59 protein-coding genes, 1 tRNA gene and 2 pseudogenes (1 of these 62 running past the window's edge) are annotated in these 57,671 nt (G+C 38.2%); 39 read left to right on the forward strand and 23 right to left on the reverse strand.

All coding sequences use genetic code 11. From position 1 onward, the window contains the following. Entirely contained in the window at positions 1 to 1,332 is a 1,332-nt protein-coding gene (gene dnaA / locus HCN_RS00005) for a chromosomal replication initiator protein DnaA (RefSeq protein WP_002956077.1), read from the forward strand. 121 nt (positions 1,333 to 1,453) lie between these two features. Continuing rightward, on the forward strand, positions 1,454 to 2,641 hold the full coding sequence (locus HCN_RS00010) for an MFS transporter (protein ID WP_014666153.1): 1,188 nt from the start codon (positions 1,454 to 1,456) through the stop codon (positions 2,639 to 2,641). A 1-nt stretch (position 2,642) separates the two neighbouring features. Here the strand turns inward: HCN_RS00010 and HCN_RS00015 are convergent, their stop codons facing one another. Together HCN_RS00015 and HCN_RS00020 are read right to left on the reverse strand one after the other, a co-directional pair. Beyond that, positions 2,643 to 4,604 carry a DEAD/DEAH box helicase gene (locus HCN_RS00015; RefSeq protein ID WP_002956079.1) on the reverse strand — a complete coding sequence of 654 codons (1,962 nt, stop codon included), beginning with the start codon at positions 4,602 to 4,604 and terminating at the stop codon, positions 2,643 to 2,645. Continuing rightward, positions 4,605 to 5,630 carry a type I glyceraldehyde-3-phosphate dehydrogenase gene (locus HCN_RS00020; RefSeq protein ID WP_002956080.1) on the reverse strand — a complete coding sequence of 342 codons (1,026 nt, stop codon included), beginning with the start codon at positions 5,628 to 5,630 and terminating at the stop codon, positions 4,605 to 4,607. A gap of 79 nt (positions 5,631 to 5,709) precedes the next feature. Between HCN_RS00020 and HCN_RS00025 the strand changes: the two genes are divergently transcribed. Next, positions 5,710 to 6,507: an SDR family NAD(P)-dependent oxidoreductase gene (locus tag HCN_RS00025; RefSeq protein ID WP_014666154.1), complete on the forward strand. Its 798-nt coding sequence runs from the start codon at positions 5,710 to 5,712 to the stop codon at positions 6,505 to 6,507. Position 6,508: 1 nt separating this feature from the next. Here HCN_RS00025 and HCN_RS00030 read toward each other — a convergent pair whose 3' ends face one another. From HCN_RS00030 to HCN_RS00040, 3 genes are all read right to left on the reverse strand, one after another. Then, on the reverse strand, positions 6,509 to 8,515 hold the full coding sequence (locus tag HCN_RS00030; RefSeq protein WP_232000254.1) for an LTA synthase family protein: 2,007 nt from the start codon (positions 8,513 to 8,515) through the stop codon (positions 6,509 to 6,511). A gap of 88 nt (positions 8,516 to 8,603) precedes the next feature. Continuing rightward, positions 8,604 to 8,918, reverse strand: a complete 315-nt coding sequence (locus HCN_RS00035; protein ID WP_002956083.1) for a thioredoxin family protein — start codon at positions 8,916 to 8,918, stop codon at positions 8,604 to 8,606. Between the two features lie 9 nt (positions 8,919 to 8,927). After that, positions 8,928 to 9,917, reverse strand: a complete 990-nt coding sequence (locus tag HCN_RS00040) for a YeiH family protein (protein ID WP_014666156.1) — start codon at positions 9,915 to 9,917, stop codon at positions 8,928 to 8,930. Between the two features lie 282 nt (positions 9,918 to 10,199). On the opposite strand from HCN_RS00040, the gene HCN_RS00045 reads away from it, so the two are divergent. From HCN_RS00045 to HCN_RS00110, 14 genes are all read left to right on the forward strand, one after another. Continuing rightward, positions 10,200 to 10,400 (forward strand): hypothetical protein, encoded by a 201-nt coding sequence (locus HCN_RS00045; protein WP_230197848.1) that lies wholly within the window; start codon positions 10,200 to 10,202, stop codon positions 10,398 to 10,400. A 122-nt stretch (positions 10,401 to 10,522) separates the two neighbouring features. Next, positions 10,523 to 11,272 (forward strand): polysaccharide deacetylase family protein, encoded by a 750-nt coding sequence (locus tag HCN_RS00050; RefSeq protein ID WP_231997572.1) that lies wholly within the window; start codon positions 10,523 to 10,525, stop codon positions 11,270 to 11,272. Further along, a complete protein-coding gene (locus tag HCN_RS00055) occupies positions 11,265 to 12,599 on the forward strand; it encodes a hypothetical protein (RefSeq protein WP_014666159.1) in 1,335 nt (444 codons plus the stop codon). Before HCN_RS00050 ends, HCN_RS00055 begins: the two co-directional genes overlap by 8 nt. Positions 12,600 to 12,605: 6 nt before the next feature. Further along, positions 12,606 to 13,082, forward strand: coding sequence for a 3-hydroxyacyl-ACP dehydratase FabZ (fabZ, locus tag HCN_RS00060; protein ID WP_014667494.1), 477 nt, complete (start codon positions 12,606 to 12,608; stop codon positions 13,080 to 13,082). Then, complete coding sequence (fabZ, locus tag HCN_RS00065; protein ID WP_014667495.1) at positions 13,079 to 13,525, forward strand: 3-hydroxyacyl-ACP dehydratase FabZ; 447 nt, start codon at positions 13,079 to 13,081, stop codon at positions 13,523 to 13,525. Before fabZ (HCN_RS00060) ends, fabZ (HCN_RS00065) begins: the two co-directional genes overlap by 4 nt. A gap of 10 nt (positions 13,526 to 13,535) precedes the next feature. Beyond that, entirely contained in the window at positions 13,536 to 14,042 is a 507-nt protein-coding gene (locus tag HCN_RS00070) for a radical SAM protein (RefSeq protein ID WP_014666160.1), read from the forward strand. A gap of 19 nt (positions 14,043 to 14,061) precedes the next feature. Further along, positions 14,062 to 14,586, forward strand: coding sequence for an SPASM domain-containing protein (locus tag HCN_RS00075; protein WP_014666161.1), 525 nt, complete (start codon positions 14,062 to 14,064; stop codon positions 14,584 to 14,586). After that, complete coding sequence (locus HCN_RS00080; RefSeq protein ID WP_014666162.1) at positions 14,580 to 15,323, forward strand: SDR family NAD(P)-dependent oxidoreductase; 744 nt, start codon at positions 14,580 to 14,582, stop codon at positions 15,321 to 15,323. Before HCN_RS00075 ends, HCN_RS00080 begins: the two co-directional genes overlap by 7 nt. Beyond that, positions 15,323 to 16,138 (forward strand): transketolase, encoded by an 816-nt coding sequence (locus tag HCN_RS00085; protein ID WP_014666163.1) that lies wholly within the window; start codon positions 15,323 to 15,325, stop codon positions 16,136 to 16,138. The genes HCN_RS00080 and HCN_RS00085 overlap by 1 nt, the downstream gene beginning before the upstream one ends. Then, positions 16,135 to 17,103, forward strand: coding sequence for a transketolase family protein (locus HCN_RS00090; RefSeq protein ID WP_014666164.1), 969 nt, complete (start codon positions 16,135 to 16,137; stop codon positions 17,101 to 17,103). Before HCN_RS00085 ends, HCN_RS00090 begins: the two co-directional genes overlap by 4 nt. Positions 17,104 to 17,113: 10 nt before the next feature. Next, positions 17,114 to 17,344: an acyl carrier protein gene (locus HCN_RS00095; protein ID WP_002956094.1), complete on the forward strand. Its 231-nt coding sequence runs from the start codon at positions 17,114 to 17,116 to the stop codon at positions 17,342 to 17,344. An 8-nt stretch (positions 17,345 to 17,352) separates the two neighbouring features. After that, positions 17,353 to 18,825, forward strand: coding sequence for an AMP-binding protein (locus HCN_RS00100; protein ID WP_014666165.1), 1,473 nt, complete (start codon positions 17,353 to 17,355; stop codon positions 18,823 to 18,825). Then, positions 18,815 to 20,125, forward strand: a complete 1,311-nt coding sequence (locus HCN_RS00105) for a LuxE/PaaK family acyltransferase (protein WP_014666166.1) — start codon at positions 18,815 to 18,817, stop codon at positions 20,123 to 20,125. Before HCN_RS00100 ends, HCN_RS00105 begins: the two co-directional genes overlap by 11 nt. After that, positions 20,082 to 21,347 carry an acyl-CoA reductase gene (locus HCN_RS00110; RefSeq protein ID WP_041309573.1) on the forward strand — a complete coding sequence of 422 codons (1,266 nt, stop codon included), beginning with the start codon at positions 20,082 to 20,084 and terminating at the stop codon, positions 21,345 to 21,347. The genes HCN_RS00105 and HCN_RS00110 overlap by 44 nt, the downstream gene beginning before the upstream one ends. A gap of 434 nt (positions 21,348 to 21,781) precedes the next feature. Here HCN_RS00110 and HCN_RS00115 read toward each other — a convergent pair whose 3' ends face one another. From HCN_RS00115 to HCN_RS00140, 10 genes are all read right to left on the reverse strand, one after another. Beyond that, the gene (locus HCN_RS00115) at positions 21,782 to 22,078 is read right to left on the reverse strand and encodes a hypothetical protein (RefSeq protein ID WP_133249497.1); all 297 of its coding nucleotides are present in this window, start codon (positions 22,076 to 22,078) and stop codon (positions 21,782 to 21,784) included. A 175-nt stretch (positions 22,079 to 22,253) separates the two neighbouring features. Beyond that, positions 22,254 to 22,736, reverse strand: coding sequence for a DUF5710 domain-containing protein (locus tag HCN_RS11780; RefSeq protein ID WP_014666169.1), 483 nt, complete (start codon positions 22,734 to 22,736; stop codon positions 22,254 to 22,256). A gap of 24 nt (positions 22,737 to 22,760) precedes the next feature. Then, the gene (locus HCN_RS11785; protein WP_014666170.1) at positions 22,761 to 23,195 is read right to left on the reverse strand and encodes a hypothetical protein; all 435 of its coding nucleotides are present in this window, start codon (positions 23,193 to 23,195) and stop codon (positions 22,761 to 22,763) included. A gap of 79 nt (positions 23,196 to 23,274) precedes the next feature. Continuing rightward, complete coding sequence (locus tag HCN_RS11390; protein WP_158309882.1) at positions 23,275 to 23,421, reverse strand: hypothetical protein; 147 nt, start codon at positions 23,419 to 23,421, stop codon at positions 23,275 to 23,277. Further along, a complete protein-coding gene (locus HCN_RS00130) occupies positions 23,418 to 23,699 on the reverse strand; it encodes a type II toxin-antitoxin system YafQ family toxin (RefSeq protein ID WP_014666172.1) in 282 nt (93 codons plus the stop codon). The genes HCN_RS11390 and HCN_RS00130 overlap by 4 nt, the downstream gene beginning before the upstream one ends. Continuing rightward, positions 23,699 to 24,031 carry a hypothetical protein gene (locus HCN_RS00135; protein WP_014666173.1) on the reverse strand — a complete coding sequence of 111 codons (333 nt, stop codon included), beginning with the start codon at positions 24,029 to 24,031 and terminating at the stop codon, positions 23,699 to 23,701. Before HCN_RS00135 ends, HCN_RS00130 begins: the two co-directional genes overlap by 1 nt. Before the next feature lie 341 nt (positions 24,032 to 24,372). Continuing rightward, positions 24,373 to 24,546: a hypothetical protein gene (locus HCN_RS11395; RefSeq protein WP_158309883.1), complete on the reverse strand. Its 174-nt coding sequence runs from the start codon at positions 24,544 to 24,546 to the stop codon at positions 24,373 to 24,375. Position 24,547: 1 nt separating this feature from the next. Continuing rightward, positions 24,548 to 24,646 (reverse strand): replication/maintenance protein RepL, encoded by a 99-nt coding sequence (locus HCN_RS12525; RefSeq protein WP_081495216.1) that lies wholly within the window; start codon positions 24,644 to 24,646, stop codon positions 24,548 to 24,550. 35 nt (positions 24,647 to 24,681) lie between these two features. Continuing rightward, the gene (locus tag HCN_RS12295) at positions 24,682 to 24,813 is read right to left on the reverse strand and encodes a hypothetical protein (RefSeq protein WP_014666174.1); all 132 of its coding nucleotides are present in this window, start codon (positions 24,811 to 24,813) and stop codon (positions 24,682 to 24,684) included. 593 nt (positions 24,814 to 25,406) lie between these two features. Continuing rightward, positions 25,407 to 25,482: transfer RNA gene (locus tag HCN_RS00140), tRNA-Phe, on the reverse strand. Between the two features lie 309 nt (positions 25,483 to 25,791). Here HCN_RS00140 and HCN_RS00145 point away from each other — a divergent pair. From HCN_RS00145 to HCN_RS00170, 6 genes and pseudogenes are all read left to right on the forward strand, one after another. Continuing rightward, complete coding sequence (locus HCN_RS00145; RefSeq protein ID WP_014666175.1) at positions 25,792 to 25,995, forward strand: hypothetical protein; 204 nt, start codon at positions 25,792 to 25,794, stop codon at positions 25,993 to 25,995. A 122-nt stretch (positions 25,996 to 26,117) separates the two neighbouring features. After that, on the forward strand, positions 26,118 to 26,498 hold the full coding sequence (locus HCN_RS00150; protein WP_014666176.1) for a PDC sensor domain-containing protein: 381 nt from the start codon (positions 26,118 to 26,120) through the stop codon (positions 26,496 to 26,498). Between the two features lie 464 nt (positions 26,499 to 26,962). Further along, a pseudogene (locus tag HCN_RS12530) lies at positions 26,963 to 27,553 on the forward strand (methyl-accepting chemotaxis protein); the annotation flags it as partial. A 261-nt stretch (positions 27,554 to 27,814) separates the two neighbouring features. After that, a complete protein-coding gene (locus tag HCN_RS00160) occupies positions 27,815 to 28,909 on the forward strand; it encodes an NAD(P)-dependent alcohol dehydrogenase (RefSeq protein ID WP_014666178.1) in 1,095 nt (364 codons plus the stop codon). Positions 28,910 to 29,000: 91 nt separating this feature from the next. After that, positions 29,001 to 33,386 (forward strand): restriction endonuclease subunit S, encoded by a 4,386-nt coding sequence (locus tag HCN_RS12535; protein ID WP_041309469.1) that lies wholly within the window; start codon positions 29,001 to 29,003, stop codon positions 33,384 to 33,386. A gap of 147 nt (positions 33,387 to 33,533) precedes the next feature. After that, positions 33,534 to 34,346 (forward strand): TSUP family transporter, encoded by an 813-nt coding sequence (locus HCN_RS00170; protein WP_230197851.1) that lies wholly within the window; start codon positions 33,534 to 33,536, stop codon positions 34,344 to 34,346. Positions 34,347 to 34,354: 8 nt separating this feature from the next. On the opposite strand, the gene murD is transcribed toward HCN_RS00170, so the two are convergent. Further along, the gene (gene murD, locus HCN_RS00175; RefSeq protein ID WP_002956105.1) at positions 34,355 to 35,620 is read right to left on the reverse strand and encodes a UDP-N-acetylmuramoyl-L-alanine--D-glutamate ligase; all 1,266 of its coding nucleotides are present in this window, start codon (positions 35,618 to 35,620) and stop codon (positions 34,355 to 34,357) included. A 27-nt stretch (positions 35,621 to 35,647) separates the two neighbouring features. Continuing rightward, positions 35,648 to 36,727, reverse strand: coding sequence for a phospho-N-acetylmuramoyl-pentapeptide-transferase (gene mraY / locus HCN_RS00180; RefSeq protein WP_002956106.1), 1,080 nt, complete (start codon positions 36,725 to 36,727; stop codon positions 35,648 to 35,650). Between the two features lie 122 nt (positions 36,728 to 36,849). Here mraY and gpmI point away from each other — a divergent pair, with 122 nt between their 5' ends. The 7 genes and pseudogenes from gpmI (at position 36,850) to HCN_RS00220 (ending at position 42,568) form a co-directional block, all read left to right on the forward strand. Next, positions 36,850 to 38,319, forward strand: coding sequence for a 2,3-bisphosphoglycerate-independent phosphoglycerate mutase (gene gpmI / locus HCN_RS00185; RefSeq protein WP_002956107.1), 1,470 nt, complete (start codon positions 36,850 to 36,852; stop codon positions 38,317 to 38,319). Between the two features lie 183 nt (positions 38,320 to 38,502). Continuing rightward, positions 38,503 to 40,328: pseudogene (locus tag HCN_RS00190) on the forward strand (hypothetical protein). Positions 40,329 to 40,373: 45 nt separating this feature from the next. Then, the gene (locus HCN_RS00200) at positions 40,374 to 40,625 is read left to right on the forward strand and encodes a hypothetical protein (protein ID WP_014666181.1); all 252 of its coding nucleotides are present in this window, start codon (positions 40,374 to 40,376) and stop codon (positions 40,623 to 40,625) included. After that, positions 40,622 to 40,891 (forward strand): type II toxin-antitoxin system YafQ family toxin, encoded by a 270-nt coding sequence (locus tag HCN_RS00205; RefSeq protein WP_014666182.1) that lies wholly within the window; start codon positions 40,622 to 40,624, stop codon positions 40,889 to 40,891. The genes HCN_RS00200 and HCN_RS00205 overlap by 4 nt, the downstream gene beginning before the upstream one ends. Positions 40,892 to 40,911: 20 nt before the next feature. Then, complete coding sequence (locus HCN_RS00210) at positions 40,912 to 41,103, forward strand: hypothetical protein (RefSeq protein ID WP_014666183.1); 192 nt, start codon at positions 40,912 to 40,914, stop codon at positions 41,101 to 41,103. Continuing rightward, positions 41,100 to 41,486, forward strand: a complete 387-nt coding sequence (locus HCN_RS00215; protein WP_014666184.1) for a type II toxin-antitoxin system death-on-curing family toxin — start codon at positions 41,100 to 41,102, stop codon at positions 41,484 to 41,486. Before HCN_RS00210 ends, HCN_RS00215 begins: the two co-directional genes overlap by 4 nt. After that, the gene (locus tag HCN_RS00220; protein WP_014666185.1) at positions 41,483 to 42,568 is read left to right on the forward strand and encodes a hypothetical protein; all 1,086 of its coding nucleotides are present in this window, start codon (positions 41,483 to 41,485) and stop codon (positions 42,566 to 42,568) included. Before HCN_RS00215 ends, HCN_RS00220 begins: the two co-directional genes overlap by 4 nt. A gap of 81 nt (positions 42,569 to 42,649) precedes the next feature. On the opposite strand, the gene HCN_RS00225 is transcribed toward HCN_RS00220, so the two are convergent. Beyond that, positions 42,650 to 43,225: a hypothetical protein gene (locus tag HCN_RS00225; RefSeq protein ID WP_014666186.1), complete on the reverse strand. Its 576-nt coding sequence runs from the start codon at positions 43,223 to 43,225 to the stop codon at positions 42,650 to 42,652. A gap of 102 nt (positions 43,226 to 43,327) precedes the next feature. Continuing rightward, on the reverse strand, positions 43,328 to 45,532 hold the full coding sequence (locus HCN_RS00230) for a TonB-dependent receptor domain-containing protein (protein ID WP_014666187.1): 2,205 nt from the start codon (positions 45,530 to 45,532) through the stop codon (positions 43,328 to 43,330). Between the two features lie 156 nt (positions 45,533 to 45,688). On the opposite strand from HCN_RS00230, the gene HCN_RS11400 reads away from it, so the two are divergent. The 7 genes from HCN_RS11400 to fliY are packed head-to-tail and all read left to right on the forward strand — an operon-like array spanning position 45,689 to position 51,220. Further along, positions 45,689 to 45,841 (forward strand): hypothetical protein, encoded by a 153-nt coding sequence (locus HCN_RS11400; RefSeq protein ID WP_002956111.1) that lies wholly within the window; start codon positions 45,689 to 45,691, stop codon positions 45,839 to 45,841. After that, positions 45,789 to 47,330 carry a flagellar biosynthesis protein FlhF gene (gene flhF, locus HCN_RS00235; protein WP_014666188.1) on the forward strand — a complete coding sequence of 514 codons (1,542 nt, stop codon included), beginning with the start codon at positions 45,789 to 45,791 and terminating at the stop codon, positions 47,328 to 47,330. The genes HCN_RS11400 and flhF overlap by 53 nt, the downstream gene beginning before the upstream one ends. A gap of 19 nt (positions 47,331 to 47,349) precedes the next feature. Further along, positions 47,350 to 48,222, forward strand: a complete 873-nt coding sequence (locus HCN_RS00240; protein ID WP_002956113.1) for a MinD/ParA family protein — start codon at positions 47,350 to 47,352, stop codon at positions 48,220 to 48,222. Positions 48,223 to 48,262: 40 nt separating this feature from the next. Then, positions 48,263 to 48,601, forward strand: coding sequence for a hypothetical protein (locus HCN_RS00245; protein ID WP_002956114.1), 339 nt, complete (start codon positions 48,263 to 48,265; stop codon positions 48,599 to 48,601). A gap of 24 nt (positions 48,602 to 48,625) precedes the next feature. Beyond that, entirely contained in the window at positions 48,626 to 49,333 is a 708-nt protein-coding gene (locus HCN_RS00250) for an RNA polymerase sigma factor FliA (RefSeq protein ID WP_014666189.1), read from the forward strand. Beyond that, on the forward strand, positions 49,326 to 50,387 hold the full coding sequence (gene fliM / locus HCN_RS00255) for a flagellar motor switch protein FliM (RefSeq protein WP_002956117.1): 1,062 nt from the start codon (positions 49,326 to 49,328) through the stop codon (positions 50,385 to 50,387). The genes HCN_RS00250 and fliM overlap by 8 nt, the downstream gene beginning before the upstream one ends. Positions 50,388 to 50,440: 53 nt before the next feature. Beyond that, a complete protein-coding gene (gene fliY / locus HCN_RS00260) occupies positions 50,441 to 51,220 on the forward strand; it encodes a flagellar motor switch protein FliY (protein ID WP_372449643.1) in 780 nt (259 codons plus the stop codon). 251 nt (positions 51,221 to 51,471) lie between these two features. Here the strand turns inward: fliY and HCN_RS00265 are convergent, their stop codons facing one another. Together HCN_RS00265 and ccoS are read right to left on the reverse strand one after the other, a co-directional pair. Then, positions 51,472 to 52,449, reverse strand: coding sequence for an NAD(P)-binding domain-containing protein (locus HCN_RS00265; protein ID WP_002956120.1), 978 nt, complete (start codon positions 52,447 to 52,449; stop codon positions 51,472 to 51,474). Next, positions 52,446 to 52,661: a cbb3-type cytochrome oxidase assembly protein CcoS gene (gene ccoS / locus HCN_RS00270; protein ID WP_002956121.1), complete on the reverse strand. Its 216-nt coding sequence runs from the start codon at positions 52,659 to 52,661 to the stop codon at positions 52,446 to 52,448. Before ccoS ends, HCN_RS00265 begins: the two co-directional genes overlap by 4 nt. Positions 52,662 to 52,835: 174 nt before the next feature. On the opposite strand from ccoS, the gene HCN_RS00275 reads away from it, so the two are divergent. Next, positions 52,836 to 54,506, forward strand: a complete 1,671-nt coding sequence (locus HCN_RS00275; protein WP_002956122.1) for a methyl-accepting chemotaxis protein — start codon at positions 52,836 to 52,838, stop codon at positions 54,504 to 54,506. 32 nt (positions 54,507 to 54,538) lie between these two features. Then, positions 54,539 to 55,294, forward strand: a complete 756-nt coding sequence (locus HCN_RS00280; RefSeq protein ID WP_014666190.1) for a hypothetical protein — start codon at positions 54,539 to 54,541, stop codon at positions 55,292 to 55,294. A gap of 15 nt (positions 55,295 to 55,309) precedes the next feature. On the opposite strand, the gene HCN_RS00285 is transcribed toward HCN_RS00280, so the two are convergent. Together HCN_RS00285 and HCN_RS00290 are read right to left on the reverse strand one after the other, a co-directional pair. Next, positions 55,310 to 57,205, reverse strand: coding sequence for a dynamin family protein (locus HCN_RS00285; RefSeq protein ID WP_014666191.1), 1,896 nt, complete (start codon positions 57,203 to 57,205; stop codon positions 55,310 to 55,312). After that, positions 57,205 to 57,671, reverse strand: the end of a protein-coding gene (locus HCN_RS00290) for a dynamin family protein (protein WP_002956125.1). Its footprint extends 1,837 nt past the window's final position; the window shows 467 of its 2,304 coding nt (coding positions 1,838–2,304); its start codon lies off the right edge, out of view; its stop codon occupies positions 57,205 to 57,207. Before HCN_RS00290 ends, HCN_RS00285 begins: the two co-directional genes overlap by 1 nt.

Genomic DNA, 57,671 nt, shown 5'->3' on the forward strand with positions numbered 1-57,671 from the left:
TTGCATTTGGATAATATATTAAAAAAACTTAAAAATAAGCTATCGGATTTAGAATACAGCTCTTATATCTCCCTTATGGAATATGATGAAAGTGCCTCAAGGACAGACTTAGAAGTTTTTTATGTGCCTAATATATTTGTAGCAAATTGGATAAAAAGTAACTATTTAGAATCTATCGCCGATGCGTTTATGGAGGAAAATCCCAACGGAATCCGCCCAGAAATTCACATAAGAGTTAAAGAAAAAAATCAAAATGTGAAAAGTTTAAATTTCAATAAAATACCCACTCATTTTCAGCAAAATTTACTCTCTTTGAATCCATTTTATACTTTTGAAAATTTTGTCGTTGGCAAGTCAAATGAACACGCCCACACCATCGCAAAAGTTGTGGCTAGGCAACAAGCTTTGGCGTATAATCCTGTGTTGTTTTATGGGAAATCTGGGCTTGGTAAGACGCATTTGCTCCACGCCATAGGGAATGTTGTCAAAGAGCAGAATAAAAATGTGCTTTATACCACGGCTGAAGAGCTGCTCAATGACTTTATCAGCAAAATAAGGCGTGGGACTATGGATAGCTTCCGTGAGAAATACCGCAAATGCGATTATCTATTGATTGATGATGTGCAGTTTCTTGGTAATAGAGAGGGTGTGCAAGAAGAGCTACTCAATACTTTTAATGCTTTATATAGCACACAAAAGCAGATTGTGATGACAAGCGATAAGCCCCCAAAAGAGATTAAGGGGCTAGAAGATAGATTGCGATCGCGTTTTGAAGGTGGGGTAATGGCGGAGATTACAAATCCAGAGCTTGAGACGAAAATCTCCATTATTGAGCTTAAATGTCAAATCAATCGCATAAATTTTGATAAGGAAGTGATTGATTACATCGCTTCAAATATCTATGGTAATATCCGCCAGATTGAAGGGATTCTCTCCACGATAAATACGCATATGAGCCTATCCCCTGAAGCAAATGCCTTGAAAGTGGCTAAGAATGTATTGAAAAATTATCAAAATGAGCGATTGGAGGGCGTTACGCTTGATAATATTATCAAGCTTGTTGGCAAGGAGCTAAACATTAAGCCAAGTGAGATTCTAAGCAAAGAGCGAAGTCGCAAGGTGGCTTTTGCACGCAGGGTGGTGATTTACTTGGCTCGGGCTTTGACAATTAACTCTATGCCGATGATTGCAAAAGAACTCAATATGAAAGATCATAGCTCTGTGAGTAAAGCACTTAAAGCCATTGAAAGCGAGATAGCCACAGATTCAGCTACAAAAGGCATAATTGAGGAGTTAAAAAGCAAGATTCAGCAGACTATGGATAATGTTTAGGTTTGTTTGTTGATTTTGGGTGAGAGCGGGTTTAATTTAACTTGAGTGTGTGGATTATTTATGAGAGGTTATCATAGGTAGTGTAGTCTTTAGCTATACAAAGCTTTGGAGCGTACACATTATGTCAAGTGAAATAAAAGATAAAACAAGCCTAACAGATTCTGTAATATTCCAAACTGCCCTTTTTGCCACCGCTTCAATGACTGTGCTAGGTGGGACGATTATCGCACCTTCCATTCCGCATTTTGAAGAACAATTTAGCCAGATTCCGCATATTGATATGCTCTCCCGCCTTGTGCTGACACTTCCGGCGTTGTTTATTATGATTTTTGCACCTGTGAGTGGATTTTTGCTTGATAAGTATGGGCGATTGCGGTTTTTGTATCTGGCGATTTTTGTATGGAGTGTAAGTGGGGCGAGTGGATTCTTTTTAGAATCTAGTATTTATCTTATTCTTATCTCAAGGGCGATTTTTGGCATAGCAACGGCTTTTATGATGACTTCTGTAAGTGCGTTGGTGGGGGATTATTACCAAGGGGCAAGGCGTGAAAGGGCTTTAGGGTTGCAGGGCTTTTTTATGGCAGGGGGTGGAGCTGTATTTTTGGTGCTAGGTGGGGTGCTAAGCGATGTGGATTGGCGGTATCCCTTTTTGGTCTATACTTCGGGCTTTCTTATTCTGCTTATGGCGGTTTTTGTGCTATTTGAGCCACAACGCAATGTGCCTACTCCCGTCAGCAAGAATGAATCAAAGTTTAATTTTTTTAGATTCTTGCCTATTTATCTTTTTTCATTTTATGCGATGAGTATGTTTTATGTGATGCCTACCCAAATACCGCACTTTATCACGCATAATCTCAATAAAAGCGGGAATCTTATCGGTGTGAGTTTGGCGGTAAGCTCACTTTGCACGGCTTTTCTTTCACTTTTTTATGCGAGACTGCGTTCAAGATTCAGCGTTTTTGTGCTGTGTTTTATCTCGCTTGGCAGCATTGGGAGCGGATTCTTACTCATAGGTATTGTGCAAAGTTATGAGATTTTGCTTTTTGCTCTTGTGCTTATTGGCTCTGGGCTTGGCATTATCCTTGTGAATAATAGCTCGTGGCTTTTAAGCGTAGCACAGGAGCGTGAAAGGGCTAGGGCAGCAGGATTCTTATCAGCAAGTGTGTTTATGGGGCAGTTCTGTTCGCCCTTTATCACACAGCCCCTTGTGCGATATGGCGGCATACCTTTTATGTTAAATCTTAATGGTATTATCTTGCTCTTAAGTGCGTGTATTTTTCTCATTTGGGATTATAAAAAGAAGCATTAGTTTAGATGAGTTTAGATGAGTTTAAAAACGCCTTAGCTTCTTCTATCACTTGTGAATCTTGGCTTATATCAATAAACTCAAACTCATTGCCACTCTGCCTTGTGCCGCTAAGTAAATCCCCACTGCTGCGGTATTGCAAATCAAGCTCGGCAATGTCAAATCCGCTTAGCGTTTGAGCAAAGGCTTGAAGTCTTGGGTTATCACTTTTGTGCGTATAAAGATAGCAATACCCCTTTAGCCCATTACGACTGACACGCCCTCTAAGCTGATGAAGTGTGGCTAGTCCTAGTCGCTCGGGTGCTACGATAACAATAGTTGAGACTTTTGGCAGGGAGATTCCCACTTCAATAAGCGTGGTAGCAAGAAGCAATGAGCCTTTGAGTGCAAACTCATCAATAACATCTTGCTTATTTTTATCCTTGCCTGAAGTGCAATACACACCTTCAAAATGTCGCTGCCAAAAGCCCTGCCCTTCAGTGAGTGAGAGATAATCAAGGGTTTGGCTTTCTTCTACAAGGGGATAGACGATAATGGCTTGATTGCCCTTTGCTATCTCGTCTTTGAGATGGGCTAATAACGCCTTAAAGCCACTTTTATCAATAATGCGTGTTGTAATATCTTTTTTAAAGGGCAAGTCTTTAATCACGCTTAGATTAATAAATTGAGAATTAATCATCGCTAGGGTTCTGGGTATGGGCGTGGCGGAGAATTGCAAAGTATGCGGACGCGTTTTGTTTGTAGATTCAAGGGGCGTTTTAGAATCTCTCTTGTTTGTATCTGCCATAGAATCTGTTAATGCGTTTTGTAGGCTAAAGTCAAAAAGATTAGGTGTAGAATCTAGATTTTCTTGCCCTATTTTTTCTAAAATATGTCGCTCTTTGGTGCCAAAGCGGTGCTGCTCATCACTCATCACAAGGGCTAGATTTTCTAGTCTAAAATCTCTATAAAGCAAAGCCTGTGTGCCGATGATAAAATGTGAATCTTTTGCTTCTTGTGAGAGATTTGGGGTTTTTGAAGTGATTAAGTGGATTTTCACAAAGGGGGGCAATAAACGCTTGGCTTCTTCATAAAGCTGGGTGGCTAGAATGGTCGTTGGTGCCATAAGCACACTGGCATGTGGATAAGCACACATCACCGCACTAAAAATCACAACACTTTTTCCACAGCCCACATCGCCCATAATCAGCCGCCGCGAGGCAATGGGGGATTGTAAATCGTGGCGAATGTCTTTAATGGCATTTTGCTGCCCTTGTGTGAGTGTAAAAGGCAGGGATTGCAGGAATGAATCTATATCATTATCGCAGATAAAACGCGAGGGAGCTTGAATCTTCTTGCGAGAGAGCAGGAATAAATGCCGATAGATTTCTACAAATTTTAGGGCGTATAAATGTTTGGGTGAGAAGCCATTAGCTTGATGGAGGGCTACAAACTCGGCATTTGGGTGAAAAATCTCATAAATATCTTGGGCGATATGTTTGGGGAGAAAGGCTAGATTCTCCTGTGTGATAAGCATTTGAACGAGTTGTATCATCGTTTGGTTTTTAAGCAGTGTGGTTTTAAAGTGGGGCGTTATGGTATTAATCTCTGTAATCATCTTTGGCTGGATAAGGCTAAATCTGCCCTGATATAGCTCTAGCTTTCCCATAATGTAAAGCTCTTTATCTAACGCAAAAATTGCTTTGTGAAAGGGCTTTGCGTGGAATATAAGCAGCTCAATATCCTGCTTAAAATCACAAAGCCACGCGTGAATGCGAAGTCTGGCATTTTTACCAAAGCCTAGTGTGCTAAGAGAATGAATCTTAACGCGTAACACGGCATTTGTATGGGGAGTAATGGTTGTGCTTGGGGTGGTGTCTGTGTAGGACTTTGGCAGATGGTGGATAATAAAGTCAAGTATATCGCTTACTTTGAGCTTTTGAAGCTGATTGAGCGTGGTTTTATCAAGTGGGGGGAAGTGTAACATTTAATTAGAAACACAGAATCTTGCCATATCAAGTACGCGATTAGCATAGCCCCATTCATTATCACACCACGCCATAATCCGTGCCATCTTGCCATTTAATACATAGCTTAAATCCGGCACAAACACAACGCTATGCGGATTGCCTATAAAATCACTACTCACACCCTGCTTATAATCAATATCAATAATGCCTTTCATTGAATCTTGTGCGGCAGAAATAAGGCTTTGATGCAGATTCTGCGTGGTGATATGGCGTGAGAGGGTAAGGGTTATATCAAGTAATAAGATATTAGGCACAGGCACACGCACGCTATGTCCTGCGATTTTACCCTTCAATTCTGGCAAAAGGCGGATAAGCGTTCCGCTCGCCCCCGTGCTTGTTGGAATAATATTTTGTGCCGCAGCACGAGAGCGTCTTTTGTCGTTTGGATAGACACTATCTAGCAGGGATTGCTCATTTGTATAGCTATGTGTGATACAAAAGCTCATCAGCTCTATGCCAAAATCTTGGTTTAGAATCTTACAAAGTGGGGCAAGGGCATTAGCCGTGCAAGAGGCATTTGAAAAGATAGATTCACCGCTATATTGCGTGTGATTAACCCCTAGGGCAAAGGTTGGCATACCATCTGTGGGAGAGGCACAAAGCATTACTTTTGTTATGCCTTTTTGTTTAATGCCTTTTTTGCAGTGGTGGGCTAGTGTTTTAGAATCTAAGAATTTACCGCTAGATTCTAAGATCATATCCGCTCCAAGTGCGGCAAAATCAAGGTTATTAGGATTGCTTTGTGTGAGTGTATGAATGGGCGGGAGTCCTTCAATCTCTAGTGTGTTTTGCGAATATTTTACTTCAAGCCCCAAAGCCCCGTGTGTGCTATCTCGCTCCAAAAGATAGCTTAGAATCTCCCAATCGTGTATATCATTTATCGCTACAATGCGTATATCTTCACACATATCTTTACGAAGCAAACTTGCGCGCAAGATACTTCTACCAATGCGTCCAAAGCCATTGATTGCGATGTTTATCATAGATGTCCTTGTGGGGTGGGATTACGCGTGTATTGTAGCATATTTGCTATAATGATGTTAAAAGATTAAGGGGGCGAATGTGGCAAATGGCGTGGTAAAAATGGGTGGAGATTCTATAAGTGTGGCGATTACAGGGGCAAGTAGCGGTATAGGTAGGGCGTTGGCATTAGAGTTTGCTAAAAATCATAAGAGCATTACTTTACACATTGCTGGGAGAAATGAGGCGAGATTACAAGAAAGTAAGGATCAGATTCTATTATGCAATCCCACTGCAAAGGTGCTTTTGCAATGCTTTGATGTGAGTAGCGAAAAGGCGGTGAAGCAGTGGTGTGAAAATATTTTTCAATCTCGTGTGGATATAGTAATTATGAATGCGGGTGTGGCTATGGGGGAAGAGCAAGGTGCGGCAAAACATAGCGAGATTTGTAAGATAAATGCACTTGGCGTGGCGTTTGGGAGTTTTTATGCGTTGGAATCTATGAGTAGGCAGGAAGTTATAAGCGGAAAAAGGGGACAGATTGTGCTTATAAGCTCTATTGCGGCGTTACTTGCCCTGCCAAATGCACCAAGTTATAGTGCGTCTAAAATCTTTGTGAAAACTTTGGGAGAAAGCCTATCTGTTGGGCAAAGTGAAGTGTGTGTTACAACCATTTGTCCGGGCTTTATTAGAACGCCACTTACGCAATTTATCCACCCTCTTATCCCACAGATGAGCGTAGAATCTGCGGTTAAAAAAATGTATAAAGTCATCATTAAGGGGAGGAGATTCTACGCGTTTCCTTGGTGGTTGGCATTTGGAGGGAGATTCTATGATATTTTGCCCTTTTGGTGTAAAAGAGCATTTGTCCGTATGTTTCACACAATGGGATCATTATAAATCACTTTGTGTGAGTGGGATTTGTAACCTCATTGGCTTTTGCTTTGGCATTGTGATAGAGCATATAAATTGCACTTTGCCACAAGTCTTCATTTATTGTTTTGAGTTTTAAATAGAGTTCAGAATCTTGCCCCTCCACAAGCTCCCATTTTGTAGATTCTGTATTTGTAGAATCTTTACTTGCTCGTTTGTAGAGTGTGCCTCCACCTGCTTGTTCATATTCATTAGAGAAACAATATTCATTGCTTACAAGCAATGGCGGTCTATTTAGGCGGCGGATAAATGTGAATCTATCCTCGCCAAAAGACGGATCAAGCAAGTCTCGTCCCATAGTGGTATTATGGACTTTCACTCCAGCCAAACCTGCTGCTGTTGGGAATATGTCAATATGCCCGCCTGTTTGCTTCATAATTTTGGCTTGTGGGAAGTATTTTGGCGAGTGGATAATAAGCGGGACCTGAAATTCGTGTAGAGATAAGTTTGAGTAGGTTGCTTCAACCGATGGAGAAACCTGCGACATTCCGTGATCACCTGTGATGATAAAAATTGTATTGTCATAATATGATGATTTTTTCGCACTTTCAAAAAACTTCTTCAGTGCATAGTCGCAAAATTTTAGGGCAAGATACTCTTGTTTGCTATCAAAGGCGTATTTTGCCAAATATTCATCATTTGGGATTGTATAATCAAGATCTGCAATCCCATCGGGGACGGTGAATGGAGTGTGGAAACTTGCAAGTTGGATAAGGCTTATAAAAGGCTCTTTTTGCGTTTCAAGCAGCACATTAGCTTCTTGCAAAAGATCGTGGTCTGAAATACCCCATACATCCATTCTAGGCGACTTCCAGTAGCCTTCATCATATATTGTTAGCCCTGAGATATTATTGCTCATCACCCCGCGGATATTTGCCCAATTCGCATTGCCACCAATCATATAGAGCTTTGTGTATCCATCAAAATTATTCCACACAAGATTTTGATCCATTGTGTATGGATCGCGAGAACTCGTTTTAAAATACTCATTTACATCAGGTATGCCTGTAATGATAGAAAACATCGCTCTTGCAGTGGTTCTAGCCGAGGCATAGTAGTTTGGAAAATATAAAGATTCTGTGGAGAGTTGCTTAAGAAAGCGTGTCGTGTCTAACTCATCAAACATTAGCGAACTTTTATGGGTGCTCATAGATTCAATAACAATAATGACAATATTAGGCTTGTCCCCCACCCCAGCAGTTTGTGAAAAGCGATCGTATCTTATAGAATCTGCATTTGGATTTTGCACACCTAGATATTTTGCGGTGTTTGGGTATGCCTTGCGAGCTTGCTCTGTATTATCCACATAGAAGTTTTGTGGGCGAGTATCAGCGAGATTCTGTATAGGATTAAGCCCTAGAGCGGTGATTTGATTGTAACCAGAAAAATATGCTTCACTCCACCGCAATGGATAATAGACAATACCATATTGTCCATATATCAGTATAACAAGCACAAACAAAGTGGCGACTGCTGATGTTATTTTGTGTGAGAGGGCATTTTTTGCATATACCCATTTGTTAAGAATTGTCTTGGCACAAAGTGTGAGAATTGCAACAACAACTACAAGCACGAGTAAAAGCTTAATGACAGGGTAAGTCTGCCAAATCATACCTAGAGCTTCTTTTGTATCTTCTAAAAGCCCAACGGCAGCAAAATTAACACGCGAATTAAGATAAGCGTAGTGGGCAAAATCCGCAATGTAAATAAGAATATAAAAAGCAAATGCAATGACATAAAATCCTAATAAAAAAGGGCGGATATTGCCAAAAAACCTTGATAAAAATGGTGTAAAGAGAAACACAAGAAGTGGTAAAGACATAAATGCTGCAATGCGACCATCAAAACGCACACCAATATAAAAAGCCTTAGCTATATCCTCCCAAGAAAACGCCGATAGACTTTTCCATTGCCACGCTAAAAAGCCAATACGCAGGGTAATTGCAATAAGCCATAGGAATAGGAGAAATTTCAAATATATCCGTGTGTTTTTGGTAAGTATCAAGCTGTTTCCTTTATTTTTTGGAATAATTTTTTGCTAAAGATTCTTGATTCTTGCAAAGCTACAAAAGGCTATTTAATGCTTCTCTAATGCTTTCAACAGAGCGAGGTTCAATGAGACGCTCCCCCACTTCCTCTCCATTTTTGTAAAAAATAAGTGTGGGAATCTTGCGGATATTCAGCGTGTCTTTAAGCTCTAACTCCGTATCAAAGCCCACTTTGTAAAACTCAATCTTCCCTGCAAACTCTTGCTCTAAAATCTCAAGCATAGGATCAATATGCCGACAATCAGGACACCAAGGTGCTGTGAAATCCACCACCACGCACCCTTGTTGAATGACTTCATAAAATCGTGTTTTATCAATACTCTCTATCATTTTGCTCTCCTAAAACATAAAATACACTAAAAAATAAGTGCCACATAAAAGGATAATAAATAAAGCTAACGCAAGGATAAATGTCTTTGCCCCAAAGGATATGAATTTTTGCCAATCAATCTGTAAGCCAAGTGCGACCATCGCAAACACAAGCAGGAGCTTTGAGATAAATTGTGTAGATTCTACAATGAAAGGTGGAAAGTCAATAAAGGAGTTTAGCAAAATCACGCCCAAAAAGCCAAAGGCAAAATAGGGGATATAAAGTGTGCCTTTTTGTTTGCTATCACTTGAAGCAAAGATAAGATAAGAGATAATAAGTAAAAGCGGCACGAGTAGCACCACGCGAGTCATTTTCACAAGCAGGGCAACACTTTGAGATTCAGGCGAGATTGCTGCTGCTCCTACGACATTTGCTACTTCGTGTAAGCTCCCGCCGATGAAAATCCCCCATTGATAATCGCTTAATGGCAGAAGCCCACTATAATACACCAAAGGCAGGATAACCATACCCATAAGCCCAAAAATCACAATGAATCCCAACGCCACAGAGCTTTTGCTAGGGTGAGTTTTAAGTGTGGATTCTAAAGCGAGAATTGCTGCTGCTCCACATACCGCACTGCCAATGCCTACAAGCAAAGAAATTTCTCTATCAAGCTTTAAAGCCCTGCCGATAAAAATCGCAGAGACAAACACTACTGCCACCACAATTAAGGCAAGAAGAAAGCCTTTGAATCCAAGCGTGGCAAGTTCATTAAGCGTAATAAAAGAGCCATACAGCACAATGCCTAACCGCAGGAGCTTTTTAGCGCTAAAGTCCATACCTTTTTGGAGATGATAGGCTCTATTGAGTTTAGGGTAAAAGGGCGAGAGAATGCTGCCAAGCAAGATTCCAATAATGAGTGGGGAAAGAAAAGGTGTAAGTGTGGAGGAGATAAACATAGAGATAGCACTTAACACACTAAGCAGCACAAAAGCGTAAAAAAAGCCAATATTTTTCATCAATTTTGTCCTTTGTGTTTTATAAGATTCTAAAATTATGTTAAAAGCTTCGGGTTTAAATCAAACGCTAAGATTCTGCTTTAAATTTTAATGTTTGGGATTATAGCTGAAGTGAGTAGGATTTTGATAAAGTTGTTTGTAAGTGTCATTATGATTGAGAGGAGGTAGAAGCCAAACTTCAAAGCTTGTGTGAATACAAATATAAATAATGTGTTTAAAATCATTGGCTATAATACAGCTCCTATTAGTTTTAAAAGATAAAAAGAAGGGTGATGGATTGTGATGAAAAATACTTTAGCAATTGTTATGTATCACTATGTAAGGGATTTAAAAAATAGTAGATACCCTAGAATTAAAGGTTTTGATATAAGTGAGTTTAAATCTCAAATTGAATTTTTTAAAGCAAACTATAACATTATCACAATGGAGCAGTTAATTTCTGCTATTACCCCCCCCCCAGTAAATCTCAATGTAAATCTATAAAATATTCCATACCCACAGATTCTATAGATTCCTTAGAATCTTCTCACACAATAGATTCTTCCGCGATAGGTTATTCAAAACTCCCTGAAAATCCCTTGCTACTCACTTTTGATGATGGCTATATGGATCATTATACAAATGTCTTTCCCATTTTGAAAGAGCATAAGATTCAAGGCTCGTTTTTTATGCCTGGACGCACCATTGCTGAAAATGCCTTGCTTGATGTGAATAAGATTCATTTTATCCTTGCATCCGCACCGCTAAATTCTTTATTAAATGATTTATTAGATAAAATGGACTTTTATCGTGGGAGAGAGTTTAGCTATCCTAGTAATGATGAGCTTTTTAAGCAATATGCCAAAGATGAGCGATTTGATATAAAAGAAGTGATTTTTATAAAAAGAATCCTTCAAGCCGTTTTGCCAGAAAAACTAAGAAACATTATTGCCAGTGAGCTGTTTGCAAAGTATTTGGGCTTGGCTGAAGATCGCTTTGCTAGAGAGCTGTATATGAATTACGATCAAATCGCCCTTATGAAAAGAGAGGGTATGTTTATAGGATTCCACGGGTATGAGCATTATTGGCTTAGCACTTTGAGTGAATATGATATTCGCATAGATATGGCAAAGGGCTTAGAGGTTATCTCACCTTATATTGATAAAAATGCTTGGGTGTGCTGCTATCCATTTGGAAACTATGATGAACGAGTAGTAAAAATCGCAAGTGAAATGGGCTGCATACTTGGTGTAACCACGGAAGTGCGATTAGCTCACCTACAAAATGAGAATCCACTTTTGCTTCCACGGCTTGATTGCAATGACTATCCGCCTAGAAGTGAGAAATATAAGGTTATAGGAGGCTATTGTGAGTAGGGGAAAAACAAGTGCAAAGTTTGATGAGCTATACGAGATAAGATTAGCTACGCCTAATGATATAGATAATATTATGGCGTTTCTTAAAGAATATTGGGATAAAAATCACATTTTAGCAATAAATAGAGATTTTTTTGAATATGAATTTGGAGTGGGGGGTAGGGTTAATTATATTTTAGCGGTGAATAGGCAGACAGGTAAAATAGACGCGTGTGAGGGCATTTATATCTACTCAAAGGGTGATGATGATACAGAGCCTTTTGATATGTCTGGTGGTATGTTTCGCACAAGTCCAAATGCACTTTTGCCATTTTTGGGGCTAGAGATTTTATATCGCAAACGCTTTATGATGGGTGTAAAAATCCGTTCTTACATTGGTATTGGCTCGAATTTCAATACATCATATCCTTTGACAAAAAAATATTTCAAAGATGATACGGTGGGGCGATTAGAGCATTTTTATAGGCTAAATGATAAAAAAGAGTATAAGATTGCTCACATTACACATAAGACAATACTTGATATAGATTCTAAGGATCAAGCAGAATTAGTGCTATTTAGAGATTTTAAGCATATGTATGAAGTTTTTGATAATGAATCTTTTAAAAAGCATAATCCCTATAAATCTCCGTGGTATATCAACAAGCGATATTTTAATAATCCTGTATTTACATATAAGCTTTATGGCTTAGAATCTGACCTTGTGCTTGTATGTAGGGAAGTAGCGTATAATGGAGCTAAGGTTCTAAGAATAGTAGATATTTTGGGCGATAGGGAGCAGTTTCATAGAGCAGGTAAGGCACTTGATAGGCTTATGAAGCAAAATGACTATGAATATATAGATTTATATCAAAAAAATATCGATAGAGATGGGCTTAAAAAAGCTGGATTTATAGAGAGATTAGAAAAAGATACAAATGTGATTCCAAACTACTTTGCTCCATATTTGGCAAAAAATATAGAGATTTACTATCACGCCTATGGGGAAAATCTCTATATGTTTAAAGCCGATGGCGATCAAGATAGACCAAGTAGCGTAGATGTAGAGAATCTAGGCTATCGTTGTGTAAAACACTTAGATTCCATAAAGGATATTTCGCCTTTTTCAAAGGCTCAATATGACAAGGATATAGAATCTAAAGATTGTCATACTGGACATTTAGGCAAAGTATCCAAAAATCTAGAATCTAAACAAGATTTTTCGCCTATGGCTCGCGCGAGCGAAGCTCTTGCCCACACCTGCAAAAATGACAAGAATCTAGATTCTAAAAATCACGCAGCCCACACAAGCACAACACAAAACCAAAAATCCAAAAAAGAAAGCTAATCCACAATGACACCGCTATTACAACAACTAACAATAAATCACATTCAAGCCTTAACCGCACTCACTTACCCATACTTGTATGTGGATAGAATCACCGAATTAAAGCCCGGAGAATATGTCAAGGGCTATAAAAATGTAACCTTTAATGAGTGGTTTTTCCCCACGCATTTTAAAGATGATCCAATAATGCCCGGTATGCTTCAAATAGAGGCTTTGACTCAGCTTTTCACCTATGTGTTTTTAACACTCCCGGGCAATGAGAAAAAGCCCATACATATCCTAGAAGTAGATGGTGTGAAGCTTCGTCAAAGGGTAGTCCCCGGGCAAAAGCTAGAAATGGAAGTAGAGACATTAAGCTGGAAAAGAGGGATAGGTATAGGCAGGGGCAAAGGTATGGTAGAAAATAAAGTCGTGTGTGAAGGGCAGATAAAAATCTGTATGCCTGATATGTTAAAAAATATAGTCCCAAAGGAGCAAAAATGACTATGGATATACTTGAAATTCAAGAATATTTAGAAAATCGCTATCCATTTTTGATGATAGATTCTGTATTAGATGGTGAAGCGGGAAAATATATGGTCGCTAGGAAGAATCTAAGCATTAATGAATGGTATTTTGTGGGGCATTTTCCAGATAATCCGCTTATGCCCGGAGCCTTGCAGCTAGAGGCTATGTTTAATACCGCGGCATTATGCGTGATGACAATGCCAAATATGAAAGGCAAGAAGTCAGTTATCTCTAGGATTTCTAATGCAGTGTTTCACACAAGTGCCTTGCCCGGCGATGTGCTTTCTGTCCGTGCGGATTTGCTCTCTTACAAAAGAGGCGTGGGAGAGTGCAAGGCAAGTATTAGCTGTGAATCTAAGTGTATTTCTCAAGTGGATTTAACTCTAGCCATCCCGCAGGATTTAATCACATTAAAATAGGAGCAAATAAATGTCAATGTTAAAAAAACCCATAGTTGTATCAAAGGTGCATAAATATATAAAAGCATTAAAAAATAATGGTGGCAAAGTGGGCAAAACCCCTCGCTCAATCACGCTTAACTATCATAATGCTTGTAATTTTAAATGCACTTTTTGCTACTCAGAGGTAGAAAATAAATATAACAAAGAGCGTTTGGAGCTAAGTGAAATAGAGCGAATTGCAGATGAGGCACACGAGCTAGGCATTTGGGAGATTGTGCTTTTAGGTGGGGAGCTAACAATCAACAAGGAAAGTCTGCTAAAGCTCATTCAAGCGTTCAAACCAGAGAGATTCCAAATGATACTTATCACAAATGGATATTTAATTACACCGCAATATGCTAAGGATTTAGCAGAAGCTGGATTAGACGCTATGGCAGTATCAGTAAGCGGTATGAACGCAGAGGAATTTAACAGAATACGGGGGGGGGGGGCGAAGTATCAAAGACGCTCACCAAAGAGCTTTAAATGCGCTTGATTATGCAAGTGAAGCTGGTATGGCGGCTTTCCCTAATGTTATTTTTGGGCATTACAACGCAAAGGATCCGGATTTATTTGCCTTGCTTGATTATGCAAAGGCTAAGGGTTATACCTCTTATCTCATTATGGCTATGCCTTTTGGCTCTTTAAAGGAAGATAGAATGACCGCAGAAGATTTTAAAATACTTGATGGAATACGCAAGAATTATGATGTGGTGTTTAATACTTGGGATATGTATGATAAGACAAAAACTAAAATTAGTGGTTGTTGGACTGTGAATAGGACATATATCACGCCCCTTGGTGAAGTGCTTGTATGTCCGTATATCAATATATCTATTGGCAATATAAAAGAGCAGAGTTTAAAAGAGATTCTAGATTATGGATTTTCTATTAAATATTTTGGTGAGTTTAGCCCTATTTGCATAAGTGCGCATAATTTTAAATTTAGAGAGAAATTCTTGCCTGAAGATAGGACTATATTCACGCCATATAAGGCAAAAGAGATTTTTGGTAAAGAGGATTATATTGAGCAATGTTAAAAGATAAAAATATAGTCATAACAGGCTGCAATAAAGGCATAGGCAAAGCAGCACTAGAGCTATGTGCTAAAAATGGTGCAAATATTATTGCTATGAATAGAACACAAGATTCTGCCTCTCAAAAAGAATTAGAGAATCTAGTCAAAAAGCATAATGTGAATCTTGCTATGTTTTATGCTGATTTTTCTAATGAAGCAGAAGTTATGAATGCGGCTAATGACATATTAAAGCTCAAAGTGGCACTTGATGGTATTGTTAATAATGTTGGCATTGTGGGAGAGGCAAGGCTTTTTTCTATGACAAAGATAGAAGAGATAAAAGAAGTGTTTCAAGTGAATTTTTTCTCTCCCCTGCTTTTAACACAACGACTTTTAAAAAATATGATACGACATAAAAGTGGCTCTATTGTGAATCTTAGCTCTGTTGCCGCCCTTGATGGAATCCCTGGTTCTCTTGAATATGTCTCAAGTAAGACTAGTCTCATTGGTGCGACTAAAAAATTAGCAAGTGAATTAGCCCCATTTCATATAAGGGTAAATGCCCTAGCACCAAGCATTACAGATACAAATATGCCTATGCTAATGAGTGATTGCTTAAAGGAAAAAACAATTCAAAATATCGCTCTAAAAAGAATGGCTACACCAAATGAAATAGCAGAAGTGATTGTATTTTTACTTTCAAGTAAAAGCAGTTTTATCAATGGTGAAGTAATACGAGTAGATGGAGGTAAGGCGTGATGAAAGAAGATTTAAAACATAGAATCTTAAGCAGTAAAAAACGCATTTTGCAAATTGCGTATGATTGTCAAAAGAGTGTGCATTTAGGCGGGGCGATGTCTATTATTGATGTTCTTAGTGTGCTGTATTTGAAACATTTGAAATATGATTTTAAAAATCCAACTTGGGAATTGAGAGATAGATTCATATTAAGCAAGGGGCATTGTGCGGTAGCACTCTATGCTGTGCTTATGGAATGTGGCATAGTAAAGCAAAGTGAAATGGATAGCTTTATGAGTAATGATAGTGCTTTTTGTGTGCATCCTGTAATGAATGTGAATCTTGGCATAGAGGCTTCAACGGGGAGTTTGGGGCAGGGCGTGGGTTTGGCTGTTGGCATAGCAAAGGCAGCAAAGATAAAGCAACAAGACTTTCATATCTATACGCTTATTGGCGATGGCGAGAGTAATGAAGGGAGTGTGTGGGAAGTAGCGATGTTTGCAGCACATAATAAGCTAGATAATTTAACCATTATTTTAGATAAGAATAGTTGTCAAAGTGATGGATTCTCTTTCTCTGTGCTAGATATGGGGGATATGGCTAGAAAATGGGAGAGTTTTGGCTTTTATGTGGAGCAAATAAACGGACATAATATCGAGCAAATTGATAAGACTTTAGCAAAGAAGAATCCACAAAATATGCCACGCATTATTATTTCAGAATCTATCAAAGGCAATGGCATTTCATTTATGGAGAATAAGCCAGAATGGCATCATAATAGACTTACAAAACAATTTTTTGAACTCGCCTTGCAAGAATTGGAGGTGCAAAAATGAGTGCATTTACAAGTAAAGAAGCAAAAATGCTAAGTAAAATCGGCACAAGGGCAGCTTATGGAATGCTTTTAATGGAGCTTATTGCTAAGAATGATAATGTATTTGCTTTATCAGCGGATTTAGGAGGCTCATCAGGCTTGGGTAGAATGCGTGAAGTTATGCCACATCGCTTTATTAATACAGGTATAGCCGAACAAAGTCTTATCTCTGTATCTGCGGGATTAGCAAAAGAGGGATTAATCCCTTTTGCCTCTTCGTTTGCACCATTCATAACAGGAAGATGTTTTGACTTTATCCGTATGAATCTAGGCTATATGAATCTTAATGTAAAGCTTGTTGGGCTTGGCTGTGGTGTGGGTATGGGTGAGCTTGGACATTCTCACTATGGGTGGGAAGATATAGCTTTACTTAGAAGCATTCCAAATATGATTATTATTTCCCCAAGTGATTGCGGTATGATAAAAAAATGTCTTTATGCAGTAGCTTTGAGACAATCGCCTACATACATACGACTTACAAATACCCTTAATGTACCAATTGTGTATGAAGAAGATTTTGATTTTGAGATAGGCAAGGCAATTACGCTAAAAAGTGGAGATGATGTCGCTCTTATTGCCACAGGCAGTATGGTGCATACTTCTCTCAAAGCAGTAGAAATATTAGAGCAAAATGGCATAAGCTGCTCTGTCATTGATTTACACACAATTAAACCACTAGATGAAGAGGCTGTGCTTAATGCGTTTAAGTTGCATAAACTTGTAGCAACGATTGAAGAGCATATCATAATAGGTGGGCTAGGAGGTGCAATAGCAGAATTTAAAGCAAAAATAGGCTGTGATGCTAGGCAAGTCATCATTGGTTTGCCAGATTCTTATGGGCATACGGCTGATTATTCCTATCAGCTAGAAAAATACGGACTTTGTGCTACACAAATAGCACAAACAATACAATCTCATTTTAATTAAGGAGGCTTAAATGCAAACATACAAATCGTGCTTTATGGAAAGTTTAAATATAGGTAAAGATGAAGTAGAAGGGCTATCATATCAAGCTATTCCAGCGTGGGATAGTGTAGGGCATATGGCTCTTATGGCAGCACTTGAAGAGGCTTTTAGTATTGAGCTAGAAACTGATGATATTATTGATTTTAGCTCATTTGAAAAAGGCATAGAGATTCTTAAAAAATATGGTATCAATCTTAAGTAAGTCCTAAAATGTTTTTTGACTTTGCAAGATTTGGCGATAGGGTCGCTGTGCTTGATGATGTGGGCAATTCTGTTACTTATAATGAGTTAGCAGAGTTTGCTTTGAGCTTAAGCAATGTGCTAGATAGGATAGAATCTAACAAAGCATTATGCGTGAATCTATGCGAAAACTCTATGGGAGCTTTAGTTGGCTATGCTTGTATGATTGAATCTTGTATTGTGCCTTTAATGGTAGATTGCAGTTTAGATTCTAATACGCTAGATAAGCTTTTGCTTGATTATAGTCCAGAGTTTTTGTGGCTACCTGATAGGCTAAAGGATAGGTTTATACGCAGTGGTTTTAAAGAAGTGTTAGGACAATATTCCTACACACTTTTGCAATCCCCCACACTTTTGCAAACTTTAGGGCAGATTCCACAAAATGTAGGTTTATATAGTGAATTAGCCCTATTGCTTAGCACATCGGGTTCTACAGGTAGTTCTAAAATGGTGCGACAAAGCTATGAGAACTTACAAAGCAATACAGAATCTATTATTCAATATTTGCATATAGACAAAACACAAAGGGCGATTTTAATCCTGCCTTTGCATTATACATTTGGCTTATCAGTGATTAATACGCATTTGTATAGCGGGGCGATGATTTTATTAAGCGATAAATCGCTTATGCAAAAGCAGCTTTGGGAGTTTATCGCAATACAAAGGGCTAGCTCAATCTCTGGTGTGCCATACACTTATGAAATGCTAAAAAAGCTAAAGTTTTTTAATATGTCTTTACCTTATCTAAAAACTATGACACAAGCAGGTGGGAAGCTCTCAGTTGAATTGCATAAGGAATTTGCTACATTTGCCGAATCTAGCAATAAAGCATTTATCGTAATGTATGGACAAACAGAAGCTACTGCTAGAATGAGCTATCTTCCAAGTGAAAAGTCAATAGAGAAGTGTGGCAGTATAGGTGTGGCTATCCCTAATGGCGAGTTTTATTTGCTAGATTCTAAAGGTAATCGTATAGAGCAAGATAACACGCAAGGAGAGCTTATTTATAAGGGGAAAAATGTAACTTTGGGTTATAGTGAAAATCGTTTCAGTTTAGCTAAAAAAGATGAGTTTGGCGGTGTGCTACACACAGGAGATATAGCACAAAGAGATGGTGAAGGCTACTACTACATAGTGGGGAGAAAGAATCGCTTTATAAAAATGTTTGGCAGAAGAATAAACCTTGATGATATAGATTCTATTATAGAGGGCGAGTTTCAAGGGTTAGAGGCAAAATCTAGCGGAGTAGATGATATGCTTTATATTTTTATCACACAAGAAAGATGTGAAGAAGTTAAAAAGCTACTTTGTGATAGGCTAAAAATAGCCCCCACAGCACTAAAGGTTAAATACATAGAATCTTTGCCAAGAAGTAGCTCTGGCAAGATACTCTACTCTATGCTAGATAATATTGTGAAAAAAGAGTGTGGCAATGGAAAATAGTGATATTGATTATGAAGGCATTTTTAAGCTAGATCCTTATAGCCTTTGCAAAGAAGATAAAGAGAGATTATTAACACAAAATATTAGAGAGCTTTGCAGATTTCACTACAAACATTGTAATGAGTATAAAAGAATATTAGACGCATTTGGTGTTGGGAGTCTAGAATCTAATTGTCATACTGAGTGTAGCGAAGTATCTAAAGTTTTAGAATCTAATAAAGATATTTCGCCTTTTTCAAAGGCTCAATATGACAAGGGCATAGAATCTAGTAATTGTCATACTGAGCCTTTAGGCGAAGTATCTAATGTGGAATCTCAACAAGATTTTTCGTCTATGGCTCACACGAAACAAGCTCTTGCCCACACTTACAAAAATGACAAGAATCTAGATTCTTATTATAATGCACCATTTTTGCCCGTGCGACTATTCAAGCACTACGCATTAAAAAGCATAGAGAAAAGTGAGATTATAAAAACAATGACTTCTTCTGGCACAAGCAGACAGAGTGTATCGCAAATATTTTTAGACAAGCAAACTTCACTCAATCAAACAAAAGCACTATCAAGGATTATGCAAAGCTTTATAGGCAATAGTAGAATGCCTATGATTATTATCGATAGCTCTCACTTGTTGCAAAATAGAGCTATGTTTTCTGCTAGGGGTGCTGGGGTGCTTGGATTTTCTATGTTTGCTAGGGAAAAAATCTATGCACTTGATAAAGATATGAATCTCAATGTTGCTTTGATAAGGGATTTTATAGAGAAACATAAGGGCAAAAAGATTCTGTTATTTGGCTTTACATTTATTGTGTGGCAGCATTTTTATAATGAGTTAAAAAGGTTAAATCTCTTTTTAGATTTAAAAGATTCTGTTCTTATCCACGGCGGTGGCTGGAAAAAGCTCATTTCTCAAGCAGTGTCAAAAGAGCATTTTAAAAGTGAGTTAGAAAGTGTGTGTGGTGTGAGAAAGATACACAACTACTATGGTATGGTAGAGCAAACCGGTTCTATTTATATGGAATGTGAGTGTGGAGTTTTACACACGCCTATTTTTGCAGATATTATTGTAAGAAGAGCTAGAGATTTTAGCATAGCAGATATGGACGAAGAGGGGATTTTAGAGCTTGTATCCCTTTTGCCACACTCATATCCGGGGCATATTATTTTAAGCGAAGATGTAGGCACAATACTTGGTGAAGACGACTGCCCTTGCGGTAGAAAGGGTAAATATTTTTCAATCAATGGGAGAATACAAAATGCTGAAATTAGAGGATGTAGCGACACCTATGAGCAAAAATAGCCTAGATTCTAACACTTCTTTACAATGCTTGTTTCCCATCTTAGATGAGACGGAATTTTACAAACAATTAGATGAGCTAAAAAAGCTTCCTGTATTAAAAATTTTTGATAAGAGAGTAAGCGAGTTTTTACATAGACTCTCACTTCTCATAATGAGTGATAGTGAAGCAAAAAATTATGCTGATATCATCTCATTTGGCTTTTTTATCCGCAAAACAAATATAGAAAAGCTTAAAAAAGATTATAAGGATTCTTTGCGTAATAGAATAGGCAGGGGATTAAGCTTTCATATAGCACCATCAAATGTGCCGATAAACTTTGCATATTCTTTAGTGGCTGGACTACTCTCGGGCAATGCAAGTGTGATACGGGTATCTAGCAAGTTTTTCAAACAAACAGAGATTTTATGCAGACTTTTAGAGAATCTAAAAAGTCAATATGAGATGACACAATATATAAGAATTATACAATATTCACATTTAAAAGAGATAACAGACAAACTATCATCTTTAGCTGATGTAAGAGTGATTTGGGGTGGAGATACAACGATAAATAACATACGGCAAAGCCCCATAGCACCTCGTTGCGTAGAGCTATGTTTTGCGGATAGGTATTCTATAAGTGTGATAGATTCTAAATCGCTACTTAAGCTTAATGAGAGTGAGTTACAAACACTTGCAGGACATTTTTATAATGATACATATTTGTATGACCAAAATGCTTGCTCTTCCCCTAGACTTATCTTTTGGCTTAATAAGGATTATGCCAATGAAGCAAGGAATAGATTCTGGCATTATGTGTGGCTTAATATAAAAGATAGATATGAGCTTGAGAGCATTGTAGCCATAGATAAACTTATAACGCAATGTGATGTCGCCCTAAATATAGATAATGCAAAAATAGAGCATACACACGACAACCTTATCAGCAGAATCTATGTGCCATTGCTAGATGAAAGAGTGGAGAGCTATACCTGTGCGTGTGGGAGCTTTATAGAATCTAGCGGAGATTGTATAAAAGAAGTCTTGCGTATTGTTTCTAAGCGATTTCAAACTTTGACTTATTTTGGTGTAGATTCTCAAACTATACTTGAAGAGATTGCTGCTCTTGGGATTTTGGGGATTGATAGAATTGTGCCTATTGGCAAAAGTAGTGATTTTTCACTAATATGGGATGGATATGATATTATCAATACGATGAGTAGGGTTATTGATGTGAGATAATAGAGTATTGCTTAATAGAAGTGGTGGCTCGAGGCGGAATCTTACACAATACTTTAAACAGCCTATGCATAGCATTTCAGTAACTATTTAAATTTTACATTTCCTTTATACTTTCCATAATTCTTAATTTTTTGCATTATCCACGATGATAAATGCTTCGCATTTCTAATCGTGTGATTAACACCAAAATAAAAATACTCTTAAAAAGCGTGGAATCCTATCAAAAATCAAAAAAAACTATGCAATATTAGTTAGTGTTTTAATATGGTTTATTTTGGCTTTAAATGCATTTTTTTTCTTTTTGGTGTTTCAAATCTGCTTGTTTAGAAATACGAAGCATAAGCGAAGTATTTATCAACAAGCATTGAAAAAATCACGCGGAGCAACGCTCCACTAGGGTTTTTTCAAAAAAAAAAAAAAATGAAAATTTGATTTTATCTCTCAAAGTCTTTGTTTTTGCGTGTTTGTGTGAAACTAGAATCTAAATCCTGCTCTTGTAGTTTGTTTTGCTCTAATTCTTTAAGTCTGTTAGCTAACATTCTTACACCTATTTCTATTGATTGATAACTTTTGCTCTCTCTGCCTACAATTTGAGCTATTTCATTTAATGCTCTATCTTTTTCATTTTCTGCTAGTTTTGTCTTTGCAAGCTCTTGTCTTAATAGTTCATTTTCTTGCACTAGATTGCTAGGCTCAATAAATGTTGTGGTGGCATAGGTTGTCATAATCACAATGGAATCGTAAGGAGAAGCAATGGCAATGGGTTTTCTCTCTCCGCTTGTTGCGATATTTGGCTCTTTGCTAACTTTATCATTTGCTTCTTGTAGGGTTGTTTTTAGGGCTTCAATCTCGGCTTTATGCCTTTCTTGTATCTCTTGCTTTGCTTCTGCAATAGCGGTGTTTAAATCATCTTGGGTAATTTTTTTTCTTTTTGGCGTTCTCTAATGAAGCTTGTGCGGTGTTGCGTTCGCCACGCACCTTATCAAGTGCTTTATCTTTTTCTGCCACTTTATCGTGTAATTCTGCGATTTCTTGGGATTTTGTCTTAAAGTTTGGTAGCCACCATTTAGCAAATGGAGTGCAATCTACTTGTGGGATATACCATTGCTTTTTCTCTTTGTCCCACTTAGCTCCTAGTGCTTTGGCTTCATCTTTTTCATTGTATGGGACATTGAGATAGATTATCTCGTTTTTATCGCTTGTGAGTTTGATTTGTGATTCTTGTGGCTCTTGCGTAATTTGGTCTTTTAGTTTTGTGATAGCAGATTGTAGAATTTCACGCTCTTTTTGTATTTTTGTTTCTTGTTTGATTTCATCAGCAAGTTTGGCAAAATATCTAGGCTCTATGCGTTCTCGCTTACTAACACGCTTATCAATACCCCGCTCCATTTGTAGAATCTCAGCGACTTCGGTTTATATTTGTCGCAATATGCTAGGCGTGATAAGCTCTCGGCGATAATTGTTTCTTCCACTTTCTTTATCAAGTGTAATAAACTCTAAATGAGCGTGGTGATTGATTCGCTCCTGCCCACTTTCATCAATATGCCCTTCATCTCTATGGATAGCAATTTGATAGCATTGAAAGCCATATTTAGCTTCAAAATGCTTTGCAAGTCTTTCTAAATCCTGCATTGTGGTATCAGGCTTGATATTGCAAACAGCACTCCATTCAAAGCTTTTGGCTTGTAGTCTTTGCCCTGTGTGTACAGTGTCTGCCCTACTTGCTTCATCTATGAGTTTTTGTTTGAGAATTTGAGCTTCCCTATTGTCTACGCTATTACGCTCCATGCCCATACCGCCACTTTCTAACAAATAGCTAGGTGGCTCTGTGCGGTCATTGTGACACATTTGGATAGGGTTTGATTTTTTTGAAACTTATGCTTCCTTTTTGGTTGCGTGGTGCATTTTTGCTGGATTTAAATGAGCTTTAACTTGGGCTTTTTGTTGGGTTTTTTTCCTGTAATTTTTGGCTTTTGTAATTTGTGCTAATGCTTTTTTTTGCTTGTGGTGTATAAACTTGTTTGGGTCGCCACTGCCTTGCTTCAAGCTCTTCTTCTAACTCTTGTTTTGTCATTTGCTAAATCGCTTAAAAAGGTTGTTGTGATTATCTATTGCATAGAGAGTAAGCATTGTGTCAGTAATTTTATAAAGCACTAAAATATCGCCTTTTAGGTGAAACTCTCTATAATCTTTGAGTTTTCCTTGTAGTTGGTGGTCTTTATATTTTGATTCTAGTGCTTCGCCACTGCGGAGCTTGTCTAACAATGGATTGAGAATTGTTAGGTCAAATCCATTTTTGGCTAATACTTGTGCATCTTTAAAGAAAGATTTTTTATATTCAAGCTCACGCATTAGAGATTATTCCTACTTGCCTGCTCCATAGCCTTAAGTATATCTGTCGGCTCATTTGATGGAGTAATGATAGCTGTCTCGCTCGTTAAAGATTCTAAACACTTTTTAGTTGGCTCTAGCTCCTGCTCCATTTGCATTATTTGTTTTTGGCGTATTTTTATTTGTGCCTTTTGAACTTCTATTAGATTGTTTTTTAAGGCTTCAATTTTCTTTTCAGCCTTAATTCTTGTTGCGTCAAATTCTTTTTGTGTTTGTGTGATTTGTTTATGAATTTTCTGCTCCAAATTTGTAAGCTTTCTGCTTGAATAAGTTTCTAATACTGCTGCATTCATTGTCTATCCTTTTTAAGATTGATTGAACTTGTGAAATCATATCTTAAACAAATTAACCTTTTAAGGTGGATAATTTGCAAATTATCCACCTTTGACAAGTTCAAGGCATTAATTTGCACCGCGTGGCTCTAAATATTAGATTCTACTCGTTTCATAAAAGCCTTTGGTTTATATGCGAGACATTTTGGGCTGCCATTTTATAATCACACAAGATTCTTTTTTGGTGTCTATCGCTATTTTTTAGAAATGCAGAGCATTTATCAAAATAGCATCAATCTCTTTATGTTTATCAAATAGAATCTTTCTAGCTACGCGACCCACTCGGCAGTTTCCTAGTATCTTTAGCCATTATCACAGCTATACTTTACTGCTATTGTGGCATTTTTCTTATCACTTCCAAAGGCACATATAAATTTGGGGTTTATCGCATAAATAGAGCCTTGTTTTTTCATAAAATCATTAGCAATTAGATATTGAAATGTTTCTATGACAATAGGCTTTGAAATGTGGCTCACTCTAGACCTGTGCTTGGGACATTGTAAGCTGATTCTCGCTGTTTAGGTTGTCAAGTATAAATTCCACCACATCAATTTTTCGTCCTGCTATCAGTTCCATAAAGTGTTCTAAATAGACACGCCGCCAACCGCGTTTTATATTGCCATACGGAACTTTTTTTCAACATATTCTAGTTCCATTATTTCGCCTGTTTCCATATCTTGCACCACGCCTTTGCCTACATAATGGGTTTTTATGCCTGTATCTTTGGTAATTGACATGGTCATTTTTATCTCCTCTCAGTCGTTAAGAATTCTAATAAAATAAAGGTAAATAGGTCAAATGCATATTTACCAATGAGTTAAAATTTCTTGACTCATTGGTAAAAAATATTGACTTCTAAAAAACCCTTGTAATATCCTACTTAACGATGTTTATCGCATTTTTCTAAAAAATTACTCTTTGTATGTTCTTATATATAATTTCACGTGTGTGCGTACGAATAAATTTCACCTACCAAAAGTTCATAAATAATTAGAATTATTGGTATATTATGGACTACTTTTTGGGGAATTTTGGCGGTATTTGTAGGTCGCCAGAATAGAACTTGTTTTGAATACAAAATTGTTATAAAACATCGTATAGTAGGTCATTACAAGGATTTTTTCAAAAAAATTCTCTTCTCTAAAGAGAATATATTACAATTACAGGCACGAGTGATACATATATGCGAAAATTTACCTTTCCTATCTAAGCTCTTGCCATAATTTTTTCCAAAATAAGTAGAAAACAAATGATAGTCAAATGAAAAGATAAGAGCCTTAAACAGCGGTATTTGGTAGTTATTTGAAAACAAATGAAAGTGAAAGAAAGGTAATCGTGGTGGCTCGAGGCGGAATCGAACCACCGACACGGAGATTTTCAGTCTCCTGCTCTACCGACTGAGCTATCGAGCCATACAAAAAAAGAGTGCGGATTATACTCTGCTTGGTTTGAAATTTGGCTTAAAAAGTGTGAGAAATATTAAAAATAGATTCTATTTAACATCTCTTTTTTATGAAAAATATGAATTTTCATAGTAGCAGTATTAAATTTTGTTGAGTTAAAATGGCTCGTAGTTAGAATGAAAACAAGGATACTTTACACTTAATTTACAAAATTTATGCAAATATTACTTCAAATTTGGATTTTTTACTATATAACCCCAAATTCATTGTGCGATACCAAGTAAGCACATTATTTTAGAATCTGAAATTGAGGGTTAAATGTTAAAAAGTGTGAGTGGAAAGATTGCTATCACAATCGTGGCATTGCTTCTTGTGTCGTTTGCATTGTTGTCTTTGGCGAGTTTCTCTCTTGCTAAATTCAGCATTGTTACAAGCGTGGCACACGGCAAACAGGAGAGTGTGAAAAATGCGGAGAACTTTATCAACGCATATTTTGAATCTAAACTTCACTTCGTAGAATAGATGGCACAGGATATTGCCCAAAGTGGCGATATGTCTTATGGTACAGTTGCTAAGAAGTAGAATATGCTTTTAAGCTCACTCCGCATCTTGATGTACTATACATCGGCTATGAAGCTGATGGATTGTTGATTAAAACAGATATTCAGTCAAAAAATAAAGCTTATATCCTTGATAAAAGCAAAGGCTTTGATTCTCGCACACGCGAGTGGTATCAAGCAGCTAAAAAGACAATGGAATCTGGACTTTCACGACCTTTTAATGATATCACAACAGGCGAGTTGATTACTACGGATTTTAGCCTACTTGTAGTAGATGGTAAGCTCGTGGGTGTCATAGGGGCAAATATATTTCTCAAAGATTTACAGCACGATTTTGTATCGCTTAAAACAATACTAAGTAGCTCGGTGTATCTCGTTGGCTTTGATGATAGAGGCAATTATAATATCGTGTATTCTGATGAAAAAGTGCTATTTTCGCAAGATTCACAAAGAAATGAAGTATAGATTTTCTATACACTCATACACCCAAAACGCCTAACACTCCATCGGAAATTATCCATTATACCTATAGTGGCATAGAAAAAATGGCAGTGTGTATTCTTAATGACCAAAACTGGCTCCTCTGCCGACGAATTCTGAAGAATATTTTGAGCAGGAGTTATATTCACTTTTGATGTCTCAAGTTGGGTTGTTTTTTTGTCGTTGTTGTGATTGTGGCGATTGTGTTGTATTGGATTGTGGTGTATCAGCTACACCATATCAAAAATATCACGCAAAGACTTTTAAGCTTTTTTGACTTCATCAATTATAAGACTAAGGATACGCCACTTTTAGATTTGCAGACACAAGATGAGTTTAGCGTGATGGCAATGGCGATTGATGAGAATATTACAAACACTAACGAATCGCTTTCAAAAGATAAACAAGCTATCGCTCAAACGCTAGAAGTTGTCAAAGCCATAGAATCTGGCAATATGACAGCACGGGTGAATGTGAAGCCCACTAATCTACAGATCAAAGAGCTTGGCGAGATTTTGAATAAAATGTTAGCCGTATTAGAATCTAAAATAGGTGCGGATATGAATATGATTTCTGCGGTATTTGCAGCGTATGAAAGACTTGATTTTACTCACTCTGTCAGTGCGGTAAGTGAGATTAACGCATCTATGCATAGCGTGAGTGAGCAAACTACAGAAGCTACCGCTCAAGCCCAAGATATTAAAAATATTGTGAGCGTGATTCAGGATATTGCCGAGCAGACAAATCTCTTAGCACTTAATGCCGCTATTGAAGCCGATCGTGCTGGGGAACACGGACGGGGCTTTGTGGTTGTGGCTGATGAGGTAAGAAAACTTGCTGAAAAAACAAGCAAATCGCTAGGCGAGATTGAAGCAAACATTAATATGCTTGTGCAAAGTGTCAATGAGATTTCAGAAGCAGTCAATGAGTAGACTTTGGGACTGACACAGATTAATGATTCTATTAATCAGATTCAGATGATTACGCAAGAAAATATCCAAATCGCGGACTTGACAAATGGCATTGCAAGTGAGATTTAAGCCGATGTGCAGAAAAAGAAATTTTAACTTACCCTAGATTCTACAAAGCATAAGGCGTTGTAGAATCTTAAACTTTAGGGTTGTGGCGACTGCCACACAGCCCTTTTATTTTTTGACATCTTCTCTCTTGACAAACACTAGGTGTTAGGCTTTATAATATCGCTCTTAAAGATTTTATATGTTTGTCTAAACCGCTTGTTAGCATTTTTCATAGACAAATATTATAGAATCTTAGCTATTTTACTACCCAAAGGAATTTTTATGCTTTTAGAAGAAAACTTAGCCCAAGCCAACAATGGGCAAAAAATCACCGCAAAAGGCTATGCAGTTACGCACAAAGATGATACATTTAAGCCATTTAGCTTCACTCGCCACGCAATGGGTGAGAATGATATTTTACTTGAGATTCTGTATGCTGGAATCTGCCATAGCGATATACACTCCGCTAGAAGTGAGTGGAAAGAGGGAATTTATCCTATGGTCCCCGGGCACGAGATAGCCGGGCGTGTGGTAGCTGTGGGCAAAAATGTGAGTAAGTTTAAGATCGGCGATTATGCGGGGGTTGGCTGTATGGTGAATTCCTGTGGGGAGTGTAGTGCTTGCAAGCAAAGCCAAGAGCAGTTTTGCGAGAATGGCAAGGCGGTTTTTACCTATGATTGCCTTGATTGCTTCCACGATAATGCCCCAACCTATGGCGGCTACTCAAATAATATCGTTGTGAGTGAAAACTTTGCGATACAAGTGCCGCACAATGCCCCGCTGGAGAAAGTCGCTCCACTGCTTTGTGCTGGGATCACCACTTATAGCCCCTTAAAATTTAGCAAAGTAAAAAAGGGCGATAAAGTCGCAGTAGCGGGATTTGGCGGACTTGGGCTTATGGCGGTGAAATACGCCCTGTATCTTGGGGCGGAAGTGAGTGTCTTTGCACGAAATACACTTAAGGCTCAAGTTGCTAAGAATCTAGGCGTGAAAGCCTTTTACACAAGTGCGAGTGAATGCAAAGAGCGATTTAACTTTATCATATCTACCATTCCTACGGCTTATGATATCAATAGCTATGTGGATTTGCTGAAATTTGGCGGTGAGATGGCGATTGTGGGGCTGCCGCCTGTGGAGCTAAAAACGCATATTGATGTAACAAGGCTTGTTTTTTCTGCGGGGAAAAAGGTGTATGGCTCACTCATTGGCGGCATAAAAGAGACGCAAGAAATGCTAGATATTTCCGTGCAGCAGCGAATCTACCCTGAAGTAGAAATCATTAGTGTAAATGACATTGACAAAGCATATAGCAATCTTACAAGCGGGAAGGCAAGATTCCGCTATGTGATTGATATGGGAAGCTTGGAGGGGGAGTAAAGGCACAGCAAAGATTCTAGCAGAATCCTTGCTATCTGGTATATTCTACCCAAAGCATATTGATACATTTTATTTAAGACAAAGGCGTTTAATGATTACACAAGATAATTTACAAGAAGTGCTAGAGATTTTGGGGTTTGAATCTCTCTCTACGGGGGGGGGGGGGGGCAAAAAGCCAAAATTTAAAAGTCTAGAGTCTAAAATAGCAGAATCCAACAAGTTAGAATCTAAACAAGCACATATCTACACAAAGACCATAAACTCCTACATAATGCAAGTGGATTTTGCTAACCAAAAGCTTATTTACCCACAAGGGATAAAGATACACGACACCACGACTTCAAACTTCTCTCACCCTGAAAATTTTGTAGTCTTTGAATGTGTGCATAGATTATTAGAAAAAGGCTATAAAGCAGAATCTTTAGAGCTAGAGCCAAGATGGCAGCTAGGCAGAGAAGCAAAAAGTGGCAAAGCCGATATTCTAGTATATGATAATAAAAATGCCCCTTACTTACTCATAGAGTGCAAAACCGCAGGAGAAAATACCAAAAACAAAAGCGAATTTAGCAAAGAATGGGAGAGAATGAAAGAAAATGGCGGACAACTTTTTAGCTATTTTCAGCAAGAAAAATCCACAAAATTTTTGTGCCTTTACGCCAGCGATTTAGAAGCAGAATCTAAAAGTATCAAATATCAAAATTACATTATCCAAGCCTTTGATAATGACGAATACTTGCAAGAAAACGATATAGAAAAATCCTACAAAAAAGCAAGTAATAACACCGAGCTTTTTGCAGTATGGAAAGAGAGCTATGAATTGCAATTTTTCACGCAAGGCATTTTTGAAAATGATGTGAATGCTTATAAGATTCTAGAGACAACCCCCACTTTTTCTAAGCTAAAAGAGCTAAAAGAAGAGGGTAAATACCACGAGTTTGCTAAGATTTTACGCAAACATAATATTTCAGGCAAGGAAAATGCCTTCGATAAACTTGTAAATATCTTTTTATGTAAAATCTATGATGAAAGCTTTAATAAAAACAATCTTAAATTTGGTTATTTTGGCGTTATGGCAGATACTTATGCGAGTATGCAAGATAGGCTAATGCTCCTTTACAAAGAAGCGATGAGTGAGTTTTTGGGCGAGGAGATTACCTTTGTCTCTAATGATGATATAGAAAAAGCCTTTAAAAAACTTCACGCAAACGATTTAAAAGCCCAGATTCAAAAGCATATCAAAGAGCTTAAATTCTACTCCAACAACGACTTTGCCTTTTTAGAAGTGCATAATAAAGAGCTATTCTTACAAAACGCCATAGTGCTAAAAGAAATTATCGAGCTTTTTGCTCCCTACAAACTCACGCAAAATTCCACCAATCAATTCTTAGGCAATCTTTTTGAGCTTTTCTTACAAAAAGGTATGAAGCAAGATGAAGGGCAGTTTTTCACCCCGATTCAAATTTGTGAATTCATTATGTATTCCTTACCGCTAGACTCTATGACAAAGGCTTCTAAGCCTTTAAAAGTGCTTGACTTTGCTTGTGGGGCAGGACATTTTCTAAACACTTATGCAAACGAACTGAAACGCTACATTAAGCAGGATTTGCAAGAGCATTACAAACAAATTTATGGCATTGAGAAAGAATACCGCTTAAGTAAAGTCGCAAAAGTCTCTTCTGCAATGTATGGACAAAATGAAATCAATATCCTTTATGCAGATGCCCTTGCCACACACGAGCTAGAAAATCCCAAAACAGATAAAGGCAATAAGCAAAAACCCCAAATCAATAACCACAGCTTTGATTTACTTATCGCTAATCCCCCTTATTCCGTTAAAGGCTTTTTAGAGACCTTGAGTGCTAAATCCAAAAAGATCTACACGCTTTTTACTAATGATATAAATATAGAGACAAATAACGCCATTGAATGCTTTTTTATAGAGAGGGCAAACCAGCTTTTAAGAGATAATGCAAAAGCCGCCATTATCCTGCCAAGCTCTATTTTAAACAAAGATGGCATTTATAAAAGCACAAGAGAGATTTTATTTGCTAATTTTGATTTTATCGCTATTGTAGAGTTAGGCTCTCAAACTTTTGGGGCGACAGGCACAAATACCATTATTCTATTTTTACGCAAAAAGGAAAATTACACACCAGAAAATACAACCATTTCGCAAGATTATAGCAATATCAAAAACTACATAGAAAGCGGCAATTTATTACGCAATGAAACCTATAAAAATTATGTTAAAGCCTTTAATGCCTATTGTGATTTTAGGGGCTTTGATAAAGGGGAGTATGAGAGCTTTTTAAATGGGAGTTTAGAATCTCAACTTGTCATTATGAGCGTAGCGAATAATCTCAAAAAACACAATAGAGATATTTCGCCTATGGCTCAATATGACAAAAATTTAGAATCTAATCATAATTTAGACAAAGCCCCAAGTGAAACCAAAGACACAGAACAAAATATTAAAAGCCCTCAAAGCACAACACAGCTTTTAGGGCTAGATACTTTTAAAGAATACCACGCCGCCTTTAAAGAAACAAGCGATTATAAAAAGCTAGTAGAATCCAAAGCTTATAAAGATTCTAAAGACAAAGACACCTTAACGCACAACGCCTTTTTAGCTTACGCAAGAGCGATAGAAAAAGATAAATTACTCTATTTCTCTCTAAGTTTCAATCAAGCCCCTATCATCATCAAAGCCCCAAATGATAACAAAGAGCAGAAAAGATTTTTAGGCTATGAATGGAGTAATCGCAAAGGCGATGAAGGCTTAAAAGAGCTAAATAGCCCCTACCTTAGCCCCCTTTTTGAAAGGGATAATCCACACAATCCAAACAAACTAGCCCACCTTATCCGCCAAGCGTTTTTAGAAATCTCTAGCCCTATCCCACAAGATTTAAGCCCCTATGCTTTTAAGGCAAAACTCATAGATATGCTAGACTTTAGCAAAGTAGATTTTAATAAGGCTATAAGTTTAAATCCTATCAATTCACAAGGCGAGGGCAAGGCACAAAATCCTTTTGAAAATTGTAAATTTGAGTTGGTGAAGTTAGGGGAAGTTGTTGTAGAAATTATCAATGGTTCTACTCCGTTAAAAAACATAAGAGAATATTGGAATAGCAACGATATTCATTGGCTTACAACGCCAGATTTTAAAGAAAATGTTTTTATAGAATCCACTTCTCAATTTGTTTCAAAAAAAGCTTTGCAAGACAAAAAAGTAAAAATCGTCCCTAAAGAATCTGTATTATTGACTTGCACAGCCACAATCGGCAAATGTGTTATCAATAAAATTGAACTTACCACTAATCAACAAATAAATGCCTTAATATGCGATGATTCAAAAATTATAAATCGTTATTTAGTCTATATTTTAAGGCTATCAAAACAAACACTAGAAAATTCAACAACAAACCCAACAGTTAAGCATATCAATCTTACAACGCTTAAAAATCTAAAAATCCCCCTGCCGCCTTTAGAGATTCAAAAGCAAATCGTAGCAGAATGTGAAAAAGTAGAAGAGCAGTATAACACCATACGAATGAGTATAGAAAAATACCAAGAGTTGATTAAAGCGATTTTAGTCAAATGCGGTATTATTGCAAATACTGATGAATCTATCGGGGGGGGGGGCAGTAGAGACTTCATCACTTCCTTGCTAGATTCTATACAAGAGTTAGAATCTAAGCTAGATTTTGACCTTTTGACTAGTTGTATCAACTCCGCCCCTTGTCATACTGAGCGTGAGCTAGTATCTACAAATACAGAATCTAACCCTGTCATTTTGAGCAATAGCGAAAAATCTAAAAATAAGCTAGATTTTTCGCCTTTTTCAAAGGCTCAAAATGACAACCTAAAAACCCTTTTAGATTCTATCCCCACCCCACCACCGCAAGGATGGGATACAATCAAGCTCGGCCAAGTATGCGAAATTATAAGAGGAATAACATACGACAAAACAGAGCAAACAACGGAAAAGACACAAAATATAGTATTAACTGCGGATAATATTACCCTTAACAACACCTTTGAGCTTTCAAAAATGATTTATCTTAAGCAAGATTTTATAGGAGATAAAAATAAAATTTTGCGAAAAAATGATATTTTTATGTGTTTTTCAAGTGGAAGCTTAAAACATATAGGAAAAGTGGCTTTTATAGATAAAGATACCGAATACTATGCTGGAGGATTTATGGGAATTTTAAGAAGTCGTTTTAATGCAAAATTTGTTTTCTATACTATTGCAAATGATGATTTTAAACAAAAACTTGAAAATTCTGCAACAGGTTCAAATATCAACAATTTATCAGGCAAAATTAACGACTTGAAAATCCCCCTCCCGCCCCTTGAAGCACAAGAGAAAATTATATCCGTTGTTGAAAAGATAGAATCCACCATCAGCCTTTTAGAGTGCCACAAGCCAGAATCTAAAAATAGCGAGATTTTGCAACACTTTTTGCAAGGGTAGTAATAAGCATAGCATTATGTCCTAAGCAAATGCTTATGTATAATATCATTAAAAATCTGTTGTGGTTTAAAAATCTTATGTATTGTAGAATCTAAGTGAAATAAGAGACAGAAATCCTTGGAAAAAATTTTATGATTTAGCAAGGCTATGGCTAGAAAAGTCAAATCAAAAGCAAAATCAGGTGGCAAAATGTTTGATAGTATGTTTAATGATATAGGAGCATTTTGGTATATTGTGCTATTTGTAGCTTCTATCTTTGGTGGGCTTGTAGGCTCACTCTCTGGTGGGGCTGGAATGATAACTATGCCCTTGCTTTTGTTGAGTGGATTAAATCCGCTTCAAGCCCTAGCGACAAATAAGCTTCAAGCCTGTGTGGGTTCATTCACCGGAGCGGCTCATTATTATAAGGGTGGTTTGGTGGATTTGGGGCAAAGTCGCATTTGCATTGCCATAGCGGTGATATTTTCTGGCTTGGGGGCTTTTGCTGTGCAGTTTGTATCGCTTGAGATTCTATCTAAAATCCTGCCTTTTGTGATGATTCTTGTAGGAATGTATTTTTTGTTTTCACCAAAGCTAAGTGATAAGGATAGGGCAAAATCCCCGTGTCCATTTTTGCTCTATATGTCCTGTGCAGTGGCAAGTGTGTATGGTGGGCTTTTGGGTGTGGGGATAGGCTCTTTTGTGCTGATGATATTTGTTAGTATAGCAGGTTACGGCTTGAGTAAAGCCCTAGCACACTCTCGCGTTCTTGTTTTTAGTGGCAATCTCTCTTCTACTTTGCTTTTTATCATAGGTGGGAATGTGCTGTGGATTCTAGGTATATTAATGTGTGTGGGGCAGATGATAGGAGCGACTTTGGGAGCGAAACTTGCCATAAAACACGGAGCGATTATCCGCCCTGTGGTGATTTGCCTATGCTTTATTATATCTATAAGGCTGATTATTAAAGGGTTTTTTTAGTGTTAATCTTACTCATTTTTTAGGGCAAGTGAGACAAAGAGTTCGCCCCTCTCTTTATAGGAGCTAAATTGATCCAAACTTGCCGCAGCGGGGGATAGCAAAACGACATCTTTAGAGGCATCTTTAGTGTCTGGTGCGCGTTTGGTATGGATTTTACTCATAGCGTTTGTGAGATTTTCACATTTTGTAAGGGGGATACCATACTGCTTTGCCAAAGTAGCTAAACGCTCTTCATTTGCCCCAATGCTAAAAATCTCAATATCCGCTCCCTGCATAGATTCAAAAAGAGGCGTGAGATTTGCCCCTTTATCATCACCGCCTAAGATAAGCATAAGGTGAGTGTTAGCATAGCGTTTGATAGCCTGAATCGTAGCATCTACATTTGTGCCTTTGCTATCATCAACCCATAGGCGATTATGCTTATCATAAAACTCTTCAATCCTGTGTTTGCCTATGCTAAAGCTATTGAGCCGCTTAATATCATCAGCTCCACAAGCAAGTTTAGCAATGCTTAAAGCAATCACGCTATCAAGCAAAAAAGGCTCTTTAAAGACAATATCTTGCAGGGCGATAGAGCATTTTTGGGCGAGATCAAGGCTAGATTCATAAGTGATAAGATTGCCTTTGTATTGGGCTACTATCTTATGATTAACAAATTGTGCGGGGATAATGGCGTGAGTTAAATTATCCATAATTGTAAGCGGACTAAGCTTATCGCTAATGTAGTTTTCAAAACTGCCGTGCCAAGTGATATGATCTTCTTTCACAGGCAAAAGGGCGTAGATTCTAGGATAGGCTTTGTGTGTGTAGTGCAGGGTAAATGAGCTTGTCTCAAGCACCCATATTTTTGTGGCTTTGTTTTGATACAAAAGGGCTAAGGGTGTGCCGATATTCCCTCCGCTTTGTGCGTGATAAGGCTCTAAAAGCAAAGTTGTCATTTCAGTGGTGGTCGTTTTACCATTTGTGCCACTTATCCAAATGCTTAAAGGCGGATTTGCTTCCTTTTTTAAAAGCGTGTCAAAGTAATCATACTCACTTATAAGATTTTGTGCCCTTTGCACGAGCTGATGATAGGGCGGAATGCCCGGACTTAGAATCTCAATATCACTAGATTCTGGTTCAAAGGCATTTGAAGGGAGCAGGGCATTGCCAAAGCCATCTGTGCTTATAGTTTCAAACTTGTCATCATAAATATTAAGCTTATGTCCTTGATTATTAAGGAAGCTCACAAGTGGCGTAGTGGTAACCCCATAGCCAAAAATACTGATACGCATAGATGTTCCTTATAGATTCTTAGATTTTTAGCGGATTTTAAGGCTAAGAATGGCGATGAGATTTGCTAAAATCGCAATAATCCAAAATCGCACAATAATTTTATTTTCCGCCCAGCCCCGCACTTCAAAGTGATGATGAATAGGTGCCATAGCAAAGATTCTTTTCTTTCTATATTTATAGCTCCCCACTTGTAAAATCACCGATAATGCTTCAATCACAAAAATAATGCCAATGAGTAAGAGCAGAATCTCATTACTTGAAATAATTGCCATAAATGCGATGAATGCCCCAAGGCTAAGGCTTCCACTATCTCCCATAAAGACTTGAGCCGGGTGGCAGTTATACCACAAGAATCCAAAAAGCGCACCAATTAGGGCTACTGATAAAATAGCTAATTCCCCACTATCCACGACTTTGGGCCATAAAAGATAGCCAGAAAATCCTGCGTGTCCAGCCACATATACAAAAATGGAGAGTGAAAATAACGCACAAATGCTAGGCACAGTAGCCAAGCCATCAAGTCCATCGGTGATATTGACCGCATTGCTTGTGGCTAAAAATACAAGTATCCAAAATCCCAATGCAAGGACAGGGATTCCAGTGATTTTAAACGCACCTAAATCAAAAAGCGGATATTTCATAAATGGCACATAAAGATTTGTATTATGCCCGATATATAAAAGAGCAGAAGTAACAAGCAGTGCCACAACAAAGAGTAAAAAGAACTTCATCTTAGCACTCATTCCCGCATTACTTTTTGCTGATATTTTCATATAGTCATCTCTAGCTCCAATGAGTGCAAAGCTCACAATACAAAATAGCCCAAGCAACACATAGGGATTAAAAAGATTTGCACAGAGTAAAGAGGCAAAGAGCATACTTACAATAAAGACAATTCCGCCCATTGTGGGGGTGTTTTTCTTACCTTCGTGTGCGGCTACATAAGTGGATATGGGTTGATTAGCCTTTTTTGCCTTTGCCCACTTGATGAAACAAGGCATAAGCAGCACAGCACTTCCAAAGGCGAGAAAAAATGCCATTCCCGCACGGAAAGTAATGTAGGAGAAAATATTAATCCCAAAATGTTGGTAAAGCCAATAGAGCATATTTGAATCCTTTGGTAGTTATGTGAATCTCACATAAAGCTAGGGAATTTGATTTGGTTGGTGAAAGATTTTTGATTTTAGCTACAATTAGTTAATTTCAATCAAATATTAAAGGAAAGACAATGAAAGCGATTCTTGTGATTACTGATGGGATAGGTTATAGCCATAAAACAACACACAACGCTTTTTATCACGCTAAAAAGCCAAACTATGATTATTTATTTGAAAATGTGCCTTATGGTATGATTGATACATTTGGCTTGAGTGTGGGGCTGCCGGAAGGGCAAATGGGAAACTCGGAAGTGGGGCATATGTGTATTGGCTCGGGGCGGATTTTGTATCAAGATTTAGTTAGGATTGCAAATGCCATTACAAGCGGTGAGTTGGCTCAAAATCCTGCGTTGCTTCAAGCGGTGGCAGATTCTAGCGTAGTGCATTTATGTGGGTTGTTAAGTGATGGTGGGGTGCATTCACATATCTCGCATTTTAAGGCTTTGATAGAGATTTTATCCATTCAAGGCAAAACTATCAAGCTTCATCTTATCACTGATGGGCGAGATGTCCTGCCACAGAGTGCGTTAGGGTATTTAAGCGAGATAGAAAAGCTGTGTAATGAAAAAGTAAGTATCGCAAGTATTTCAGGGCGATTTTATGCTATGGATAGGGATAAGCGGTGGGAGCGAGTGCAACAAGCCCATCAAAGCATAGCACAAGGCAGGAATCCTAGCTCCATTTCTCCGCAAGAGTATGTTAAGAATCAATATAATGAAGGGATTTTTGATGAGTTTATTATCCCGGCGAGTTTTGGCGGATATAAGGGTATGGAGGCAGGAGAGGCTTTTATCTTTGTGAATTTCCGCTCTGATAGGGCAAGAGAGATTGTAGAATCTTTAGGCAATCCACAATTTAGTGAGTTTGAGCGGGAGTTTATCCCACTATCTATCGCCACGATGACAGAATATGACGCGACATTTCCCTATCCCATACTTTTTCCCAAGCAAAAGGTGCAAAATACCCTTGCAGAAGTCATTGCCACAAATGGTTTAAGGCAGTTTCACACCGCTGAAACAGAAAAATACGCACATGTTACATTTTTCTTTAATGGTGGGCGGGAAGAGCCCTATCCCAATGAAGAGCGTTGCCTTGTGCCTTCACCTAATGTGAAGACCTATGACTTGCAACCGGAGATGAGTGCGAATGAAGTGGGGCAATGTGTGCTAGGGGCGATGGAAAAGGGCTATGATTTTATTGTTGTGAATTTTGCTAATGGCGATATGGTAGGGCATACGGGCAATTTTGAAGCGGCGATTAGGGCTGTTGAAGCGGTGGATTATGAGCTTGGCAGGATTATAGAATCTGCTAAGGCAAATGACTATGCGTTATTTATCACAAGCGATCACGGCAATTGCGAAGAGATGAAAGATGATAATGGCAATATGCTGACAAATCACACAATCGGGCAGGTATGGTGCTTTGGAATGATTAATGGAGTTACACATATCGCTAATGGTGGATTAAATAATATCGCCCCAAGTATCCTAAAGGCGATGAATCTACCTATACCGCAGGAGATGGACAAGCCATTGTTTTAGATTCTAGCCGCAAGGACAAAATGGCATATTTTGAGTTAAGAAAAGACGAGTATATATGGCGATAGGAATATCTAAGCTTAAGTAGGATATTGCAAGTTTAGAATCTGCTATAATACACACTCTAAAATCGTAAAAGTAACGATTTTGCTACAATACAAACTTTAATCACAAAAGGCGAGTAAAATGTATCCCCTAAACCTCCCCGAAGAAGAGCTAAAGCACAAAGTCGCCACCGATTTTTTCAGCCCAAACCCACAGAGTGAAAATATAAATCTAGACAAAGAGCAAAAAGCCCTTTTAAAACATCTAGATTCTACGCAGATTCTAGGACGCATTGACTTTTGCATAAGTTATAACGCAAAGACACTTTTTCAGCCTATAAACTTCCTGTGGGCAGAAGCCAAAAAAGGCAATAGGGCAGATATTATAGAATCTTTTATCCAGCTAATCCTAACCATAGGCAAGGAAAAAACCTATGAAAACAACCTCCCGCCCCTTTTCTTAGGGGCTTACGATTGCGAGAAAATCGCCTTTATCCCCTACCACGAGCTAGATTCTATCTTTACACAAAATGACTTTAATTGGAATGTAACCCCAAGTAAGCACGACACAAAAGAGTTTAAAACACTCTACACCAAAACAAAAGAACTTTTAGAATCTAAAAAGCTACAATTTAACTTCAAAAGCGACTATAAAGAATTGCAATCTTTCATACGCCTAAACTTCACGCTAAATAATGAAAACATCGCCAAAATCCCCATAACCAAAAACAACTTCACCACCATTTATCAAAAATGGCTTTTAAGCGTAGCCCCAAGCATTGGCATTGATTGGAATCTCGCTAAAAACGCAGGGATTTTAGACGCAGATTTCTACCTAGCGGATTTATTAAGTGCTGAAAATCAAAGCCTATTAGATAAACTTTTTGTCGTGCTAAAACAAACGCATTATGAGTTTAATAAAACCACCACATTTATGGGGACACAGCAAAAAGATACCGCAAGTTTTAATGATAATCAAAAAGCCCACACAGCCTTTTGGAATCTCTATGAACGCCCACCAAAAGAAGAGTATTGGAGCTACATTATAGATAGGCGAGATTTGCTAGTCCCTAGCGATATCAGGGAGAGAAAGGGAGCATTTTTCACCCCGCAAATTTGGGTTAGCAAAGCCCAAAGCTACCTAGCAAAAGCCTTAGGTGAAAACTATCAAAGCGAGTATTATATATGGGATTGTGCCGCAGGGACAGGCAATCTGCTTACAAACCTTACAGAATCTCACAGGCTCTATGCTTCTACCTTAGATAGGGCTGATGTAGAGATTATGCAAGAATTATCAAGCAAAAATGCCCTGCACCTACTGCCAAAGCATATTTTTCAATTTGACTTTTTAAACGATGAGTTTTTTGACAAGCCTTGTGAGAAACACGCCACCTCTTCTCATACTGATTCCACCCCCCCCCCCCCCCACTTTGTCATACTGAGCGTGAGCTAGTATCTAGCCAAACGCCCAAAAGTGCGGCTTCTAAAGATGATTATTTTAAAGGCTTTGTAAATCCAAACTGCGAAGATTGTAAAAAGTCTAAACTTCCCCCAAAATTACAAGAGATTCTAAAAAATGATGAAAAACGCAAAAAGCTTATCATCTTTATCAATCCTCCCTATGCGGAAGCGGCAAGCACCAGAACAACTACTAGTTTCAACAATGAAAACAAAACAAATGTTAGCAATCAAACTTTAATTTCTCAGCGATATATGAAAGATTATAATAAGTCTGTTAGGGAACTTTTCGCGCAATTTTTTATAAGAATCTACAATGAGATTCCACACTGCCACCTAGCTGCCTTTTCAACGCTTAAATATGTCAATTCTAGTAATTTCATAAGGTTTAGAGAGAGCTTTCAAGCAAAGTTTCTAAAAGGCTTTATTGCTCCAGCTTACACCTTTGATAATGTCAAGGGCAATTTCCCCATAGGCTTTTTAGTATGGGATTTAAGCCAAAAAGAATAAAACATAAGAATTTTTGCTAAAATTCAAGCAAAAAAGGAGTAAAAAATGACTTTGATACTAGAAAATGTAGATACAAGCATCTTGCGTGTTATAGAATCTTTGCAAGGATTAAATAAAGACTTGCAAATAGAAGTGCAAGATGAATGCCCTATTTGTAAAGCCCACGACTACACGCCAAGCAAAAAGGCAGCAAAAAAGCTAAAAAAATCGCTTAAAGAGATTGGGAAAAAACGCAAGAAAGGCACGCTAAAATCTTTTGACAGCATAGAGGAGCTAAAAGCGGAGCTTCTATCGTGAAATACACAATCACTTATACAAAAGCTTTTAAAAAAGACTTTAAAAAGTTAAGCCCAAAAGACCAAGAGCATACGCTAGAGATTCTCACACGCCTTGCTAATGGTGAGAGCCTAGAGCCAAAATACAAAGACCACGCACTTAAAGGAGAGTATGCAAATTGTAGGGACTGCCATATCCGTCCTGATTTAGTGCTGATTTATCGTTACAATGATAACTTTTTAGAACTAGTGGCAATGCGTATTGGTAGCCATAGCGAAGTGTTTTGATTTGATAAAAGGAGTAGAAAATGACTTTGATATTAGAAAATGTCAAGCAAGAGTTTTTAGATGACTTTAAAGCCCTAGCGGATAAGACACAAGCACATCTAAGCATAGAGCAGACAAAAACCGATGACTTCCAGCAATTACGCGAAGCTATGTTACAGGATTTAAAAAAGCCAGAAAATAAAGCCGTGTTTGAAAGGCTTAAAGATAAATGAGATATTTAAGCTTACAAGAAGTGCAAATAATGCACGATGATATTATCAATGAAATAGGCGGACTAAGTGGGGCAAATCCTAAGCAAATCGCCCTTTTAGATTCTGCACTGACACAAATCCAAAATGATGATTATTACCCAAGCTTTATAGATAAGCTTACCCATTTAATGTTTGCCTGTGTGAAGTTCCACCCCTTTGCAGATGGCAATAAACGCACCGCACTTTACATAGCAAAAGCCTTTATCAAGCTAAACCGTCCAGATTCTCTCCCTACTGATTTCTACCAAAAGTTAGAAGATGTTATCGTTAGCGTAGCAAGTGATAAGCTAAGCAAAGATGAGTTAGCACAGATTCTAAGCGATATGCTAAAAGGCGTTAAATGAAAAGCAGCATAATCTTAGATATTTTTGATGAAAACGGGGCGAGTTTAGGGAAAAAGCGATTCTATACAACACATTCAAAACAGCAGAATCTAAATCAATGGTTAAAAAACTTTATAGACACAAACAACAAGGAACTATGTGCGATTTGTTGTATTGGAACAGATTTTCAGCATAATAACTTTTGCAACATTAACTTTTGGGATTCTATTAAAGGGGTAGGTAACGCAAAAGGCATTTCAAAATTTAAAATCACACCAAATAATCTTATCCCAACAAGCATTTATTTCTCCGTCCGCCATTGCATTAAAGCCACTTGGATAAATGATAGAGATCAATTTCTAGCCCCAAATAAAAAATGGGAAAAGGACACAGAGTTTCATAGCAACTGCCTTGTCTTTATGCTTTTTCACGGACAAAACAAAATCACTTGCAAAGAGGGCATAAACCACTTTATCCCCTTTACTGAATTAGAGTTAAACGCAGCCGAAGCCTTTGACTCGCACTTTATGCAAGACTTTCTACAAGGTAAAATCAAGCAAGATTCTAGATTTTTCGCTAACGCTCAAAACGAAGTTTCTTTAGAAAATGACAACTTATCTCATCGCCATACCGACTCTGCCCCTTGTCATACTGAGCGGAGCGAAGTATCTCAAGTTATAGATTCTAAAAGAGACTTTTCGCCTACGGCTCAAAATGACAAGAGAAAAAAGATTCAATATGACAAAGTAAAATCTAAGCCCTTGCAAACAAGCCTCTTTAACGATGAGCTAGAATCCACTTTTATCCCCACAAAGCCACTTGAATTTGGCGATGAAGCAAAAGAAGTGCTACAAGCAGGAAAAGAGCTTTTTAAGCACTACCACGGACAAGCAAAAGATTCTAAAGACTATAACGCAAACGCCGCACTCTATGACATTAAAGCCCACTTTCAAGGCTTTAATGATAAGGGCAAAATGAATCCACCCCAAAGAGCCGATGATGAAACCTACAAAGAAAAGCTAGGCATACTCAACTACGCCCTAAAAAACTTAGCCAAAAAGATAGAAGTAAAAGTCTATGAATACGCCTTTTTGCTACCATAAGGTTGTGTCATTGATACGCCTTGTCATATTATCTTATTTCAAAAAGACAGACAAGGTATATTGGAATCTAAGTATCAAACCCTAAATGCTCCCATACACCGCTAAGGCTGTGAGAATAAAGCCTCCACCCAAAACACTAAAAGCAATTTTGCGTTTGCCCTTACAAAATGAAGTAATAATAAGCCCTGATAGATAAAAGAGAAGCATTGAAAGTCCAAAGCCAATGGCGATGAAGTCAAAATATGAGAGTTTGAATCCAGCTATTTCGTGTTTGCTTCCACTGCTTTTGTGCATAAGCATTAAGATTCCATATAATCCCCTATCTATCGTGCGGAGCATAGGTTTGCCCTCTTTATCTTTGCTTAAGCTTACGCTGTATTTGATATTCCCCATTGAGAGATTACCTTTCATCATACGCACCTGCGTGTCTTTGGGGATTTGGAGATTGTTCTTTGTAAGAATGGTTATGATAAACTCCTCTTCCTGCCCCTTTTGTGGCATAGAATCTAGTGGAATATCAATGATAGTCGCACCGGAATTTTGACGAATTTCAAAGATATAAAGCACACCCGTTATCGCATATATCAACGCTGCTGGGAGAAAAAACAAGCTCAAGTAAAGGTGCATTTGCATCCAAAATTTACGATGAAGTTTCATAATGTGAAAGTCCTTAAGTAATGATATAAATTCTCACAATCCTATCTAAAGATTGTGAGTTAAATGTGAAGTGTATTGTGCTTAGATTCTATCCTCCAAAGCCTAGAAGTCCGCTCTAAAGCTTATCCAATAGTTTCGGCTTGGCAAGATTCTTTGGTATTTGTTTTGTGCGTTTGTGGTGCTGCCCTGCCCACCACTGCCACCATTTGTAGTATAACTTGCATAATCCATAAAATACACATCAAAGAGATTATTAACCGCTAGAGTTAGGGCATAGTGTTTGCCGATTTTGTAGCTTGCTGCAACATCTACAAGCTGATAGTCTTTGTAATACTGCCCTACAATCTCTCGCACATTTGTTCGTGCATTAGATCCTGCATAAGGTGTGGGCGTTTTGTATTTCCCACTCCATCGCACATACATATCAAAATTACCATATTGATATTTTGGGGTAATAGTAAAGCTGTGTCGCGGGATAGAATTTATCGGCTCTCCTTTGCCCGAGCCACTTAGAGCTTTTGTGTAGGTGTAGCCATATCCTGCATCAAGGGAAAATCCACCAATAGGCTTAATCTTTGCACTTAGTTCTGCTCCGCTTACAAGACTTTTTTCTACATTGCGATAAGTGGAGCAGGTGCTAGAACCGGGGCAGATTTGGTTTGTCCCGGGGATTTGTGCGTTACCTGTTATGCCTTGTAATGTTTCAATTTGATTATTAAAATCTGTGTAATAGCCTGTAAGAATAAACATCGCTGGATCTGTATCTACAATCGCACTAAGCTCGTAGTTCCAGCTTTGCTCGGGCTTTAGGTTTGGATTCCCATAAGATTCTGTTGTAGAGCTACCGCTGCTAGTGCTTGTGGTAATAACACCATCAGTGGTTTGCAAAAGTGTAGGGATAAGCATACCATTTGCCACACCTGCTTTGAATGTCAGCCAATCTGTGGGATTATAATTTACATAGAATCTAGGATTTGGCACGGTGGCGAAGCGATCGCTGTAATTATAGCGTAAGCCAAGTGTGGTGCTTATGCTCTCACTTATGAGATATTCCCCTTCAGCAAAGATAGCAGCTTGATTTTGGTGCATATTTCTGTGTTTGCTAGAGATTGTGCCTATAAGATTCTCAAATTGATAATACACCCCACCATTAAAAATAATCGCCCCATAATTGTTTAAATCAAAGTCATTTGTATAAGTGCTTTGGAAGATAGCATTTTGGGAGGTGCGTTTGTTTGCATATTTGATATAATCCCCTTTATCCGCTCCAATGCCAACATTTGCGTGTGGGGCAATGAGATTGTAAGAGTGCTGCACATAGCTAGAGAGTTTCCCCCACTCATAGTTTCCATCGTGGCTAAGCACGGAATTAACCTTAAAAAGCTCTTGTATGGAAGTAATGCTACTGCTAGAGGTATTGAGCGTTCCAAGCCGTCCATTATAGACTTCGGAATCTAGATAGATATAATCGCTACTTGTTGGCGTGTAGTTGAGCCTAAAGCCACCGCTAAAATTGCGAGAGCCTGTGGAGGAGTGTGCCGCATAAGGATTGCTATTTTGACTTGGGCTTACCCACGAGGGCTTTAAAAATTCATTTGCATCATTGTATCTTGCAGAGCCACGGAGATTCAGCGAGAGCTTATCTTTGAGAAGAGGGATATTCATATAGGCATTTGTGCCATAGACATTCCCCCATTCACTATTTGGCTCAAAAAGCTTTGTTTCCATTTGGATTCCGCTTGTGAATGTATTTGTATGCTTTTTAGTGATAATATTGATAACCCCCCCCATAGCATCAGAACCATAAATTGTGGAGGCAGGACCACGAATAACTTCAATCCTTTCTATCATTGAAGGTGGCGGCATAAAGGAAGTTTGATTCCCAAGCCCATTTTGCACAAAGCCACGCGTGGTATTTTGGCGTTTGCCATCAATAAGGATAAGCGTGTATGTCGAGCTAAGCCCACGCATAGAGATTGAGTTTTGCCCTGTTTTGTCCTGCTCCACATACACGCCCGGGACATCTTGCACCGCATCACCTATATCGCGAATGGGGCGGGTTAAGATCTCTTCTTTGGGGATTATGGAGATGGACGCTGGAGCGGTTTTCATATCCTGCTCATAGCCCGAAGCGGTAACGACAGATCGTCCAAGATTCACTTTTCTTGTCTCATTGTCAGGGCGAGTTGCGTTAGATTCTAAGGTATTAAGAGAATCAGCAAAGCTCCCACTAAACAAGAAACTAAGGATAAGTGCGATATTAAAGCAGTTTTTTTGAGTAATGCAGTGAGAAGTTGAAGGCTTCATTATAAATCCTTTTATTAAAATTACAAACAATTCTTATTATCTAAAAAAGTTTGTGTGCGGATTTATAGCAATAAAAACTTTAAATAAATCTTAACAAAAACTCTCATTTTTAATATCTTGTAATCTACACAATGTAATAAAAAATATGGTGAAAATGTGAAGCTTTTTATACAAATCACACCGAGTTTAGCCAACTTTAACTTCGCTAAAACTCAAACAAGCTATAATCAGGGATTTTATTTGATAGGCGGATATTATGGCAAAGAAACTTCACACCTTTATGGGCGACACTCCAGCCCAAGCTCTTAAAAAAGCACAAGAAACCTTTGGGAGCGATATTTTGCTTGTTGAAAACAAGGAGATTCGCAAAAAGTCTCTTATGCAACCGGGCTTATATGAGATTGTTATCGCCGTTGATGAGATTGAGGGCAAGGAAACGCACAGCACAATAGAGCCAAAAGCAGAATCTAGCACAGACTTAGCCCAGCAGATTCCACAAAATAGTGTGCAAAAAAAGCTTGATGAAATAGCAGAAAAGAAAATGGCAAAAAAACGCCAAGAAGCAAACAAGCCTAGAATCTACGATGAAGTAACCTTGCAGCTTTCAAACGCCGTCAAAGAAATCTCACAGATTGCTAATGTGCCAAGTAATATGCCAGAATCTCCAAGCATTATTCCCCAAACCCCGCCACCTTCAACACCATCTTTGTCATCATCTTCACCTGCTCTAAGCCCCAACGCCGCACGACCATACCCCACAAGCACAACTACAACTAATAAGCCCAGCAAAGCCCAGATTATGCAAAAGCTTGATGAAAGGGCAAATGAAAGGATTCAGGATTTACAACAAACGCGTTTAGAGCAGCATATCAATGAAAGGCTAGAGCTTAAAGAGATAAAAAGTGAGCTTGATGATTTAAATGATAGGCTAAAAATCATTCAAAATATGCTATGGGAGGAGAAAAGCCCAAAAAATGAAGGTATAAATATCCCGCAGGAATTTGCTGAAATTTATAGAATTGCTAAAAGTAGCGGAATGAGTAGAGAGCATTTAGACACGATTATGCAGCTATCCTTAGAGCTTATGCCTTTAAAAATGCGTTCAAGCTCAACGACTATCAAGCGGTATTTTCGTGAAGTTTTGCGAAAGATGATTTATTGTAGGAGTGAGAATCTCAATAATAATGATAAAAAAATTATGATGCTTGTTGGTCCAACAGGCGTGGGGAAAACAACCACTCTAGCCAAACTTGCTGCGAGATATTCACTTGTGCTCAATAAACGCTATCGCGTGGGGGTGATTACCCTCGATACTTATCGTTTAGCAGCGGTAGATCAGCTTATGGCGTATGCGCGTATGATGAAGCTAAGTATTGATACTGTTGTAGAGCCAGAGGAGCTGCCAAAAGCCATAGATTCACTCAAACATTGCGATTATATTTTGATTGACACGGCGGGGCATTCACAGCACGATAGGGGTAAATTGCAAAATATCAAGTCTTATTTGAATACGGATTATAAAATTGACATTAGCCTAGTGCTTGCACTCAATGCCAAGTATGAGGACTTGAAAGATACTTATAATGCCTTTAGTGAGCTTAATATTGACACTTTGATTTTTAGCAAACTTGATGAAAGTCGCAATTTTGGGAATATGTTTTCACTCGTATATGACACAAAAAAGCCCATTTCATATCTCTCAATCGGGCAAGGTGTGCCTAATGACTTGATTTTGGCAAGTAATGATTATTTGGTAGATTGTTTGCTTGATGGATTTAAGCGTCCAGAATCTAAGTAGAATCTCAATAGGAAAGCGTATGATACAAAATCAAGCCCACGAGCTACAATCCCTCATACAAAGCAAGGATAAACGCAACTTTAGCAACACAAAGTTTATTGCTATCACTTCAGGCAAAGGTGGAGTGGGGAAATCAAGCATAAGTGCCAACCTTGCTTATTGCTTATGGAAGCTTAAAAAACGCGTAGCCATCTTTGATGCGGATATTGGACTAGCCAACCTTGATTTAATCTTTGGCGTTAAGACACAAAAAAATATTCTTCACGCATTGCGTGGAGAAGTGAGTTTTCAGGAGATTATTTATCCCATTGAAGAAGGTTTGTATCTAATCCCGGGTGATAATGGAGAGGAGATTCTAAAATATGCTCATAGCGGTATTTTTGAGCGATTTTTACAAGAGAGCGATATTTTAGATTCTATTGATTATATGATTATTGATACTGGAGCTGGGATTGGCGGGATAACGCAGGGTTTTTTGAATGCTAGTGATATGCTCATTGTCGTTACTATGCCCGATCCTTCAGCGCTCACTGATGCGTATGCGACTATCAAGCTTAATGCCAAAATGCGTAATGAGATTTTTATGATTCTTAATATGGTAAAAAGCCAGAGAGAATCTCAAATGGTGTTTGATAGAATTGTAACTTTGGCTAAGAAAAATATCCCCGCACTTACATTACAGAATCTTGGATTCATCGAGCAAAGTCAAGTGGTGGCAAAAGCGGTGCGTTCGCGTGAGCTATTTGTCAAAGCCGAGCCATTAAGTGCGGTAAGCGGAGAGATACAACATATCGCACAAGGGGTTGTTATGAAGTTGGAACAAAATATGCTTAACTCACCACAAAAGCAACGATTTGCGGATTTTTGGCGGCGGGTGCTTGGCTATATTTGATAGCTTGAATCTTTAAAGAGTTTATCTTTTTGGGGCGGAAATGAAACCAGATAATTATATGAGCTTTAGCGTTGTTGCAGGATTCTTCGTTGGACTTGCGTTTTCTATTACGAAGTTTGATGAGCCGGAATTTATGGTGCTATGGACGATTATCACAACAATGGGCGTATATTTGATTGTGGCGGTATGTGTGGCGTTGTATTTTTGGTTTTTGGATTTTGAAAGCTCAAAATTAAAGAAAAGTAAGCTTGAAAGTAATCTTGAATACTATCGCCTTGAATTTGATAAGCGTGAAAAAGAATCTACCAAGATTCGCAATTTCATTAAGAGTATAGAATCTGATGATGAAGAAATGGCAGCCCAGCAGAATGCGAACTAAGGGTAGAGAATAAAGGGATAAGGTATGAAAAGTATGAAAAGTAATAACGGCTACAATCAAACGCTCAAATACGCGCAAGATGAACTCGCCCTGCAGTATCTTCCCGCAGTCAAAGCAATGGCATTCCGTCTAAAAGAGCGTTTGCCTAGCTCCATTGAAATGGCGGATTTAGTATCCATTGGCACAGAGGAGCTTATCAAACTTGCTAGGCGGTATGATAGCAGTCTCAATGATTCCTTTTGGGGCTATGCTAAGACGCGTGTAAATGGAGCGATGCTTGATTATTTGCGTAGCCTTGATGTGCTATCTCGTGCTAGTCGCAAACTTGTTAAAGCCATTGATTATGAGATTTCAAAGTATTTTAATGACTACCAAGAAGAGCCAAGTGATGAGTATTTGGCAAAGATTCTAAACGAAGATGTTGCCAAGATAAAAGAAGCTAGAGTGGCGTCTGATGTGTATGTGCTTGTGCCTATTGATGAGCAGTATAATGCGATATGTGGGGAAAATATCTTAGAAGATGTGCAAAAAGATGAGCTAATGGAGATTGTCCACAATGTCCTAAAAAAGCTTGGCAAAAGGGAGCAGATGATTATCCAGCTGTATTATTTTGAGGAGCTAAATCTTAAAGAGATTAGCGAGATTCTAGAAATTACCGAATCTAGAATCTCACAGATCACAAAAGAAGTCATCAAAAAAATACGACAAGCACTAGGAGATATAAATGGCTGATATACTAAGTCAAGAAGAAATTGATGCGTTATTAGAGGTTGTTGATGATGATGGCGATACCACCGAGATAGAAAAGCAGGGCATTACACATCAAAAGCAAGTTACACTCTATGACTTTAAACGCCCAAATCGTGTGAGTAAAGAGCAGCTCCGTGCGTTTAAGTCAATCCACGACAAAATGGCAAGAAGTCTCTCTTCTCAAGTGTCTGCGGTGATGAGAAGTATTGTTGAGATTCAGCTCCATAGTGTGGATCAAATGACTTATGGGGAGTTTTTGATGAGCTTACCCTCCCCCACAAGCTTTAATATTTTTTCAATGAAGCCCTTAGAGGGTGCTGCGATTTTAGAGATAAATCCAAGCATTGCCTTTCCTATGATTGATAGGCTTTTAGGCGGTAAGGGCGACCCGTATGAGAATTCACGCGAATTTAGCGATATTGAGCTAAACCTACTTGATACGCTTTTGCGACAGATTATGCAGAATCTCAAAGAGGCGTGGAGCTCTATCACAGAGATTTTCCCAAGCGTAGATGCCAAAGAATCTAGCCCAAATGTCGTGCAAATCGTGGCACAAAATGAAATTGTTATTATGGTGGTAATGGAGATTATTATCGGGCATAGTAGTGGAATGATGAGTATTTGCTATCCTGTTATATCCCTTGAAACCGTGCTATCCCGCCTAGCAAGTAGGGATTTAATGTTAAGTGATACAAGCTCAAAAAAGAGTAGAAATAAAGAGCTTCAAGCCCTTATTGCCGGAGCGAATGTCGTTGTCTCTGGCTATTTGGGTAATGCCACACTTTCACTCAAAGAAGTGCTTGACTTGCAGGTTGGCGATATTGTGCGGCTTGATAGGGCAGCTGATGATACGATTTTAGTCTCTGTTGATGGGCGAGAAAAGTATATAGCAAGTATCGGTTTGCAAAGGTATCGCAAGACATTGCAGATAAAAGAAGTGATTAAAACAGAAAAAGATCAAGTCAAAGAAGTGCTTGAAATGCTAGAATCTCAACGCAAAAATAGAATCGCAAATATTGAAGAGGAGGGAGAATGAAGCCTTTTATAGATTTAATTGTTCAAGAAGCCACTGCTACCATTGAAGGACTTATGGGTAAAACACCAAGTGTAACCCACACAAGCGATAGTAATGTAAGCCTTGAAAATCTCTCAATCCCCTATTCAATCAGCTATATTCAGGCAAGTGGTGATGGTAGTGGCGAGCTTGCTATGATTATCCCTGTGGCAATGGCAACAGCCCTAGCAGATATGATGTTAGGCGGTGAGGGTGAGAGCAAGCCAGAAATGAGCGAAGATGATTTAGATGCGATAAAAGAGATAAGTGCGAATATTTTTGGGGCAATCTCTACATCTTTGAACTCACAAAAAGAGCTGCCAAAGCTTAATTTTTCGTGTAGCAATATTGAGTTTGTTACACAGAGCATAGAGTTATCGCGTTTTGATAAAGCATATATTTTTAATTTTTCACTAGATTCTATCCAGTCAAATTTTACGATTTTAGCTAATGCAAGTTTTGTGGGACTTTTTGAGGGTGGAGCTGCTACTCCTGTAGCTCACGCAGAATCTGGATCTACTCCTGTGGCTCACGCACTTAGCCCGACAGAATTTAAAAATATCAATATGATTTTAGATGTGCGGCTCAATGTCAAGGTGCGTATCGGGCAGAAAAGAATGCTTTTAAAAGATGTCATTGCTATGGATATAGGCAGTGTCATAGAGCTTAATCAACTTGCTAATGATCCTTTGGATATACTCGTAGATGATAAGGTCATTGCTAAAGGCGAAGTGGTGATTGTAGATGGGAACTTTGGGATTCAAATCACTGATATTGGCACAAAACGCGATAGGCTAGAGCAACTGCGTGGGTAGATTCCCTAAATCCACATAGCGTTTGCCTTTGTTGTGTGTGGGTGTTTTGTAAATGTGACTAAGGCAGAAACCTATCACAAGAAAATAAAGTAGATTTACTTAGTGTAGAATCCGATTGAGATTCTAAAATCTCACGCTTTATCGCACCATTGCCATTTTGAGTATTATGAAAAGGCGAAAATCTTTTTTAGATTGTATATAATTTTTGTATGAGATATTTCGCTCCAATCACACAAACTCCCTTGAAAGTGCTAAAAAGCCGACGCAGCCCTTTTAGCGATGGTGTTGATAATATCATAACTATGCTTGATAGCCAAAGCGATTGAGCCACCGCTCTTTAGGGCAATATCCCCTGCAATAAAGAGATTTTTAACATTGCTTTCTAAATCTTGTGAGATAAGCGGCACACCTTTTTCATCAGTCTCAATCCCACATTTTTTGAGAAAATCCACCGGCGTTGCCCCACCGATAGCATAAATCACGCGATCAAACACTTCTTTACTTTCATCACTAAATTTCACACCTACCTTACTACTTTCATCGCTTAACTCCACAATATCAATGCCAAATCGCCCCAAAAGTCGCCCACTACCTAAAGCAGATTCTAACTCTTTTGCGTTTATGTCATTAATGCGTGTAAATTCTTTGCGGCGGTAATTGAGCGTTACACTTCCGCCTTGCCCACTTTGCGTATTTTGAGCTAAGTCAATGGCGTATTCCACAGCGGAGTTTCCTCCACCTACAACGAGAATCTTTTCACTACTCTTAGCCTCATTAGCATTAAAATTAACAAGCTTGCGGATTGTAGGAGGGATAGCATAGCTTGGCTTATTTGGCTGTCCCATTTTACCGATAGCGATGATGACAAATTTCGCATTAAAACTGCGATTATCACTTGTATTGACACTAAAGATTCCATTATTTTGACTTACAGATTCTACATCGCTTTGATACTCCACATTTATAGGCTCTAAAAGCGTGTCAAAATACTCTAAAGTGCTTTCTCTATTGCCATCTTGAAAGTCAAAATTGCCCTGAAGCTCCACAACCTGCCCTTTGTAGTCTCTATCTACGCGTTTGCCCTCTTTGTAGAATTTGCGGATACTCATATTATGAGATTCACCTTTTTCAAGCACAAGCACGCTAAGATTATTTGCCCTTGCTTCTATGGTGGCACTCATTCCCGCTGGTCCGCACCCAATAACCACAACATCATATATCGTATTCATTTTTGCTCCTTATCTTTATGTTTATTGTTATGTTTTTTTTCAGCCTTTGCTGCAAGATTCAAATCTTCAACAGAATCAAAAAGCACACCTTGCATCATTTTATTTGCATCATCAAATTGTCCATTTTTTAGCCCCCAAATAAAAGCAAGGAGCCCAAATAGCCCAAGCACAAGCGATACACCAAGCATAACAGCAATCATTTCCGTATTCATATTAAGCCTTTATTTGTGGGAAAAATGGTAGGGATTCTAGACATAGTTTGTAAATTGAAGTCAAATAAGGCAGTTTTCGCGTTGGTTGCGTTGGTGTTATGGATAAATATTTATTAAAAAGTTATACAATCCACGATTAAATTTATATGCAGAATCTTACATAAGGAGATAAAAATGTCAAATGATTCACAAAAAACAAAACCAGAGAAAAAGGTGAGTGTTGGCGTTATGCTGGGCTTTGGCTTTGGGGTGCTTATCTTATTTTCGTGTATTATGGTATTTATCGCACTTAATCGTGTGAGTGAGATAAACGCTTCGCTTAGTCAAATTAATGACATCAACGCCCTAGCTCAACGCTATGCGATTAATTTTCGTGGAAGTGTGCATGATAGAGCGATTGCTGTGCGTGATGTGGTGCTGATTGATAGTGAGAATACAAAAGGTTTGCAACAGCTTTTGGAACAAATAGCCACATTGGAAAAATTCTACAAAGAAGCAGAAGATGATATGAAAGAGAAATTCATCAATACAAATCTGCTTAATGAAAAGGAGCTTAGTATTTTACAAGCTATTGAGGCTACTCAAGCTAAGTCCATTCCACTTATCGTGCAGATTAGCCAAGCTAAACTTGCTGGAGATTCACAAAAAGCTTATAATCTCTTAAAAACGCTATCCCCATATTTTACGCAATGGCTTGCCGAGATTAACCAGTTTATTGACTATCAAGAAGATGCGAATTCTGCTTTGACTGCGGAGCTAAGAAGCGGTGTGAATGAGTTTAGAATCGTGCTTTTGGTGCTTTTGGCTTTGAGCGTTATTTTTGGCATAGTTGTGGCTATTGTGATTATACGCTCATTGTTGCGTTTGCTCGGTGGAGAGCCATATATCGCTTCACAAATTATCAGCAAAATCGCCAATGGCAACCTTTCTGAATCTGTAGCATACAAGGGTGAATATTCTATGCTCTCTTCCATTGCGACAATGCAGGAAAAACTCAAAGAAATTGTGGAGTTTATCACACGCTCTTCAAACCAAATCAACGAAGTTGCATTAAAAGTCTCTCAAACTTCAAATCAAGCTCAAGACGCCGCTAGGACACAAATGCAAAGCTCAACGCAAGTAGCAGGTAAAATAGAGCAGATGAACAAAGCAGTGATTGAAGTCTCAAACATCGCTCAACAAACTGAAGAAAATTCCACAAAAAGTGTGGAGATTTCAACAAAAGGTGTGGAGATTATTAATATTACCGCTGAAGAGATTGGCAAGATTACAGAGATGATTAGTTCTTCTGCGGAAAATATCCGTGGCTTACAGCAGCAGTCTGTGGAGATTAGCGGAAGTGCAAGCTTGATTGCTGAAATTGCTGATCAAACTAACCTTTTAGCTCTTAATGCCGCTATTGAAGCAGCTCGTGCTGGAGAACACGGACGGGGCTTTGCGGTTGTTGCCGATGAGGTAAGGAAACTTGCTGAACGCACCGCCTCAACGACAGCGGAAATTGCCAATATGATAAAGCTTATCCAAGATGGCATAGGCACTTCTGTTGATGCCATTGAAGCCATTGTGCCTCAAATTGACAAAGGGCAAAAGCTGATTATGGATTCAGTCCAAACACTTGAAGAGATTCAAAATCAGGCTCAAGATTCACTCCAAAAAGCTAAAGCCGTGGCAAGCTCATCAAGTCAGCAAGAAAACACAATGCAAAGCATTTCAAATGATATGCAGGGCATTTCCACACTCTCACAAGAGACAAGCCTATCACTTGAAAATGCCAACAAAACAATCAATGAGCTAAAAAACATTTCAGATTCACTGAAAAACTATATGGCGTATTTTAAAATCTAAAATCGCCACTTGCTGTGAAAGGAATGAATACAATGAGATTTTTAGCAGTATTTGCCATTGTGGGCTTTTTTGGCTTTATTAATGCAAAAGAATGGAGAGAAACGCCTTCAGTTGAAAAAAGGCTTGAGACACAAATAAACATCGCTCAAAAAATCGCAGAGATAAAGGCAGAGCCTGTGGAAGTGATACCTGCGAATTTGGGCGAGATGAAGTTTAAGATTCTAACTGATGAAGATGGCTTTTATACGCTGTATTTGGGCGATGATAAGACAAATGTGAGTATCAATAGCCCCGCAGATTTTTTCTCCGCCCAATTTGCAAGTATGGAAGCTTTCAATAAAGCTTATGAGATATTCACAAAGCATAATGCGTCTGTGCGAGAATCTAAGATTCTAAAGATATTTAAAACATATCCGCAATATGCGCTAGACTTTAAAGCAACAAGTAAGACAAAAACAACGCTCTATATGCTGCTTACCCCATTTTGTGAGCCTTGTAATGAAAAGATAAGAGAGCTTGCAAGGCTCACAGAAGATGCACATATAAAAATCATTTTTGTCGCGGCAAATAATGAAGCTTATCATAAAGTAATGTCCTTATATGCGGCAATGCAAGGCTATAAACATAAAAGTCAAGAGGATAAAATCGCCAAGCTTCAAACACTTATAGATGACATAGCATTTTTGCCCCCAGTCAAAGATGATGACAAAAACGCTATGGATATGTATAAAGAATTAGCCAAAGCTAGAATCTCCTATCTACCCTATATTATTGAGACTAGCAAATAAGTTTAAAGTGCCACTTTATTCCTGCGATTCTTGCTCTTGCGGATAGGATTTAAGCGTGGCTATAAGGCTTTGAAACTGCTTAAGATGATGGGCGTATTTTTCTGCATATTGCGTGAGTAGCTCACCTTGAGTTTTGCAAAGCTCGGTATATTCTCGCTCAAAATGCCAAATGCTCTTTTTATGCAGGGGCTGGGTTAGGAGATTTTCCTGTAAGAAATGAAAATGAAAGCCTAGACTTAGCTCATCGCGGATATTTTCTAAGCTTGGGTTAAAAAGGGGCAGTGTATCTGGGCTTTTGCTATGCTTTGTTTTTGCCTCTTCAATCTTTAAGCCTATGTGGCTAAGACACAACGCTATGCTTAAAGGGTAATTAAGACTTAGAATCTTGTGAAAGAGCATAAGAATAGCTTTCAATTCGGCGGTGTGTTTTAAGGCAAGGGTGTGAAAAGATTGTGTCATTTCATCAAGGGTTTTTTGTAAAAGTGGGCTTTGCAATGGTGGGAGAAAATCAGCATACCATTGTATGAATAAGTCCTGTATTAGCTTTGTTTGCGTATCTAGCAAGGATTCAAACTCTTTCCCACTCTCCATAATGTCAAATCCAAGCTTTGTAAAATCCCTAGCAAAAGTAGAATCTGCGTTATTTAAGCTTAAAGATAACCGCTCTTTAGGCAAAAACGCCACTTCCTTGCTTTGCTTTATCTCTTTTGTGAAACCAAAGCTTTTTTCTATGCGGGTAAATTCCTGTGAGGTTCTTTCAATAGCATTATAGATATGTTGGCTAAGGGATTCTAGATGAGAAGAAAAAGTATCAAAAAGCTTAGGAAAATCCTTGTAAAATGGACTTTGTATGGCGTTGTTATTCAAAATTTGGACTGAATCTTGAAGTAAAGATTCAAGGTGAGAAAATCGCAATTTAGCGTGCAAACTCAAACGAGCATAGCGGAGTAAAAGTGTGCGGAGCTGTGTGCATATTGTGCGTGTCTTGGCAGATTCAGCTAAAGGCGTGATATGTGTTTGTAAAAATGCCACGACAGATTGAATATTAGAATCTAAAAGCAATTCCCCTGCTTTCTCTGCGTTTAGTTCATTATTGTGGCTATAAGATTGCAGGGCGTTTTTTGCCGAGATAGCAATAATATCCCCAAACAGCCCACTAAAAGCCTTTTTAGCATATTCTAGGCTTGTGTTTATCTCATCTTCATTTTTAAGCCTATCTTTTTGATTAAGCACACATAGGCTTTTACTCGCATAGCGTCTAATATGTGCGTTGATGATTTCTTTCTCACTTTGTTTGCCGACATTATCAATAAGGGTTAGCCAAATGATTCCATCTACACTCTCTAGCACCGCATTTGTCGTGTCTGTATCGCTTTGATTTTGTGAGTTAAAGCCCGGCGTGTCTAAAAAGCTCATAGTTTTAAGCAGCTCTAGTGGTGCATAAAGCTTGTAAAAGGCGATTTTAGCATTCTCAGCAACGCTTACTTCATTCATATAATACAATGGCTTTGTGGCGATATTGCCATTTTTGTAATGCAATTCAAGGGCGTAATCGTTGCCATAGACGATACGGCAGATTTTAGCCGTAATGGGTGTGATGCCACTAGGGAGAATCTCCTGTCCTAAAAGGGCGTTTAAAAATGTAGATTTTCCGCTACTAAACTGCCCGATAATGGCAATTTTCATCGGCTCTTGTATGCTTTGGGTGAGATTTTTGAGTATTGTGGAGATGCGAGAGCTTAGGGGCATCATTTGCTGAATCATATAACGCGTCTTGTCAATCAACGCATACAGCGGATTGCTCCCTTGCAGTGCTTTGTTTTTTGCTTCTAAATATTCATTGATAAAAGTTTCAAGCAAAGTGTTGCTTAAATCTTGTGAATCTTGTGCTGTTTGCTTCAAGGCTTCCATTAGCTTAGCTCCTCTAAAGTATGTGTGATTTGCTTTGCAATATCTTGAATCTGGCTTTGTTTAGATTGAATCCTATCTTTTTGGACTTCAGCATTGCCATTATTTTTTGTAGCTAGGGCAGATTCTAAACTCTCTTGCTTATTCTTAATCTCTTCTTCAATCTCTTGCTTTTTGTGTTGTGCTATTTGCTCAAAATGCGTCATAAAAAGCGTTTTAATTGCTGTGTTTTTTTCTTTTATCAGCCCATCAAAGCTTTCAAAAATATCTTTAAATAAAGAATCTAAATTTGCTTTTAAACGCTCCGGCTTAGGGCTTAAGGCTTGTGGCAAAGATTCCAAAATTTGCAAAATATGTGTAATTTCACTGCTTTTAAGCTGAAAATGTACGCTTGGTAGGGTATCGCTCTGTGAAGATTCCATAGCATTTATGGAATCTTGTGGGGCAATATCACTTTTAAGCTGTGTAA

This window comes from Helicobacter cinaedi PAGU611 (assembly GCF_000284635.1).
Classification (GTDB): domain Bacteria; phylum Campylobacterota; class Campylobacteria; order Campylobacterales; family Helicobacteraceae; genus Helicobacter_C; species Helicobacter_C cinaedi.

Excerpts from the sequence above, each read along its gene's own strand:
- HCN_RS00245 (WP_002956114.1), top strand. The coding sequence starts at position 48,263 with ATGAAACCAGATAATTATATGAGCTTTAGCGTTGTTGCAGGATTCTTC.
- HCN_RS00145 (WP_014666175.1), top strand. The coding sequence starts at position 25,792 with ATGTTAAAAAGTGTGAGTGGAAAGATTGCTATCACAATCGTGGCATTG.
- gpmI (WP_002956107.1), top strand. The coding sequence starts at position 36,850 with ATGAAAGCGATTCTTGTGATTACTGATGGGATAGGTTATAGCCATAAA.
- HCN_RS00020 (WP_002956080.1), bottom strand. The coding sequence starts at position 5,630 with ATGATAAACATCGCAATCAATGGCTTTGGACGCATTGGTAGAAGTATC.
- HCN_RS00250 (WP_014666189.1), top strand. The coding sequence starts at position 48,626 with ATGAAAAGTATGAAAAGTAATAACGGCTACAATCAAACGCTCAAATAC.
- HCN_RS00160 (WP_014666178.1), top strand. The coding sequence starts at position 27,815 with ATGCTTTTAGAAGAAAACTTAGCCCAAGCCAACAATGGGCAAAAAATC.
- HCN_RS00040 (WP_014666156.1), bottom strand. The coding sequence starts at position 9,917 with ATGAAAAATATTGGCTTTTTTTACGCTTTTGTGCTGCTTAGTGTGTTA.
- HCN_RS12525 (WP_081495216.1), bottom strand. The coding sequence starts at position 24,646 with ATGGAACTGATAGCAGGACGAAAAATTGATGTGGTGGAATTTATACTT.
- HCN_RS00215 (WP_014666184.1), top strand. The coding sequence starts at position 41,100 with ATGAGATATTTAAGCTTACAAGAAGTGCAAATAATGCACGATGATATT.
- HCN_RS00085 (WP_014666163.1), top strand. The coding sequence starts at position 15,323 with ATGAAAGAAGATTTAAAACATAGAATCTTAAGCAGTAAAAAACGCATT.
- HCN_RS11390 (WP_158309882.1), bottom strand. The coding sequence starts at position 23,421 with ATGACAAAACAAGAGTTAGAAGAAGAGCTTGAAGCAAGGCAGTGGCGA.
- HCN_RS00105 (WP_014666166.1), top strand. The coding sequence starts at position 18,815 with ATGGAAAATAGTGATATTGATTATGAAGGCATTTTTAAGCTAGATCCT.
- HCN_RS00015 (WP_002956079.1), bottom strand. The coding sequence starts at position 4,604 with ATGTTACACTTCCCCCCACTTGATAAAACCACGCTCAATCAGCTTCAA.
- HCN_RS00095 (WP_002956094.1), top strand. The coding sequence starts at position 17,114 with ATGCAAACATACAAATCGTGCTTTATGGAAAGTTTAAATATAGGTAAA.
- HCN_RS00075 (WP_014666161.1), top strand. The coding sequence starts at position 14,062 with ATGGCGGCTTTCCCTAATGTTATTTTTGGGCATTACAACGCAAAGGAT.
- HCN_RS00230 (WP_014666187.1), bottom strand. The coding sequence starts at position 45,532 with ATGAAGCCTTCAACTTCTCACTGCATTACTCAAAAAAACTGCTTTAAT.
- fabZ (WP_014667494.1), top strand. The coding sequence starts at position 12,606 with ATGACACCGCTATTACAACAACTAACAATAAATCACATTCAAGCCTTA.
- HCN_RS00200 (WP_014666181.1), top strand. The coding sequence starts at position 40,374 with ATGACTTTGATACTAGAAAATGTAGATACAAGCATCTTGCGTGTTATA.
- HCN_RS00010 (WP_014666153.1), top strand. The coding sequence starts at position 1,454 with ATGTCAAGTGAAATAAAAGATAAAACAAGCCTAACAGATTCTGTAATA.
- HCN_RS00280 (WP_014666190.1), top strand. The coding sequence starts at position 54,539 with ATGAGATTTTTAGCAGTATTTGCCATTGTGGGCTTTTTTGGCTTTATT.
- HCN_RS00035 (WP_002956083.1), bottom strand. The coding sequence starts at position 8,918 with ATGATAGAGAGTATTGATAAAACACGATTTTATGAAGTCATTCAACAA.
- HCN_RS00100 (WP_014666165.1), top strand. The coding sequence starts at position 17,353 with ATGTTTTTTGACTTTGCAAGATTTGGCGATAGGGTCGCTGTGCTTGAT.
- HCN_RS12295 (WP_014666174.1), bottom strand. The coding sequence starts at position 24,813 with ATGACCATGTCAATTACCAAAGATACAGGCATAAAAACCCATTATGTA.
- flhF (WP_014666188.1), top strand. The coding sequence starts at position 45,789 with ATGGCAAAGAAACTTCACACCTTTATGGGCGACACTCCAGCCCAAGCT.
- HCN_RS00265 (WP_002956120.1), bottom strand. The coding sequence starts at position 52,449 with ATGAATACGATATATGATGTTGTGGTTATTGGGTGCGGACCAGCGGGA.
- HCN_RS00275 (WP_002956122.1), top strand. The coding sequence starts at position 52,836 with ATGTCAAATGATTCACAAAAAACAAAACCAGAGAAAAAGGTGAGTGTT.
- HCN_RS00130 (WP_014666172.1), bottom strand. The coding sequence starts at position 23,699 with ATGCGTGAGCTTGAATATAAAAAATCTTTCTTTAAAGATGCACAAGTA.
- HCN_RS00135 (WP_014666173.1), bottom strand. The coding sequence starts at position 24,031 with ATGAATGCAGCAGTATTAGAAACTTATTCAAGCAGAAAGCTTACAAAT.
- HCN_RS00170 (WP_230197851.1), top strand. The coding sequence starts at position 33,534 with ATGGCTAGAAAAGTCAAATCAAAAGCAAAATCAGGTGGCAAAATGTTT.
- HCN_RS00240 (WP_002956113.1), top strand. The coding sequence starts at position 47,350 with ATGATACAAAATCAAGCCCACGAGCTACAATCCCTCATACAAAGCAAG.
- fliM (WP_002956117.1), top strand. The coding sequence starts at position 49,326 with ATGGCTGATATACTAAGTCAAGAAGAAATTGATGCGTTATTAGAGGTT.
- HCN_RS11780 (WP_014666169.1), bottom strand. The coding sequence starts at position 22,736 with ATGGAGCGGGGTATTGATAAGCGTGTTAGTAAGCGAGAACGCATAGAG.
- HCN_RS00210 (WP_014666183.1), top strand. The coding sequence starts at position 40,912 with ATGACTTTGATATTAGAAAATGTCAAGCAAGAGTTTTTAGATGACTTT.
- HCN_RS11785 (WP_014666170.1), bottom strand. The coding sequence starts at position 23,195 with ATGTGTCACAATGACCGCACAGAGCCACCTAGCTATTTGTTAGAAAGT.
- fliY (WP_372449643.1), top strand. The coding sequence starts at position 50,441 with ATGGGTAAAACACCAAGTGTAACCCACACAAGCGATAGTAATGTAAGC.
- HCN_RS00110 (WP_041309573.1), top strand. The coding sequence starts at position 20,082 with ATGCTGAAATTAGAGGATGTAGCGACACCTATGAGCAAAAATAGCCTA.
- HCN_RS00090 (WP_014666164.1), top strand. The coding sequence starts at position 16,135 with ATGAGTGCATTTACAAGTAAAGAAGCAAAAATGCTAAGTAAAATCGGC.
- fabZ (WP_014667495.1), top strand. The coding sequence starts at position 13,079 with ATGACTATGGATATACTTGAAATTCAAGAATATTTAGAAAATCGCTAT.
- HCN_RS00225 (WP_014666186.1), bottom strand. The coding sequence starts at position 43,225 with ATGAAACTTCATCGTAAATTTTGGATGCAAATGCACCTTTACTTGAGC.
- HCN_RS00080 (WP_014666162.1), top strand. The coding sequence starts at position 14,580 with ATGTTAAAAGATAAAAATATAGTCATAACAGGCTGCAATAAAGGCATA.
- HCN_RS00285 (WP_014666191.1), bottom strand. The coding sequence starts at position 57,205 with ATGGAAGCCTTGAAGCAAACAGCACAAGATTCACAAGATTTAAGCAAC.
- HCN_RS00050 (WP_231997572.1), top strand. The coding sequence starts at position 10,523 with ATGGATCATTATACAAATGTCTTTCCCATTTTGAAAGAGCATAAGATT.
- murD (WP_002956105.1), bottom strand. The coding sequence starts at position 35,620 with ATGCGTATCAGTATTTTTGGCTATGGGGTTACCACTACGCCACTTGTG.
- HCN_RS00045 (WP_230197848.1), top strand. The coding sequence starts at position 10,200 with ATGAAAAATACTTTAGCAATTGTTATGTATCACTATGTAAGGGATTTA.
- mraY (WP_002956106.1), bottom strand. The coding sequence starts at position 36,727 with ATGCTCTATTGGCTTTACCAACATTTTGGGATTAATATTTTCTCCTAC.
- HCN_RS00070 (WP_014666160.1), top strand. The coding sequence starts at position 13,536 with ATGTCAATGTTAAAAAAACCCATAGTTGTATCAAAGGTGCATAAATAT.
- HCN_RS12535 (WP_041309469.1), top strand. The coding sequence starts at position 29,001 with ATGATTACACAAGATAATTTACAAGAAGTGCTAGAGATTTTGGGGTTT.
- HCN_RS00220 (WP_014666185.1), top strand. The coding sequence starts at position 41,483 with ATGAAAAGCAGCATAATCTTAGATATTTTTGATGAAAACGGGGCGAGT.
- ccoS (WP_002956121.1), bottom strand. The coding sequence starts at position 52,661 with ATGAATACGGAAATGATTGCTGTTATGCTTGGTGTATCGCTTGTGCTT.